General features: G+C 69.5%; 50 protein-coding genes (1 of these 50 running past the window's edge). 29 read left to right on the top strand and 21 right to left on the bottom strand.

Annotated features, from left to right (window positions below):
• The 3 genes in view from Q664_RS47895 to Q664_RS47885 are tightly spaced (at most 48 nt apart) and all read left to right on the top strand, a layout consistent with a single transcriptional unit that may run on beyond the window.
• Positions 1 to 54, top strand: partial view of a carbonic anhydrase gene (locus tag Q664_RS47895; RefSeq protein ID WP_043413053.1) — the final stretch only. It extends 651 nt beyond the left edge of the window; only the last 54 of its 705 coding nucleotides appear in the window; its start codon lies off the left edge, out of view; the stop codon is at positions 52 to 54.
• A 48-nt stretch (positions 55 to 102) separates the two neighbouring features.
• Complete coding sequence (locus tag Q664_RS47890) at positions 103 to 738, top strand: pentapeptide repeat-containing protein (RefSeq protein WP_043413112.1); 636 nt, start codon at positions 103 to 105, stop codon at positions 736 to 738.
• 20 nt (positions 739 to 758) lie between these two features.
• Entirely contained in the window at positions 759 to 1424 is a 666-nt protein-coding gene (locus tag Q664_RS47885; protein ID WP_425117487.1) for a YdeI/OmpD-associated family protein, read from the top strand.
• Between the two features lie 47 nt (positions 1425 to 1471).
• On the opposite strand, the gene Q664_RS47880 is transcribed toward Q664_RS47885, so the two are convergent.
• Positions 1472 to 3283, bottom strand: a complete 1812-nt coding sequence (locus Q664_RS47880) for a serine/threonine protein kinase (RefSeq protein WP_043413050.1) — start codon at positions 3281 to 3283, stop codon at positions 1472 to 1474.
• A gap of 12 nt (positions 3284 to 3295) precedes the next feature.
• Positions 3296 to 4141 (bottom strand): DUF2381 family protein, encoded by an 846-nt coding sequence (locus Q664_RS47875; RefSeq protein ID WP_063934896.1) that lies wholly within the window; start codon positions 4139 to 4141, stop codon positions 3296 to 3298.
• A 306-nt stretch (positions 4142 to 4447) separates the two neighbouring features.
• Here Q664_RS47875 and Q664_RS47870 point away from each other — a divergent pair, with 306 nt between their 5' ends.
• From Q664_RS47870 to Q664_RS47825, 11 genes are all read left to right on the top strand, one after another.
• Positions 4448 to 4954 carry a DUF1993 domain-containing protein gene (locus Q664_RS47870; protein WP_043413043.1) on the top strand — a complete coding sequence of 169 codons (507 nt, stop codon included), beginning with the start codon at positions 4448 to 4450 and terminating at the stop codon, positions 4952 to 4954.
• Between the two features lie 153 nt (positions 4955 to 5107).
• A complete protein-coding gene (locus tag Q664_RS59750) occupies positions 5108 to 5776 on the top strand; it encodes an ATP-binding protein (protein ID WP_160174663.1) in 669 nt (222 codons plus the stop codon).
• On the top strand, positions 5746 to 6573 hold the full coding sequence (locus tag Q664_RS53780) for an AAA family ATPase (RefSeq protein ID WP_052519615.1): 828 nt from the start codon (positions 5746 to 5748) through the stop codon (positions 6571 to 6573). The genes Q664_RS59750 and Q664_RS53780 overlap by 31 nt, the downstream gene beginning before the upstream one ends.
• A gap of 121 nt (positions 6574 to 6694) precedes the next feature.
• A complete protein-coding gene (locus Q664_RS47860) occupies positions 6695 to 6931 on the top strand; it encodes a hypothetical protein (RefSeq protein WP_152622781.1) in 237 nt (78 codons plus the stop codon).
• A gap of 201 nt (positions 6932 to 7132) precedes the next feature.
• Entirely contained in the window at positions 7133 to 7750 is a 618-nt protein-coding gene (locus Q664_RS47855; protein WP_235217164.1) for an RNA polymerase sigma factor, read from the top strand.
• Positions 7747 to 8508, top strand: coding sequence for a hypothetical protein (locus Q664_RS47850; RefSeq protein WP_043413037.1), 762 nt, complete (start codon positions 7747 to 7749; stop codon positions 8506 to 8508). Before Q664_RS47855 ends, Q664_RS47850 begins: the two co-directional genes overlap by 4 nt.
• Positions 8505 to 10205: a caspase family protein gene (locus Q664_RS47845; RefSeq protein WP_043413035.1), complete on the top strand. Its 1701-nt coding sequence runs from the start codon at positions 8505 to 8507 to the stop codon at positions 10203 to 10205. Before Q664_RS47850 ends, Q664_RS47845 begins: the two co-directional genes overlap by 4 nt.
• Before the next feature lie 103 nt (positions 10206 to 10308).
• Positions 10309 to 14016: an FG-GAP-like repeat-containing protein gene (locus Q664_RS47840; RefSeq protein ID WP_160174662.1), complete on the top strand. Its 3708-nt coding sequence runs from the start codon at positions 10309 to 10311 to the stop codon at positions 14014 to 14016.
• Positions 14017 to 14220: 204 nt separating this feature from the next.
• Entirely contained in the window at positions 14221 to 14883 is a 663-nt protein-coding gene (locus Q664_RS47835) for a pilus assembly FimT family protein (RefSeq protein ID WP_043413030.1), read from the top strand.
• Between the two features lie 15 nt (positions 14884 to 14898).
• Entirely contained in the window at positions 14899 to 15468 is a 570-nt protein-coding gene (locus Q664_RS53775) for a type IV pilus modification PilV family protein (RefSeq protein WP_052519613.1), read from the top strand.
• 2 nt (positions 15469 to 15470) lie between these two features.
• A complete protein-coding gene (locus Q664_RS47825) occupies positions 15471 to 16700 on the top strand; it encodes a PilW family protein (RefSeq protein ID WP_043413028.1) in 1230 nt (409 codons plus the stop codon).
• Between the two features lie 10 nt (positions 16701 to 16710).
• Here Q664_RS47825 and Q664_RS47820 read toward each other — a convergent pair whose 3' ends face one another.
• From Q664_RS47820 to Q664_RS47805, 4 genes are all read right to left on the bottom strand, one after another.
• On the bottom strand, positions 16711 to 17595 hold the full coding sequence (locus Q664_RS47820; protein ID WP_152622780.1) for a hypothetical protein: 885 nt from the start codon (positions 17593 to 17595) through the stop codon (positions 16711 to 16713).
• Positions 17596 to 17896: 301 nt separating this feature from the next.
• Positions 17897 to 18367 (bottom strand): hypothetical protein, encoded by a 471-nt coding sequence (locus Q664_RS47815; RefSeq protein ID WP_043413022.1) that lies wholly within the window; start codon positions 18365 to 18367, stop codon positions 17897 to 17899.
• Positions 18368 to 18370: 3 nt separating this feature from the next.
• Positions 18371 to 19966 (bottom strand): DUF2380 domain-containing protein, encoded by a 1596-nt coding sequence (locus Q664_RS47810; protein WP_235217163.1) that lies wholly within the window; start codon positions 19964 to 19966, stop codon positions 18371 to 18373.
• Positions 19967 to 19986: 20 nt separating this feature from the next.
• Complete coding sequence (locus tag Q664_RS47805; protein ID WP_043413020.1) at positions 19987 to 20457, bottom strand: hypothetical protein; 471 nt, start codon at positions 20455 to 20457, stop codon at positions 19987 to 19989.
• 241 nt (positions 20458 to 20698) lie between these two features.
• Between Q664_RS47805 and Q664_RS47800 the strand changes: the two genes are divergently transcribed.
• The 5 genes from Q664_RS47800 to Q664_RS47780 all read left to right on the top strand — a co-directional run bounded on the left by Q664_RS47800 (position 20699) and on the right by Q664_RS47780 (position 29087).
• Positions 20699 to 21226, top strand: coding sequence for a hypothetical protein (locus tag Q664_RS47800; protein ID WP_152622779.1), 528 nt, complete (start codon positions 20699 to 20701; stop codon positions 21224 to 21226).
• A gap of 25 nt (positions 21227 to 21251) precedes the next feature.
• Complete coding sequence (locus tag Q664_RS47795; protein ID WP_052519611.1) at positions 21252 to 25493, top strand: pilus assembly protein; 4242 nt, start codon at positions 21252 to 21254, stop codon at positions 25491 to 25493.
• A gap of 74 nt (positions 25494 to 25567) precedes the next feature.
• Positions 25568 to 27001: a proline--tRNA ligase gene (gene proS / locus Q664_RS47790; RefSeq protein ID WP_043413017.1), complete on the top strand. Its 1434-nt coding sequence runs from the start codon at positions 25568 to 25570 to the stop codon at positions 26999 to 27001.
• Positions 27002 to 27116: 115 nt separating this feature from the next.
• Positions 27117 to 28502, top strand: coding sequence for an AHH domain-containing protein (locus Q664_RS53770; RefSeq protein WP_052519610.1), 1386 nt, complete (start codon positions 27117 to 27119; stop codon positions 28500 to 28502).
• 48 nt (positions 28503 to 28550) lie between these two features.
• On the top strand, positions 28551 to 29087 hold the full coding sequence (locus tag Q664_RS47780; RefSeq protein ID WP_043413015.1) for an imm11 family protein: 537 nt from the start codon (positions 28551 to 28553) through the stop codon (positions 29085 to 29087).
• A 12-nt stretch (positions 29088 to 29099) separates the two neighbouring features.
• Here the strand turns inward: Q664_RS47780 and Q664_RS47775 are convergent, their stop codons facing one another.
• Positions 29100 to 30056: a helix-turn-helix transcriptional regulator gene (locus tag Q664_RS47775; protein WP_043413012.1), complete on the bottom strand. Its 957-nt coding sequence runs from the start codon at positions 30054 to 30056 to the stop codon at positions 29100 to 29102.
• 109 nt (positions 30057 to 30165) lie between these two features.
• Between Q664_RS47775 and Q664_RS47770 the strand changes: the two genes are divergently transcribed.
• Positions 30166 to 30621, top strand: a complete 456-nt coding sequence (locus tag Q664_RS47770; protein WP_052519609.1) for a GFA family protein — start codon at positions 30166 to 30168, stop codon at positions 30619 to 30621.
• A gap of 15 nt (positions 30622 to 30636) precedes the next feature.
• Here Q664_RS47770 and Q664_RS47765 read toward each other — a convergent pair whose 3' ends face one another.
• Positions 30637 to 31866 (bottom strand): adenylate/guanylate cyclase domain-containing protein, encoded by a 1230-nt coding sequence (locus Q664_RS47765; RefSeq protein WP_052519618.1) that lies wholly within the window; start codon positions 31864 to 31866, stop codon positions 30637 to 30639.
• 4 nt (positions 31867 to 31870) lie between these two features.
• Entirely contained in the window at positions 31871 to 33133 is a 1263-nt protein-coding gene (locus Q664_RS47760; protein WP_043413007.1) for an adenylate/guanylate cyclase domain-containing protein, read from the bottom strand.
• Between the two features lie 73 nt (positions 33134 to 33206).
• On the opposite strand from Q664_RS47760, the gene Q664_RS47755 reads away from it, so the two are divergent.
• The 4 genes from Q664_RS47755 to Q664_RS47740 all read left to right on the top strand — a co-directional run bounded on the left by Q664_RS47755 (position 33207) and on the right by Q664_RS47740 (position 37340).
• Positions 33207 to 33740, top strand: a complete 534-nt coding sequence (locus Q664_RS47755; RefSeq protein ID WP_043413004.1) for a metal-dependent hydrolase — start codon at positions 33207 to 33209, stop codon at positions 33738 to 33740.
• A gap of 4 nt (positions 33741 to 33744) precedes the next feature.
• Positions 33745 to 34296 (top strand): RNA 2',3'-cyclic phosphodiesterase, encoded by a 552-nt coding sequence (gene thpR / locus Q664_RS47750; protein WP_043413002.1) that lies wholly within the window; start codon positions 33745 to 33747, stop codon positions 34294 to 34296.
• A 78-nt stretch (positions 34297 to 34374) separates the two neighbouring features.
• Positions 34375 to 34995 (top strand): YiiX/YebB-like N1pC/P60 family cysteine hydrolase, encoded by a 621-nt coding sequence (locus Q664_RS47745; protein ID WP_043412999.1) that lies wholly within the window; start codon positions 34375 to 34377, stop codon positions 34993 to 34995.
• A gap of 29 nt (positions 34996 to 35024) precedes the next feature.
• Complete coding sequence (locus Q664_RS47740; protein ID WP_052519608.1) at positions 35025 to 37340, top strand: MopE-related protein; 2316 nt, start codon at positions 35025 to 35027, stop codon at positions 37338 to 37340.
• Positions 37341 to 37350: 10 nt separating this feature from the next.
• Here the strand turns inward: Q664_RS47740 and Q664_RS47735 are convergent, their stop codons facing one another.
• The 3 genes from Q664_RS47735 to Q664_RS55855 all read right to left on the bottom strand — a co-directional run bounded on the left by Q664_RS47735 (position 37351) and on the right by Q664_RS55855 (position 40985).
• Positions 37351 to 38118, bottom strand: a complete 768-nt coding sequence (locus Q664_RS47735) for a methyltransferase domain-containing protein (RefSeq protein WP_043412997.1) — start codon at positions 38116 to 38118, stop codon at positions 37351 to 37353.
• Between the two features lie 112 nt (positions 38119 to 38230).
• Positions 38231 to 38983 carry a hypothetical protein gene (locus Q664_RS47730; RefSeq protein WP_043412994.1) on the bottom strand — a complete coding sequence of 251 codons (753 nt, stop codon included), beginning with the start codon at positions 38981 to 38983 and terminating at the stop codon, positions 38231 to 38233.
• A 124-nt stretch (positions 38984 to 39107) separates the two neighbouring features.
• Positions 39108 to 40985 (bottom strand): PQQ-binding-like beta-propeller repeat protein, encoded by a 1878-nt coding sequence (locus Q664_RS55855; RefSeq protein ID WP_075207713.1) that lies wholly within the window; start codon positions 40983 to 40985, stop codon positions 39108 to 39110.
• 398 nt (positions 40986 to 41383) lie between these two features.
• On the opposite strand from Q664_RS55855, the gene Q664_RS47725 reads away from it, so the two are divergent.
• A complete protein-coding gene (locus Q664_RS47725; protein ID WP_043412991.1) occupies positions 41384 to 42379 on the top strand; it encodes a hypothetical protein in 996 nt (331 codons plus the stop codon).
• A gap of 85 nt (positions 42380 to 42464) precedes the next feature.
• Here the strand turns inward: Q664_RS47725 and Q664_RS47720 are convergent, their stop codons facing one another.
• From Q664_RS47720 to Q664_RS47700, 5 genes are read right to left on the bottom strand one after another with little or no spacing between them, the layout of a single operon-like run.
• Positions 42465 to 43220, bottom strand: a complete 756-nt coding sequence (locus Q664_RS47720) for an ABC transporter ATP-binding protein (RefSeq protein WP_043412989.1) — start codon at positions 43218 to 43220, stop codon at positions 42465 to 42467.
• Entirely contained in the window at positions 43217 to 44068 is an 852-nt protein-coding gene (locus Q664_RS47715) for an ABC transporter ATP-binding protein (RefSeq protein ID WP_425117486.1), read from the bottom strand. The genes Q664_RS47720 and Q664_RS47715 overlap by 4 nt, the downstream gene beginning before the upstream one ends.
• Positions 44068 to 45132, bottom strand: coding sequence for a branched-chain amino acid ABC transporter permease (locus Q664_RS47710; RefSeq protein ID WP_043412984.1), 1065 nt, complete (start codon positions 45130 to 45132; stop codon positions 44068 to 44070). The genes Q664_RS47715 and Q664_RS47710 overlap by 1 nt, the downstream gene beginning before the upstream one ends.
• 8 nt (positions 45133 to 45140) lie before the next feature.
• Positions 45141 to 46070, bottom strand: coding sequence for a branched-chain amino acid ABC transporter permease (locus Q664_RS47705; protein ID WP_043412982.1), 930 nt, complete (start codon positions 46068 to 46070; stop codon positions 45141 to 45143).
• The gene (locus Q664_RS47700; RefSeq protein ID WP_043412980.1) at positions 46070 to 47275 is read right to left on the bottom strand and encodes an ABC transporter substrate-binding protein; all 1206 of its coding nucleotides are present in this window, start codon (positions 47273 to 47275) and stop codon (positions 46070 to 46072) included. Before Q664_RS47700 ends, Q664_RS47705 begins: the two co-directional genes overlap by 1 nt.
• A 245-nt stretch (positions 47276 to 47520) precedes the next feature.
• Here Q664_RS47700 and Q664_RS58635 point away from each other — a divergent pair, with 245 nt between their 5' ends.
• On the top strand, positions 47521 to 48075 hold the full coding sequence (locus tag Q664_RS58635) for a hypothetical protein (protein WP_052519607.1): 555 nt from the start codon (positions 47521 to 47523) through the stop codon (positions 48073 to 48075).
• Here the strand turns inward: Q664_RS58635 and Q664_RS47690 are convergent.
• The 4 genes from Q664_RS47690 to Q664_RS47675 form a co-directional block, all read right to left on the bottom strand.
• Positions 48072 to 49568: a serine/threonine-protein kinase gene (locus Q664_RS47690; protein ID WP_063934895.1), complete on the bottom strand. Its 1497-nt coding sequence runs from the start codon at positions 49566 to 49568 to the stop codon at positions 48072 to 48074. The two genes, Q664_RS58635 and Q664_RS47690, sit on opposite strands and share 4 nt — an antisense overlap.
• 5 nt (positions 49569 to 49573) lie before the next feature.
• A complete protein-coding gene (dnaK, locus tag Q664_RS47685) occupies positions 49574 to 51406 on the bottom strand; it encodes a molecular chaperone DnaK (RefSeq protein ID WP_043412978.1) in 1833 nt (610 codons plus the stop codon).
• Between the two features lie 6 nt (positions 51407 to 51412).
• Positions 51413 to 52423: a nucleotide exchange factor GrpE gene (gene grpE / locus Q664_RS47680; protein WP_043412976.1), complete on the bottom strand. Its 1011-nt coding sequence runs from the start codon at positions 52421 to 52423 to the stop codon at positions 51413 to 51415.
• 105 nt (positions 52424 to 52528) lie between these two features.
• Positions 52529 to 53020: a hypothetical protein gene (locus Q664_RS47675; RefSeq protein WP_043412973.1), complete on the bottom strand. Its 492-nt coding sequence runs from the start codon at positions 53018 to 53020 to the stop codon at positions 52529 to 52531.
• Between the two features lie 246 nt (positions 53021 to 53266).
• Between Q664_RS47675 and Q664_RS54300 the strand changes: the two genes are divergently transcribed.
• From Q664_RS54300 to Q664_RS47660, 3 genes are all read left to right on the top strand, one after another.
• Entirely contained in the window at positions 53267 to 55618 is a 2352-nt protein-coding gene (locus tag Q664_RS54300) for a putative Ig domain-containing protein (protein ID WP_043412970.1), read from the top strand.
• 131 nt (positions 55619 to 55749) lie between these two features.
• On the top strand, positions 55750 to 56619 hold the full coding sequence (locus Q664_RS47665) for a DUF1206 domain-containing protein (RefSeq protein ID WP_084610953.1): 870 nt from the start codon (positions 55750 to 55752) through the stop codon (positions 56617 to 56619).
• 34 nt (positions 56620 to 56653) lie between these two features.
• On the top strand, positions 56654 to 57502 hold the full coding sequence (locus tag Q664_RS47660) for a DMT family transporter (protein WP_043412968.1): 849 nt from the start codon (positions 56654 to 56656) through the stop codon (positions 57500 to 57502).
• Positions 57503 to 57671 lie beyond the last annotated feature (169 nt).

The following is a 57671-nucleotide window of genomic DNA, read 5'->3' as shown; positions in this document are numbered from 1 at the left end:
CGGGAGCTGGAGGCGTCCAACGGCGCCGCCGAGGCGTCCCACTCGGCCGCCTGAGCGCATCCAGCGCTTGGAAAAACCGCCGCCCTTCCTAGGATGGGCGGCATGGATGCACAAAGACTCGCCCGGGAGGACTTCTTCGAGAACGAGACGTTCACCGACCTGGACCTCCAGCGCGGTGACCTCGGCCAGAAGGAGTTCTACCGGTGCACCTTCCAGCGGTGCCAGTTGCAGGAGAGCCGCTGGAAGGAGAGCAAGCTCGAATCCTGCGTCTTCAGCGATTGTGACCTCAGCCGCGCCCAGCTCCCCTCCACGGGACTGAGGGGCGTGCGCTTCGAGGGCTCGAAGCTGATGGGCATCGACTGGACGCCGGTGTCGTCCAACCCCGAGCTCGAATTCGACAACTGCGTCCTGCGCTACACGTCCTTCGTGGGCCTGAGCTTGCGCAAGACGTCCTTCCTGCGCTGCTCGGCCCTGGAGGCGAACTTCTTCGACCTCGACCTGACGGAAGCGGACTTCTCCGGGACGGACCTCACGGGCAGCAACTTCCGGGGCTGCAACCTCACCAAGGCGGACTTCTCCACCGCCGTGGGCGCGTTCCTGGACCCCGCCCAGAACCGCCTCAAGGGCACCCACGTCCCCGTCGAGACCGCCGTCCTCCTGGCCCAGTCACTCGGCATGCGCGTCACGGGGTTCAACGGTGACGCGGGCGAACGCCCCAGCCGCAAGAAGTCCCGATAGCGAGCCCAGCCATGAGCCCCATGAAGAAGGCCGCGCCGAAGAAGGCCGCTGCGAAGAAGGCCGCGAAGACCCCGGCACCGAAGGCGAAGACGCCGGCCACGAAGGCGGCCCCCGCGGAGGAACCGCCCATCATCCCCTTCGCGAAACCACGCGACTGGGCGGACTGGCTCGCCAGGAACCATGCGTCCTCGCGCGGCCTGTGGGTGAAGCTCGCCAAGAAGGACTCCGGCATCGAGTCCATCACCTACGCGCAGGCGCTCGAGGTGGCGCTCGCGTGGGGGTGGATCGACGGGCTGAAGCGCAGCTTCGACGACACCGCGTGGATCCAGAAGTTCACCCCGCGCGGCCCCAGGAGCATCTGGTCGAAAATCAATCGCGACAAGGCCCTGGCGCTCATCGAGGCGGGCGAGATGAAGCCCCCCGGGCTCGAGCAGGTGGAGCGCGCGAAACAGGACGGACGCTGGGAGGCGGCCTACGACTCGCAGAGCCGCGCGACCGTGCCCGAGGACCTGACGGCCGCCCTCGCCGCCAACCCCCGCGCGGCCGCGTTCTTCGCCACGCTCAACTCGGCCAACCGCTACGCCGTGCTGTTCCGCATCCACACCGCGAAGAAGGCCGAGACCCGCGCCAGGCGCATCGCCTGGTTCGTCGAGATGCTCGCCCGGAACGAGAAGCCGCATCCCTGAATCCCCGGCCCTTGGTACAACAAGATGTCGCGCTGTGTAGTGCCAGGCTACGGCCAGCGCCAGACAGCGGCTAATGGCAACTCCCGGTCCAGCCGAACGGCCCCGGGCTTGGAGCCAGGCAACTTCCGCCATCGCCCCTCCGGCCCGCCAAGGACCATGCACACCTTCAGCTTGCGGCCGTCCGGCAGCAGCGCCTCGGTGTAGCGCCCCAGCACGGCCTCCTCCCCATCCCGGTTCTGAATCCCAGAACCCGTCCAGAGCTTGCCGTACAAGAGTGTGCCACCAGGCAGTTCTGGAGGGGACCAGTCGCGCTGCACCACGCGGCCGACGATGGGGCCGTCGCGGTAGATGCCCTGCTCGGTCGGGTCCCCAGGCTGGTTGATGTCGACGATGGCCTGGAGCCGCATGCCCTCGTTGAGCTTCAACTCCTCGAACATGTTGTGCCGAGCCTCGGCGGGGCAGTCCTCTGGCTCCGGCCGCACCTGGGCAGCGGGACAGCCCAGCCCAGCAGCGGAGCACAGCCACACGGCGAGGACTCCGAAGCGTGAGCGGCTGGAGGGAGTCGAATCCTGGTGCGTGGTGAGAGGGGGCACGGGCGCACTTCCTTTCTCGGGGGGGCCGGATGCGATGGACTCCGACATGTGGGTCCGCGCGAGTGTGGATCGCACCAGCCACGAGGCAAGGAACAGGCCGGCGAGGAGAAGCAGGCCCACCATGGCGAGACGCCCCACGCGCCACGTGCGGCGCTTCTTGGCGGGAGCCTCCTCGCGAGCGTCCTCCGACGGCCTCGTATCCTCTGGAGGCGGAGCTGCTTCACCCGCGGGTGCTGCTTGCTGGGGCTGGGCCACCTGCTCCGGTTCCGTTTGCTTGGGCGGCGCCTCTGCCGGGCTCTCCGGCGCGGTGAGGGGCACCCTCCAGGCGGGGGACTTTCTCTGCTGCTCGGTGGCTCGCTCCAGTGCCTCGAGCAGGGCCTCGGTGTTGGGGTAGCGGTCCTCTGGCCGCTTCTCCAGCAGCTTCATGGCGATGTCGCTGAGGGAGCGCGGCACCAGGGGGTTGAGCAGGTGGGGCGCGGTGGGCGGGATGGCGGCGATGGCGGCCAGCAGCTCCGGGTCCGGCAACTCCGGGTCGAAGGGGTGCCTGTCCGTGAGGGCTTGGTAGAGCAGAACGCCCAGTGCGTACAGGTCCACGGCCACCCCGCCTTGGAAGGGCTCACCCCGCTTCCACGCCTCGGTGCGCGTGTAGGCCAGGAGCTCGGGGGGCACCAGGTGGAGGACGCCCTCGGGCAGGCCCAGCGTCTTCGTGAGGGCCCCGGGGAGGCGCGCGGTGCCAAAATCGATGATGAACGGTCGGCCGTCCTTTCTTCGGATGAGGATGTTCTCCGCCTTCAAATCCCGGTGGAGCACACCGCGTGCGTGCAACACACCCACGGTGCGCACCACACTGGAGAAGGTGTCCACCAGCTCAATGGCGTGAGGGGGCTTGCGCCAGCGCCTCTGGTGCCAGGTTTCCCCGTCGATGAAATCAGTGATGATGAACGGGTAGCCCTTGGTGGGGTGGGGCCAGAAGTCCACCGCGTACACGCGTAGCAGGTTGGGGTGGGAGGAGTAGGTGAAGAGGGTCGCAGCCTCGCGCGCCAGGCGCCGGTAGCCGCTCGTCTCCTCCACGTACTGCTCTTCCGTGAGCTCCTCCGTGGACTGGGTGAGGGGGAGCAGCGCCATCTTCATGGAGTAGGGCTGGCCGTCGCGCTCCACCTTGAAAACCCGGGAGGAGCCCCCGCGGCCCAGCACCTCGACGATGTGCCAAGGCCCCACCGCGTGGCCGGGTTGAAGGTGGTCCGGGTGTTGGGCTTCAGTCTTCATGGGCCGGCCCTCCTAGAGTGCAACCTCGGTGATGGGCAGGAGCCGCCCGCCCTCGGTGTCCACCAACTCGAGCTGGAAGAGGACCTCGTTGGAGGCAGGGGGCTCCACCATGACGGCCACCAGGGCGAACTCCCCCGGCTGGAGCTGGGGCTTCTCCATGTGCACCGAGAGCACCTTCACCGGCGTCCCCTTCACGCTGGTGAGCCGTGCCGCGCCGGGCGCCCAGGCGGGCTGTCCCGGGCGGTTGCGCACCCGGACAACCACCATGGCCCAGAGAGTGCCCCGGTAGCCGGTGCCAGGCCCCGGCTCGAGGCCGCCCTTGTAGCCGGGGGCTGGCTTCCCGAAGAACGGTTTGGCCCGGACGTCCTTCGAGTCGAGTACCCCGGAGAAGGCGAGGTTGGGAAGTCCGCTCCGCACGCACTGGTCCTTCAGGGAGACAAGTTCGGCTTCCACGTGAGACAGCCTGGCCTCCAGCGCCTCGACGGTGCGCGGGCGGCGCACCACCTCCACCTCCTTGTCCACCAGCGTGGGGTGGGAGACGAGCGCGAGGGCCGCGTGCGCCGGGGCGCCACCGTCCTTGTAGCGCACCCGCACGAGGAGACGCTCTCCGGGGGCCGGCTCGACGGAGGGCTCGAGCGTAAGGGTGTACTCCCCCGGGTCCACCAGCTTGAAGCGCGTCGCCCGTCCTTCTACCTCCAACGAGACCCTGTCGATGGGGGCGTTGAAGCGCACGTAGGTGGACACACCGGCCGCCACCCGCACCTCGGGCACCGACTCACCCGGGCTGCTGGGGACGACGACTTGCCGTTGCCGCTGCTCACGGACAGGGGGCTGCTGGGCAACGGAGGGGAGCCCCAGGGACAGGGCGAGGAGGACGAGCGGGGCGAAGGGCGGCAGTAGTGTCAGGACGGATGACCTCTCCGGTCAACCCTAGCAGATGTCCCACCCAGCGAGGCCACCGCCTACCGTGCGGACGCACCCACGCGGAGCACGTCCCCACAGACCGCCGCTGGGCATGGGCCCTCCTTCGCTCCGAGGGCCTTTTCTCTCTCGGAGAGGCCCTTCCAGTCCTGGGCAGGGTCGAAGGCGTCTGCTTCTGTTGACAGGCACCGGGCCGGCCCACATACCAGGGCGGCGTTTTCCTTCCCCTGCCGGAGCCACCCCATGTCCCTGTCCATGTATCAGGCCTCCATCCCCGTCTTCATCCGCATGTTGGGCAACCTGTCGGCCATCCTCGAGAAGGCCGCCGCCCATGCCGCGGCGAAGAAGATCGAGCCGTCCGTGCTCATCAACGCCCGGCTGGCCCCCGACATGCGCCCACTGTCCTTCCAGGTGCAGATCGCCAGCGACCTGGCCAAGGGCTGCGCCGCGCGGCTGGCGGGAATCGATCCCCCGAGCATGGCCGACACGGAGAGCACCTTCCCCGAGCTGCAGGAGCGCATCAAGAAGACGATCGCCTTCCTGCAGACCGTGAGCGCGGCGCAGGTGGACGGCACCGAGGAGCGCGAGGTCGTCCTCAAGATCCGCGACCATGAGATGAAGTTCCAGGGACAGGCCTACCTGCTCGGCTTCGTGCTGCCCAACTTCTACTTCCACGTCACCACCGCCTACGCCATCCTGCGCCACAACGGGCTGGACCTCGGCAAGGCGGACTTCCTCGGCGCGCGCTGAGGGACGTGCCAGAGACCTGGAGCCTGAAGAACATGGGCGTTGTTTTCGGGCTCCAGGCGCGCGCCGTTCAGCGGCGGTAACCCCCGGGGCGGCCCCGTTCATTTATCGGCCACCCAGGGCACAAGAACGCTAGAAGAGCGGCCGGAGGGACGCATGTACATCACCCGGCTGCACGTGAAGAACATGAAGCTCATGCGGGACCTCGCCTTCGACTTCACCTACGAAGGCAAGCCCCGCCTGTGGACTGCGTTCGTCGCGGAGAACGGGGCCTGCAAGACGACGCTGCTCCAGGCCATTGCCTTGGCGGCGAGTGGTCCCGAACGCTCGAACCAACTGGCGGATGTACCGGCACTGCCAGACTTGAGACGAGTGGGCGCGGCAGTGCAAATAGATGCCAATTTCGAGTTCGGACCCAGCCTGGAAAGATGGCGTCTCTTTCCCAAATCCGAGTCGCCCTTGGAAAGCCCATACATCCAAGGCCTGCGAAGTACGCTGACGATTGGAACGGACCAGTCGACCTTCTCTGGAACCTCCTGGCCCACACTGCCCGAGAACGCTAGAGCCACTGGGACGACGCTCGAAAACTGGCTTACGCCGAAGTGTCCGCTGCTGTTGAGCTTTTCCGAAACAGCGTTCCAGCCGCAATTCGTTCGGGGTTGCCGGCAGATCAATTGGACGCCCAGATCCACTCCGTGGTTCGTGCACTCCTCGGGGCGCGAGACCCTCTTTCCGAAGCCCGTTCGAAGTCCCTCCCCGGATGGTTCGTTGCCGGCTACGGCGCGCAGCGCCAATTGCCGGTACCTCTCGGCGCGTCCGAGCTGAAGGATCACGTTCTCAACCGGCTCGAGCCACTCTTCGGGAAGGCGCCACTCGTCGGCACCGGCTTCGCCAATCAGTTCGCCGACACGCCTCGCTTCGAGCCCTTCATTTCAGCACTGAAGAAGGTGTTCGTCGACAACCACCTCCTGCCGCATGTGAATGCTGTCGAGTTGCGCGGTAGAGGTGGAGTGACACAGACGGGAGATCTGGTCAGGTCACACAGCTTCGAGTTCGCGTTCTCCGGCCAGAAGACGAAGGTTCCCGCCACCTGGCTCTCCCAGGGCTACCAGTCCACCATCGCGTGGATCGCCGATCTCATCGGCCAGATGTACCTCGATATCGGCGAGGCCATTCCCCTCGAGGACATGGAGGGCATGGTGCTCATCGACGAGCTCGACCTCCACCTCCATCCGACCTGGCAGGTGCGGCTCGTCCCCGTGCTCAAGCGCGTGTTCCCGCGCATGCAGTTCATCGTGACGACCCACTCACCCATGCTCCTGCCAGCGCTCGAGCGGCATGAGCTCATCATGCTCCGCCTGAACGAGAACGGCGACGTCGTGGCCGAAGCGCCCCCCGCCTCGCCCAAGTTGATGACCGGCAGCGAGATCTACTCGAGCTTCTTCGACATCCAGAAGCTCTACCCGAACGACCTCGGAGACGAGCTGCGGCGCTATACGTACCTCTCGAGCGACCCGACGCGCACCGACGCGGAAGACGCCGAGATGCTCCGCTTGCAGAAGAAGCTCACCGAGGCGGGGCTCGACCTGGGGCTGCCGCCAGTACCGAGGGACATGCAGTGATCCGAATCGAGCGCGGACCCGAACCCGCTGAACTCCCTCCGGTTCGTGCCAGGGAGTTGCAACGCGTGCGCCTGATGAATGCCGCGGGCTCACTCGACTCGAAGCCCATGTGAATGACCTCGTGAAGCCACGCATTGACGAGACGCATGAGGCCATCGCACGTCAGGACGTGAACCTCATCCGCTCGACGTGGCGGCGCGTCCGCGCGTTCCTCACGCCCCGAATGCCCTTCATCGCACTGTCGTTCGATGCCATCGACCACTTCGTCCCAGCGGACGTCCGGGGGCGATGGGGCCTCGACCTGCCGAGGCCACCGGTCAGAGCGGCGCCCACACCAGGGTCGACGACTCCCGGGTAGGCTTCTCCTTCCACCTCACCGGCCGTGCAGCGCCTGGTAGTCGGTGCCCCAGAGTCCCACGCACACGAGGTCCGTCCCGGCGTCGATGCGGCAGGCCGCCATGGGACGAAAATAAATACCGGACGACCAGACTGGCGGGCTCGCTCCGTATCGAAGGAAAAAGGGAGTGGGAGACACGTGCTGCCAGGAGACGACCGGAGCGTGCTGCAGGCCTTCCGGGAAGGGGAGCGCGCCACCCTCACGCGCGTGTATCGCACCTACTCGCCCCAGGTGGCCCGCTACCTCGCCCGGCGCTTCTCCGTCCGCTCCGGCTCGAGCGTCCACAGTGTCTCCCTCGGCGCCCTGGACCTCGACGCGGCGCATCAGGAGACCTTCGTCCGCGCCTTCCGGCCCGCCATGCGCCAGGCCTATGACGGGGTGCGGCCCTACCTCGGCTTCCTCCTGACGCTCGCGCGCTCCACCGCGGTGGACCTGCTGCGCGCCTCGGGCCGCATCGCCCGCGAGGCCGTGCCCCTGGACGACGCGCCCGAGCTGGCCCACGCCCCCACCGAGGAGCACGGCCCCGAGGAGCAGGCACTGCGGGCCGAGGTGCGCACCCTCGTGCGTCAATTCCTCGAGGGGCTGCCCGAGGAGGCCCGGGCCCTCGCCCAGTTGCGATTCATGGAGGGCCTCTCCCAGGAGGCCGCCGCCGCGCGCCTCCAGCTCACCCGCGGAGAAGTCCGCGTCCGGGAGCGCCACCTGCGCACGCGATTCACCGAGCACCTGTTGGCCCGGGGTTGGTTGGACGTTCCCCTGGGCGGAATGGAGAAACTCCCATGAGCTGGTTCGACCCCCACGTGGACGGCCTGCTGGCACGGTGGGCCGAGGGCACCCTGTCCCCGCGCCAGTCCGCCCGCCTGCTCCGCCATGCCCACGCCTGCGAGCGGTGCGGCGCGTCCTACGAGCGGCTCGTCCGGGCCTCGCGGCTGCTGGAGCACGCCGACCCGCACGTCCCCACCGGCACCGAGCTCGCGGCCCTGGCGGACACCGGGCTCGCGGCGGCCCTCGCGGCGGCGGAGCCGGAGGCCTCGCGCATCCGCTGGCCCTCGCTCTCCCTCGCCGGAGGCATGCTCGCCGCCGTGAGCCTCGCGGTGCTGGTGGTGCTCGTCCAGCCCCGGGAGGAGCTCGACTCGTTGCAGGCCCGCGGAGGCTCGGGCCGTCCCGCCCGCGCCGCGCTGCGCGTGTTCTGCGCCGCGAAACAGCGGCCCCTGCGCGAGCTGGAGCCCTCCCAGGCGTGTCCTCCGGGCGCGCAGCTGGCCTTCGCCGTGGGTGCGGATGCACCGCTCTCCCATGTGGCGGTGGGCCTGTACACCCGCCGCCTCCAGTCCATCGAGGGCCCCTTCTCCGTCACCGGCCGCCCCGGCGCCGAGCAGCCCCTGGAGACGACCCTCCCCCTCCAGGTGCCCGCCGGTGAGGTGGAAGTCCTCGCCGCCTTCGCGGACTCGCCCCGGGAGGCGCTCGCGGCCCTGCGCGGCGAGACGCACCAGGGGGCCGTGGTCCTCCGGCTGCCCCTTCGGGTAGGAGAGGAGACGCCATGAGACTCCGCCTCTCCGGCGTGGTGCTCGCGACCACCCTGCTGCTCGCCACCCTCGCCTCGGCCGCCCCTCCCGTGCGCCGCGCGCTCGTCATCGCCCACAACACCAGTGATGACCCGTCCCTCCCCGCCCTCCGCTACGCGGACGATGATGGCGTGCTGTGGACGGAGACGCTGCGGCGGCTCGGCGTGGAGACCACCCTCCTGGTGGACGCGGACGAGGAGACACTCCGGACGGACGCCGCGGTGCTGAGCGGGACGAGGCCTCCCACCCTCGAGGAGGTGTCCCGGGCCGTGGCCGCGCTGCGCGAGGACGTCCAGGCGGACCACGCCCGGGGGCGGCAGACGGACGTGCTGCTCATCTACGTGGGCCACGGCAACACGGATGCGCTCGGACGCGCCTACTTCACCCTGCTCGGCGGCCGGTTGGACCGTTCCGCCTTCTACACGCGGCTGGTGGATCCGCTCGGGGCGGACTTCGTCCACGTGGTGGTGGATGCGTGCCGGGCCTCGGGCGTGGTGGGCAGCCGGGGCAAGCCGGACGTGGCGGTGCTCGCGGAGCTGCGCGGGGTGCTGGAGCGCGAGCAACTGGCCACGCGGCCCCACGTGGGCGCCACCTTCGCCGAGAGCGACAGCGGCGAGACGCACGAATGGTCCCGCCTGCGCGCCGGCGTCTTCAGCCACGTGGTGCGCTCGGGCCTCATGGGAGGCGCGGACGTCAACGGGGACGGCGCCGTGGAGTACAGCGAGCTGGCCGCCTTCGTCACCGCCTCGCTGCAGGAGGTGAAGGCCGTCCCCATCCGCCTCTCCGTGCACGCCTACGCCCCGTCCCGCGAGCCGCGCCGCCCGCTGGTGGACTCCGCGCCCCGCGGCCCCAGCCTCCTGCTCCCGGCCGGGCTCGAGCACGCGCGCATCTCCGTGGAGGACGAGGGTGGCCGGCGGCTGGCGGACGTGCGCCGCGCGGACCACCAGACGGTGTCCCTGCGCCTGCCCGTCCGCGACTCCTACTGGGTCCGCACCCCCACCGCCGAGGCCCGCATCACGCTGGCCCAGCTCGGCAACGGGCTGCCCCGGCTCAACCCCCGCGAGCTGCGCGAGCGCGGCCCCGCCGAGGACGCCCTGCGCCGCGGCCTCTTCGCCATCCCCTTCGACCGGAGCTTCTACGAGCAATACGTGGCCACCTCCTCCTTCGTCCCGGTGGACTTCTCGCCGGACGCCGGAGCGCCGCTCGTGGTGCATGCCGAGCCCCGGCCCACGCTCGCCTGGGAAGCGGGACTCGTCACCCAACGCGCCCCCCTCGGGCTCTCCCCCTTCGTCACCGGGCCGGGCCTGGCGCTGCGCACCACCTGGGCGCCGTACACGCTCGGACTGCGCGCCACGTACGTCTTCTCGCCCCTGACGCGGGACGACGTGTCCCTCCAGCGGCTGTCCGTGCAGGGGCTGCTGGGACTCCAGGCCTCCGGGCCCGTCGCGCCCTTCATCGAGGCCGCGGGCGGCTGGAGCCTGGTGCGGGTGAGCTACCCCGGTGCCACGCAGGGAGACCCCTCCGTCCTCTCCGCCCAGCTGTCCGGCGGCATGGTCGTCCAGCAGGAGCGTCTGCGGGTGCGCGTGGCCGGCTTCCTCGGCGTGGACGTCCTCACCGCGGACGGCCGGGAGCGGGAAGACCCCATCGCGGGCGTCGAAGTGGCGCTCGGGTACTGAAAAAGCGGGGGCGAACGACCAGGCGCGCGGCCTCATTCCGTATCCAGGACGACCGATGCCGTCTTTTCGATTCGTCCCGAGGGGGGAAGCCGTGTCCTGGAGCATGTCCCGTCGACTGATTCCGTTGTTCCTCGCCCTGCTGGTGGGCGCGGGTGGCTGTGAGCTGGAGCCCATCACCTCCCAGCCCCCCGGCAACCCGGCGCCCGGCAATCCGCCGCCCGGCAACCCGCCGCCCGACCCGGTGCCCACGGCGCCCTCGGCTCCGGAACAACTGGAGACGCATGCCGAGCCGGGCATGGTGATGCTCTCCTGGAGCCCTCCGAAGAGCGATGGGGGAAGTGCCCTCACCGGCTACCGGGTGAGCGCCGAGCCGCCAGAGGAGGCCCAGGAGATCGCGTGGGACGGCGTCATGGCCCGCGTCACCGGCCTGCGCGCGGGCGCCTCCTACCGCTTCTCCGTCACCGCGGTGAACGCCGTGGGTGAAGGCCCCGCCACCCGCTCGGAGTCCGTCACCCTGCCCGACGTCCCCGCAGCCCCGCCCCAGCCCTCCGTGGTTCGCGGCGATGGCCAGGTGCGCGTGAGCTGGACGGAGCCCGGCTCGGATGGGCGCTCGCCCATCACCGGCTACCTCGTCACCGCTCATCCCCAGGGCGTGCGCGTGACGGCCGACGCCAGCGCACGCTCCGCCGTGGTGGGCGGGCTGCTCAATGGCGAGTCCTCCACCTTCACCGTGCGCGCCCTCAACGCCGTGGGCGAGGGCCTCGACTCTCCCGCCTCGCTCAGCGTGGTGCCCGCCACCGTGCCCTCGGCCCCCGCCAGCGTCGAGGCCACCGTCACCATCCGTCGCGCCTCCGTCACCTGGAGCCCTCCGGCGAGCACCGGGGGCGTTCTGGTGCGGACCTACGTGGTGACGCTCGAGCCGGACGGACTCGCGCGGGAGGTGGATGCCGATACCCACGGCTTCGAGTACAGCGGCCTGAAGGACGGCACCGCGTACACCTTCACCGTGGCGGCCCGCAACGAGGTGGGCGAGGGACCGAAGCTCCGCTCCGCCTCCGTGCGTACCCCCGGCGTACCCGCCCAGCCCGGCGCGGTGAGCGTCACGGCGGGCATCCGCTCGGCCACGGTGACGTGGGAGGCCCCGGCCCATGACGGCGGCGCGCCCCTCACCGGCTACGTGGTGGATACCGCCCCCTCCGGCACCCGTGTGACGGTGGACGCCTCGACGCGCACCGCCACCTTCCCGGGCCTGAGCAGCACCCAGGCCCACACCTTCTCCGTGGCCGCCACCAACATCCTGGGCAGTGGCCCCGCCACCGTTTCGGCCGCCGTGCGTCCCCTCCCCGCTCCCGCCGAGGTGACGGACCTCCAGGTGGAGACCTCCGACGCGGGCTGCCTCACCATCTCCTACGCCCTGAGCCAGCCTGACGAGGTGCGCGCGGATGTCTCCGTGGAGGTGGACACCCCGGGCAGCGGCACCTTCTCTCCCGCCACCCAGGCCGGCAGCACCACCCATGAGGGCCTGCTCGCACGCCACGCTTCTCCCGTGGGCGTCGCCCACCAGTTCCTCTGGAACCGCGCCTTCGACGTGCCCGGCGCCGCCACCGTCCGTGTGCGCCTGAGCGCCCGCGTCCCCGGCACCACGCCCGGCTCGGCGACGCTCGAGCGCACCCTGCCCGCTCCCGCCCGCCGCTGCGAGCTCCGCCTGCCCACCAGCACCGTCCACCCCCTGAGCACCACGGCCCGCCGCGCCGTGAAGGGAGACTTCAACGGGGATGGCAAGCTGGACCTGGCGGTCGCCTCCGACTCCAGCGATACCGTCTCCATCCTGCTGGGGCTGGGCAACGGCAGCTTCCAACCTCCCCGCCAGCAGACGCTCCGCTACAACCTCAACCGCCTCGCCGCCGGGGACCTGGATGGCGACAGGATGGAGGATCTGCTCTGGCAGGACGGATACGGGAACCTCTGGGTCGCACGAAGCCTGGGGTTTGGAGGATTCGCGGACCCCGTCTCCTACCGCGTGGGGTACTCCGAGCTGGGCTCCACCGCGGACAGCTCTATCGCCCTCGCCGACTTCGACGGCAACGGCAGCCTCGACGTGGCCACGCTGGGAGGCTCCAGCCCCCTCTCCCTGGGAATCCTCGCCAACACGGGAGATGGGACGCTGGGTGGCTTCGCCGGCAAGGCCAGCGTGGCGTCCAGTGCCCTGCTCGCGGTGGCCGATCTCGACGAGGACGGCCGGATGGATCTGCTGGCCCTCGGGCAGAGCTGGTGGGGGAGCGCCGCCCTGCTGTCCAACGGGGATGGCACCTTCCGCGCGCGAAGCATCTCCGCTCCCGGAGCGCACACCCTCCAGGTGGACGATGTCGACGGCGACGGACACCTGGACCTGGTGCTCGCCCGGGAGGGCACCTCCAACGAAATCCAGGTCCACCTCCTCCGGGGAGATGGCCAGGGAGGGTTCTCCACGGCGGAGCTCGTGGACACACTCGTCGACGCCACCAGCGGCTTCCTCCCGGACGTGGCCCTGACGTCGGTGGACATGGACCGTGATGGCCTGAAGGACCTGGTGGTGACGCTCAGGTGGAAGGATGTCCTCGCCGTGCTGCGCGGGCGGGGAGCGGGGAGCTTCGAGCCGGCGGTGCTGCTCCCCTCGGGACGCGGCCCCTTCTTCGTCACCACCGGCGACTTCGACGGGGACGGCGGGGAAGACGTGGCGTCGGTGCAGAACCACAGCCGGGACGTGCGCGTGTGGCGCGACGCGCCCGAGCGCCTGTCGCTGCCCAGGAGCCCCGGAGGTGCCCTCGCCCAGGGAGACTTCAACGGGGATGGGAAGATGGACCTCGTCAGCGCCTCGGTGACGGACAGTGTCCAGGTGCACCTCGCCGGCGGCCCGGAAGGCCTGCGGGCCCAGACACCCACCCCGGTGGGAAGCCCGGTGTTCCGCCTGGTGGTGGGCCACGTCGACGAGGACGCGGCCCTGGACGTGGTGGTGCTGCGCAGCGTGAGCAACGCCTCGACCCTCGGGCTCCTCCTGGGCAACGGCGACGGCACCCTCCGCCTGGCCGCCGACATCCCCGTGGGGGCGATGCCGAGCCACGCCGCCCTCGGCGATGTGAACGGGGACGGACGGACGGACCTCGTCTGTCAGGTGATGGACGAACCCGAGCCCGGCTACCACACCCAGGAGGTCCGCTTGTTCCTCGGCCAGGGCGACGGCACCTTCGCCGCCCCCACGGTCGTGACGACGAGCCCCAACCCGGGCGCCCTGGCGCTGGGAGATTTCGACAAGGACGGCGCGCTGGACATGGCCGTGGCGCAGGATTCACCCGGCGGAGGCTTGCTGATGCTCAAGGGCCGGGGCGATGGCACCTTCCTGCCCCCCGTCCACGTCTCCTCGGAGGCGGGCCAGTCCAGCGGCCACATCGCCCTGGCGGACATGAACGGGGACGGCTACCTGGATGTCGTGCGCAGCGACTCCATCCACAACACCGTCCACGTGGTGACGAGCACGAGGAGCTGGATGCTGTGGGAGGGATGGACCAGCCCCGCGGGCGGCAACTGCTCCTTCGTGTCCGTGCAGGACTTCGATGGGGACGGGCGGCGGGACGTGCTGTGCGCCAACCCGGGCATGGACTCGGTGTCGCTGATGAGAGGCGAGGCCTCCCGGTGGCTGGCGAAGCCCCAGGTCTTCGGCGTGCGCGGCGGCGTCGCCGAGCTCGGCGTGTTCGACGTGAACGGAGATGGGCGGCTGGACATCCTCGCGGGGGGATACCCGACCGCCCATGGCACGCTGCTGCTCCAGCCCTGACAGGCACGCGGAGGGCAGGCGGGCGTGCAATGGTTACAAGAGTGGAAATTCCTTTCCCAGTAGAAAGGCCAGCCCGGGATGACCCCCGCGGTCACGAGAGGTAACGGGCTTCCCTCTCCTTCCAAGGACTTGGACAGGGAGTCCCCGCCCCGTGGGGGGTGGGCCACGCTTTGCACGAGCAGCCGGGCGGAAGGAGTCTCCCGCGTGTCCGCCCGTTCCCGCCCGGCTGGTTTCACCCTCGTCGAAATACTCATCGTCGTCGCCATCGTGGGCGTCCTGACGGCGCTCGCGAGCCTCGCGGTGTTCCACGGCACCACCCGGGTGCGCGTGAGCAACGCGGCCTTCGAGGTGGGGGCGCTGTACACCGCCGCACAGATGCGGGCCACCAGCATGGGCGTGCCCCACTACGTCGTCTTCCACGACGACGGCTCCGAGTTCGGCGTGTACCTGCTCGAGCGCGCGGACGCCGTGGGCCCCTTCAACTGGTCCCGCGAGGACGTGCTCGACGCCGCCAGCGTGGGCGGCATCCGCCACGAGCAGCTGCGCCTCTCGAACGAGGGCGGCCTGGGCTTCCTGGACATGAGCGCGCCGCGCTCGGAGCCGCGCGCGCTGCCGGCGCCCTTCTCCGCCATTCCGCTCACCCCGTCCGGCCCGGGCCGGCTGCTGGGGGGCTGCACCTTCTGCACCGAGGGCACCGGCGGCGCCCGGGGCGTCCTCCGCTTCTCTCCCGATGGCACCGTCCGCGTGATGACGGGCGGCTCGGACGCGGGCGGCGTCATCGCCTTCGCCCCCGAGTCGGGCGGCCAGGACAGCCCGCCCCGCTGGGTCGTCATCGCCGCGCCGGCCGGTGCCATCCGCGTCTACTAGGAGGAAACCGTCACCATGTCTCCGACTCCCCGCGCCTGGCGCGCCCGAGGCTTCAGCCTCATCGAGGCCATGGCGGCACTCGCCATCTTCTCCATCGGCCTGCTCGGCGTGCTGCACATGAACGTGCTGGCCAGCCAGCAGAACGGGCTCGCCCGGCGCCAGTCCACCGCCAGCAAGGTGGCGAGAGACCTGGTGGACGCCTTCGAGCGGCTGCCCTACGAGCACACGCTGCTGTCCAACGAGAGCACCCTGGAGCCGGCGGACCCGCGCTTCTCGCGCTTCGAGGAAGCGGATGGCTGGGTGAAGCTGGAGGACGCGTTGGCGCTCATCGGGGAGCGGCCGCTGCTCGGGGCGGCGCAGGCGAGCGTGAGCACCGGGGGCGGCACCGGCACCGGGTCCATCTACGAGGTGGCGTGGCGGGTGGCCCCCGTGAAGAACGCGGAGGGAGACACCGAGGCCCGCCGCATCCTGGTGATGGTGCGCTTCCCCACCACGGCGGGCGCGTACAAGCAGGTCAACGTCTGGGCGGTGAAGGCCAACCCCCAGGCCATGGGCCGGGGCGCCGCGGCCATTCCGGAGATTTGAGCATGCGCGCGCCCCGCCGTCCTCGTGGCTTCACCCTCGTCGAGCTGCTCGTCGGCACCGCCATCGGCGCCCTGGTGCTCACGGGCATCGGCCTCGTCTTCGTCTCGCAGGCCTCGCAGTACCAGGCCCACGCGAGCCGCCGCGCGGTGCAGTCCAGTGTGCGCCAGGCCATGGGCTTCATGGAGCGGCACGTGCGCAACGCGGGCTACGGCGTGGACCCGGACCGGGCCATCCTCGCCTACGACTCCTTCGACGCGCTCGGCAACACGCGGGGGGTGGGCTTCCCGGATGGCATCACCGTCCACGCGCGCGACCTGTACTTCCGCCGCCGCGCCACCGAGGTGGGCACGGACTTCCTGCGCTTCGACACCGAGCTCCAGCGGCCGCTGCGCAAGGGGGAGATTCTGTTGGTCCTCTGCCCCGGCGCGGTGCGCTACGCCTATGTGACGGTGGGAGAGACGGCGCCCGCAAAGAGCTTCTCCGTCAAGCTGGACACCACGCCGGCGCCGATGGACTCGCCCATGGGGCCTCCGGGCGCGCTCTTCCGCGAGCTGGACACGCTGGACGGCGAGGCCTGTTTCCACGACACGGAGCCACCGGTGGTGGTGCGGGTGGAGCGCTCCAGCTTCTACGTCACGGCCTTCGACGATGACGGGGACGCGGCAACTCCCGGCGGCACGCCCTACCTCATGCTGCACCGTGGGGTGGATCTCAACGACGACGGCACCATCGACGGCGAGGACGCCACGCCCATCGCGGTGGGCATCGAGCAGTTGCAGGTGGCCTACATCCTCAACACCCTGGGCGACACGCCGCCGCCGCTGGTGGGCGTGAACGACGATGACGTGCCCTGGGGCGAGACGTGGCACATCGCCACGCCCGAGTTGGCTCGGCCGCGCATGGAGGATGCCTATTCCTCGCCCCGGCGCCTGGGCTCGCACCCGGCCAACATCCGGCAGGTGCGGCTCACCCTGGTGGCGCGCAGCAGCCGGGCCGACACGCAACGCCCGGGAGATGACGTGCTCACGCCCGGGGCCCCGAGCGACGGGAGCTCCGCGCTCCCCACCAGCCCGCCCACGTGGCGGCCGCTGGAGAACCTGGGCACCACGCCGGCCCGTGCCTTCGAGCCGCGCGGCGGTGGCTTCTCCCGCGCCGTGCTGCGCGGCGCCATCGCGCCCAAGAACCTGCTGATGCGCTCCCAGTTCACCCCCGTCCACCTGGGTGGAGGGTGAGGCCGGTGTTCTAGCGGGAGAGGGGGCGGCGCAGGACCTGGATGGTTCTGTCGAACACCTCCGCGAACGTGGCGTCCTCGGGGCGGTGGGCCTCGAGGAGCGGCACATCCCCGGGCTGCCCGACGTACTGGAGGACCGTCGCGGCCCACAGGGCACAGCGCAGGGACTTCGCCGCCACCAACGTCCGAGCCGTCTCGCGCAACTGCACCCTGGCCTCGGTCGGCAGTGCCGTCAGCAGGCGCTTGTCGTCCAGCATCAGCAGGATGAAGAGGCGCTCGCAGAAGGAAAGTGCGTCTCCCCGCAACTGCGGCACCGCGCTGGGAGCCAGGGCCCTGGCCATGGAAATGAAGGCGGGAAGAACGGCCACCCACTCCTCTGGAACCTCTTCCTCCAACACCGGCAGCACCTCTGCCTTGAGCGCGACAGGCACCTGCACGTCCTCGGCCCAGGCGCGCAATTGCCCTGGAGACTTCTCCAGCAGCACCGACAGCCCGCGCAGGGAGGCAACCGCTGCTGGCGGCAGGCGCTCCAGTGCCCGCGCGACGGCGGGCCTCAGTTCCGGGTGACGTCTTCGCCACAGCGCTCGGGCCAGCGTGTTGACGTCTGAAGGAGAAACCCGCGGACCCGTCAGCCGTTCCAGCTGGCGTAGCAGCCCGCTTCGAGCCGAGCTGTCCGCGATATGTCCCAGCGCTTCCGTGATGACTTCAATGACGGAGGCCGCGTCGTAACCCCCACGCGCCTCTTCCACCTCGAGTTGCATCTCCAGGCGGCGCGCGCTGGAGGTACCAGCAAGCGCTCCGAGACCAAACGCCCCAGCTCGGCGCACCCGGGCGTCCTCGTGGTCCAGCATGGCCTCCAGCAAGGTCCGGGCTCGCCGGGCATCGAGCCCACGCACCAGCGCTCGGGCTCGAGTCTCGTCCCCTTCGCCGACCGCCGCCACCAACCCGGTCCGTACATGCTCTGTGTCTGTTCTCGACGTCATTGCCTACGAGCCAGACGAGGGGTAGTGGACGCCAGCGGGCACGTATCTCTGGATCAACCTGCCGTCAGGCATGTACAGCTCGAGGATGGCGCCAGGATCCGCTCGCTTCATTGCCTCGAACGCCTCCAGCTCGCGCCGCAGGTCCTTCGAATCAGAGTTCTTGCCCTGCGCTCGTCGTCAAGCGCCTCGACCACGGGGCGCTGCGCGCATCTACTCAGACTTCCGCGTCGGGCAGAAGCGTAAGTAGTAGCTCGTCGTCGGGCCCGAGTGGCCGCCACCCTGGAGGAGGAGGCCTGGCAAGGAGTTCATCGCCGATCCGCCTTACGCGCTCCTTGTGGGTTTCCGGAGTGAAGGTCCCCCAACGGGCGAGTGCAATGGCAGCCTTGAGGCGGTTTTCGTCGTCCAGCACGGCCGGCCAGCCGTTGGGGAGTGCTTTAGCCAGCTCGCGCACGACCTGGCCACGTATCAAGCGCGTGACCCGGCGGCTTCGCTCTGCCTCGGCAAGCAACGCGCTGAACACCTGCACTCCCGCGATATCGTCCGGGCCAAGCTCCTCGGCCAGCGCCACCAGCGAGGCAGTAGGGCGCGCCTCGGCGAAGGCGGTGAGCGAGTCGTAACCTCGCTCGCGGACCCGCTCGTACAGGCGCACCTTCCAGTTACCCTCCCAGGAACGTCCGTCGGTCATCGCTCACTTCCCTCGACAGCGGACGAAGTTCATCGGGATGTCGTACAACTGCATATAGACCGCGACGATCTCCAGGATGGTGTTCCGCGTCAACATCCGGCCAGCCTTGGCCTCGGCATCGTATAGCGCCTCCATGATCATCCGGTTCCATTCACCGGGCCACTTGCGTCCCAACTTCCAGTTTCCACCGCCGTGAATCGCCTGGTGGTGTGCCTGCTGCAGCGTGACGCAGAACCACTCGATGCTCATCTTGCCCGTGAAGCCGCGCATCTCGAACCACTCGCGGAGTTCGTTCGGCATGACATGGTGACGCGGGGGCTCGGCCATGCCGGCGCCTGTCTTGCCCGTCACGCGCATGGCACGCACCTCGGGCGAGTCACCCAGCGCCTCGCGCACGCCCCTCGAGAGGTCACCGTGGCCCTGAGCCATCATCACGTGGCCGGCCTGAATCCGCACCGCGGCGCTGACGGCGGGCACGGAGAGGACGCCCGCGCGCACCAACTGGCGCATCATCTCCACCCACTCGGCGGACACCACCATCCGCGTCCCCATCATCACGCCGTTGGGACCCACCATGAGGCCCACACCGAGCGAGACGGGAGCCGCCGCGCGCAACGCGGGCAGTGTGAACTTCAGCGCCGACAAGAGGGTGAGCGCCTCCATGGACTCCTTCAACACCAGCGCCGTCTCGAGGACTTTCGCCCCCTTGTTCATGTCCTCGAGGAGTGCGGCGAGCTCGCGCGAGAGGTGGCCTACCAGGGCGGGCATGTCCTGCGCCGCGGCCTCCACCTGCTCCGGCGCCTGCGACGAGAGCGCCGTCATGGCGGGCTCCAGCATCTTCTGCCAGCCGTCCAACCTCATGAAGAGCGCCTCCACGCTATTGAGGCGCCGGGAGAGTGCTGCGTCGGTGAGGGTGAGGAAGTCAACCCACACGGCCAGCAGCATGGAGCCCATCATCGCGGCCTCCAGCCGTGGGCCAGCGAGGCGCAGCAGGGCGAGCTGCATCTCCGGCGCCTCCACCTCCGACGCGGCGGCGGCCACCTCCGTGGCGGCGGCAAGCTCGGCGTCAATCCACCGCAACCGAGCTTCGCCATATTCGGCGTAGCGGACGAAGATGCCGTTGCCCGCGCCGACAATGCCCGAATCGCTGGCCTCGAGCCTGGAGAGTTCGCTGGAAACGCGGAGGGCGGAGCCGGACACCTCACGCAGGGCGCTGCGAAAAGCCAGGTGGGTCGCGAGGGCGCTCCGCCGCACCGTCGCGTCGGAGCTGCCTGGGGCCGCCGCCATCACTCCGGCCATGGCCAACCGGGTGCCACCGTGCGGGGAGTAGCCCAGGCTCCGCCCCGGGCCAGGCGGTGGCGTCAACGGCACACAGGCGTTGCATAGGAGGGCCAGGGCAAGCAACAGCCCCGTCCCCTTCGCCCCTGACGAATCAACGCGCATGGTCAACCCCAGGCCCATGCCCGGGACACTCTGCTCGCCTCCGTCATCCAGGACCTGGGCAGAGACACTGGCGGCCTGCGTTCGATGAAGCGCGCCCATGGGGACGGAGTCCCGCGGCAGACGGTGGGCCTCGAGGAGCGGCACAGCCTCGACCACGGGGCTCCGCGAGCATCTCCTCAGACTTCCTCGTCAGGCAGAAGCGTGAGCAGCAGCTCGTCGTCGGGCCCGCGCGGGAGCCAACCGGGCGGAGGTGGCGTGGCCAGGAGTGCATCACCCGCCCTGTCGGCGCGCTCCTTGTGGGTTTCTGGGGTGTACGCGAACCAGCGACCCATTGCCTTGGCAACCTTGAAGCGGTTGGCATGGTCCAGCACAGTCGGCCACCCATCGGGAAGACTCTGGGACAACATGCGCACGAGCACATCCCGCACGAAGCGAGTGACCTGCTTGCGCTGCTCCGCCTCGGCGAGCAATCCGCTCAGCACCTGCACTGCTGCGATGTCGTCCTTTCCGAGCTCTTCGGCCAACAAGTATAATGGGACAGCAGGGCGCGCCTCGGCGAAGGCGGTGAGCGAGTCGTAGCCTCGCTCGCGGACCCGCTCGTACAGGCGCACCCTCCAGTTACCCTCCCAGGAACGTCCGTCGGTCATCTCCCATTCTCCACCCCCGGGACACACTGCTCGCCTCCGTCAGCCGGGAGCAGGCAGGCGTGCAATGGTTACAAGAAGGGAAATTCCTTTCCCAGTAGAAAGGCCAGCCCAGGGTAACTCCGGCGGTCACGTGGGGTAGCGGGCTTCCCTCTCGTTCCAAGGGTTTGCGCAGGGAGTCCCCGTCCCCTGGGGTAGGTGGGCCACGCTTTGCACAAGCAGCCGGGCGGAAGGAGTCCTCCGCTTGTCCATCCGGTCCCGCCCCGCTGTGTTCCACCCCACCACCCGTTCCCTTCCCAACGGTCCCCGCGGCATGGCCCTCGTGATGGCACTGCTCGTCGTGGTCCTCGTCACCCTCCTGGTGGCCGGTGCCATCTCCTTCACCGGCACCGAGCGCAATGCCTCCGTGCTCCAGACGCGCGACGACGCGCTCTCGGCCTGCACCCAGGCGGCGCGCAACCTCTTCCTCGCCCGCCTCCGCGTACTCACCCCCAGCAGCACCGCCCAGGTGCACCTGGATGATGCGTATGGCCAGGGCATCATCCGCGCGGGCCACTTCACCGGCTCGACACCGGCCCCCACGCTGACGCACGTGGAGCGGCTGCCCGCCAATGCCGTGGGCGCCTCGCGCGACGCGGCCCGCGACATCAGCAACACGCTCGGCGACGCCGCGGAGGGCGCCTGGTGGTACTCCGTGACGGCGCTCTGCCAGGAGTACCCCGGCGGCCCCGAGCGCGAGGTCGAGTTCGTCATCCGTGTCGGCCTTCAGTAGTCCCCTCCTCCGAGGAAACGATTCCATGAACGCCCGGAGCCACCTCCGCCGCCTGTCCGCCACCGCGCTCCTGCTCGCCTCCGTCCCGGCCGCCACGGCCGAGGACCCGGGAGCCAGGGCCGCCTGCTGCCAGCTCACCACGTCGCTCGCCGCCGAGGCCCTGCGCGGCCAGGACATCACCGGCGACGAGCGCTTCTTCATGAGCGAGGGCACGCCTCCCAACGTGCACTTCCTCATCGACACCTCGGCGTCCATGCGCGAGCTGCCCCAGGTCAACGAGGGCAACCACGAGGCCTTCTTCGCCGCCGGGGACGGCTGCTCCAACCCGGACCTGCTCGCCATGCAGGCGGCCAACGGGTGGAACCCCACCACGGCGTACCCGGTGCCGGACGCGGACCACTCCGGCCTGTTCCGCGACGACAGGTTCTACGCGTACATGTTCTGGGAGGACCTCAACGCGCCGGCCTCGCAGTGGAACACGAAGGAGGAGGTCTGCGCGTACCAGCACCCGGAGAGCGCGGACCCCACGCGGGCGCTCTACGACGCCTGCCTCTCCTGCCTGGAGACGAAGGGCTTCTACAAGCGGCCGGGGGCCACGGGCTCGAGGCCGGGCACGGACCCGAGGCGCTACACGTATGCCTTCTCGGGCCGCCTCCTCAACTTCAACCCGCCCAAGTACGTGACGGCGAAGGCGGTGCTCAAGGCCATCCTCCGGGACATGCGCCAGGTGCGCGTGGGCCTCAGCTACTTCGACGCGGACAACACGGTGCACGGCGCGCTCATGTCCATGCCGCAGGGCCCCTCGTGCGAGCAGCTCGGCGCGGACCCGCGGGCCTTCGAGACCGTGCGCCCCAGCTACCTCGCGGCCGTGGACGCGCTGCGCTTCAAGGCCGCCACCCCGTTGGCCGAGTCGCTCCTCAACCTGGGGCAGTACTTCTCCTCCAGCAACGCCGTGTACACGGACGTCTTCGGCTTCGACTCGAGCTTCCTCAAGAGCGGCTTCCAGAACGCCTCGCTCTCGCGTCCGGAGCGCAGCTGGTGCTGGGGCTGCCAGGCCACATCCATCGTCATCGTCACGGACGGCGAGCCGAGCGCCGACGAGCACGTCCCGGCCAGCACCATCGAGGCCCTCAATGGCGGCGCGGTGGAGTGCCCCGCCTCGGAGCCGTGCCCGGAGGACGCGCAGCACAAGCTGGATGACGTGGCGAAGCTGCTCGCCACGAAGGACCTTCAGTCCAGCGGCCCCGCGGTGGTGGGGGACTTCGACACCGGGGGCCGGCAGAGCCTCACCATCCACGCCATCGGCTTCGGCATCAACGCCAACGTCCTCAAGAACGCGGCGCGCGTGGGAGGCGGCCTCTACTACCAGGCCAACGACGGCGCGGGGCTGAAGCAGGCCCTGGAGGACATCATCGCCAACGTGAACCGGCGCTCCACGTCCTTCTCCGCGGCGTCCACGTCCGGCGGACAGCTCGGCTCGGCGAGCGGCACGCTGGTGCCCCGCCTGCGTCCGGGCCGCGACCGGGACGAGCCGTGGCGCGGCTACCTCTACCGCTACAAGCTCGCCTCGGAGCTGCTGCTCGGCTGCAAGGCGGCGCTCGCCTCCTCGGGTGGAGATCCGTGGGATCTCAACCACGACAAGGACTGTGACGACGTCCACCTCATCGACATGGACGGGGACGCCGTGGTGGAGAACGAGGCCGGTGACTTCGTGAAGCTGAAGGACCGGCTGGTGCCGGCCAGGCCCTTCTGGGAGGCGGGCCAGAAGCTCAAGCCCTCGGCGGTGGCGTCCCAGCGGTGGAAGACGCGGGACATCTACACGCTCGTGGACAACGGTGGCCCCTCGGGCGGACCGGATGGGAAGCTGGACTCGCACGACACGCCGGTGGCCTTCACCGAGGCCCATGCGCCAGTACTGCGCGAGGCCCTCGGCATCGGCGCCAGCGGGTGCACCGTTGCGGGCGAGAAGCTGGGCCCGGACGACTGTGCCCGCGCCGTCATCCGCTACTACCGGGGCGCGGACGTGCTGAACACGGACAAGACGCGGCGCGACTTCGACCGGCCCTTCCTGCTGCATGACATCTTCCACTCGGCGCCGCAGACGGTGGAGCCGCCCATGCCGCGGGAATTCTGTGGCTTCTCGACGCAGTGCCTGCAGACGCTCTACGCGGGCCGCACGGAGCAGAAGCGCTACACGGAGACGGGCACGGGCCGCACGCGCGACGCCTATGACGAGTACGTGGCGCGCCACGAGCAGCGGGACAGGGTGGTGCTGGTGGGCTCCAACGGCGGCATGTTGCACGCCTTCCACAATGGCGCCCACACGGGGAAGGAGCCGCTCACCGGCCTGCCGAAGCACGACGAGGGCACGGGCGAGGAGCTCTGGGCCTTCATCCCCCCGGACCTGCTGCCGAAGCTGCTCCCCAAGCTGGGCCAGCACGGCTGGTTCGTGGACGGCACGCCCATGGTGCGCGAGGTGTGGCTGGACGGGGTGGGCGCCGCCGGGGACGCGGAGGCGGACGGGAAGAAGCAGGCCAGCGAGTTCCGCACGGTGGCGGTGGTGGGCTCGGGCACGGGCGGGGTGCACCGCTTCGCGCTGGACGTGACGGCGCTGATGAACAGCCCGGGCGTGGGACAGCCGGCCCGTCCTCCCAACCAGCAGGGGGACTTCCTGTGGATGTGGCCGCAGCCGTGTGACGCGCTCGCGCTCCAGTTGGGCGAGAGCGATGGACACTTCGCGCCGCGGCCCCCGCCGATGGGCCCGGTGGCGCTGGCGGACCCGGACGGCCCGTGGCGCGTGGCGGGCAAGCCGGCGCGCGAGGAGTGGGTCGTCATGCTCAACGGGGGATATGACCGCTCGCACAACCGGGGCCGGGGCCTGGCCATGGTGGACATGAAGACGGGCGAGACGCTGTGGAGCTTCTTCCACGGCGACGGCAGCGCGCGCTCCGAGCACCTGCGCCACCCCTTCGCGGCCAGCGTGGCGATGATGGACATTGGCGGCGAGCTCAGCTCCAAGCCGGATGGAGACTTGCTCTTCGACACGGCGACGGTGGCGGACTACGGGGGCCAGGTGTGGACGGTGCGCTTCTGGCAGCCCGGGGAGCGGCCCGCGGGCGGAGGCAGGGTGGCCAACTGGTTCGCCGCCCGCGCCTTCCAGGTGAAGCCCCCGGAGACGGTGGCGAGCCCCGGCGCCGACACGGTGCGGCCCGCCTTCAGCTACATGACCTCCAACACGGTGCAGTCGGACACGGGCTACCTGCGCACCTTCGTGGGGACGGGAGACCGCTACAACCTGGCGGAGGGCGGCGGGACGACGTGCCGGCTGTCCAACCCGCTGGGGTGCGCGCAGCTCGGGTGCCGCGCGAGCCAGACCGTCACCGTGCGGCGTGGCGGCTCGACGCTCTGGAGCGCCAGCACCACCTACGAGGGCTACCAGTACACCCCGAGCACCCCCACCCCGGCGACGGAGGGGGGCACGTGTGGCTCGACCCAGGTGGCCCTGGACTGGGACTACGACGCGGCCAACGGCTGCACGGCGAGCAGCTCGGGGCGGCTGGAGTACACCTGTGACGCCAGCGGCTGCCGGGTGACGAAGGACGACTGGGTGCCCGTGGCGGCGACGAAGCCCCTGCCGGCCACCAGCGTCAACCGCTTCTACGGCTTCTGGAGCTACGGGGTGAAGAAGGCGCGCACCTTCGACACGGCGGCGGCGGCCACGGCGTACGAGGCCGGCATGCTGACGGAGGACTCGCTGGTGGACGTGTCCCAGTTCGGGGCGGACGGGCGGGTGACGGCGGGCGAGAAGGAGGCCGGCTCCCTGGAGGCGGGGTGGTACGTGCGCTACGGGGCGTCCCGGGAGCAGACGGGGAGTGGCACGTCCATCGTCAACGGGTGCGTGCTGTGGAACAGCTTCGAGCCGGGGGCATCCGGGGGGATGTGCGCGGCCTCGGGGGGCCACCGGGCCCGGGTGTACCAGGCGGGCTTCGTGGGGGGGGCGGCGCGCTGCGCCGAGGGCTTCGCCACGGTGGCGGGCACGGGCGGGCGGACCTGGAAGCGCTTCGAGGAGCGGAGCGTGATGGCGGCCCCGGCCGACCCCGTGCCCCAACGGGGGCTGGAGACGGTGGACATCCTGCTCAACGAGCCGGGGACAGGCCCCCGGCGGCTGGGGGTGTCCCTGGAGAACGAGGCCCTCCAGTCCCTCTACCAACTGGAGCTGGACCGTTCCGGCCATGACTGCCGGCACGAGGCCACACGCTGCGAATAGCCCGCAACCATTGATTCCGGGCGGGGGCTGGCGTAGGCAACGGCCCTCACTCATTTTCGAAGGATTTCAAGCAGATGGCCGAGAAGCTGGCACCGCGCGAGAAGGGCTTTTCCGAGTGGTATGTGGACCTGGTCCAGAAGGCGAAGCTCGCCGACTACTCGGACGTGAAGGGCTGCATGGTCATCCGGCCCAATGGCTATGCCATCTGGGAGAACATGCAGCGGGTCCTGGACAAGATGTTCAAGGACCTGGGGCACAAGAACGCCTACTTCCCGCTGCTCATCCCCGAGAGCTACCTGAAGAAGGAGGCCGAGCACGTCGAGGGCTTCAACCCGCAGCTGGCGGTGGTGACGCACGCCGGTGGGTCGAAGCTGGAGGAGCCCTACGTCATCCGGCCCACGTCGGAAACCATCATCAACCGCAGCTTCGCCAAGTGGATCCAGAGCTACCGGGACTTGCCGCTGCTCATCAACCAGTGGGCGAACGTGATGCGCTGGGAGATGCGCACGCGCCTGTTCCTGCGGACGACGGAGTTCCTCTGGCAGGAGGGCCACACCTGCCACGAGACGGAGGAGGACGCGGAGAAGGAGACGCTGCAGATGCTGGAGGTGTACCGGAAGTTCGCCGAGGACTACATGGCGATGCCGGTGATGACGGGGCGCAAGACGGAGTCGGAGAAGTTCGCCGGCGCGCTGCGCACGTACAGCATCGAGGCGATGATGCAGGACAAGAAGGCGCTGCAGGCGGGCACGAGCCACAACCTGGGGCAGAACTTCGCCAAGGCGTTCGACACGACGTTCCAGGGCCGGGACGGCAAGCAGCACCACGTGTGGCAGACGTCGTGGGGCGTGTCCACGCGCCTCATCGGCGGGCTCATCATGACGCACTCGGATGACTCGGGGCTGATCGTTCCGCCGAGGCTGGCGCCGACGCACGTGGTGATCATCCCGATTGCCGGCAAGGCGACGGACGCGGAGAAGACGCAGGTGATGGAGAAGTCGCACGCGCTGGCGGCGGACCTGAAGAAGGCGGGCCTGAGCGTGGTGGTGGACGACGACGACACGAAGAGCCCGGGCTGGAAGTACAGCGAGCACGAGCTGATTGGCACGTGCCTGCGGGTGGAGCTGGGTCCGAAGGATCTGGCGAAGGGCTCGTGCGTGATGGTGCGGCGGGACGTGAAGCAGAAGGAGTTCGTGCAGCTGGACCAGGCGGTGGGCAAGGCCCAGGAGATGCTCGAGCAGATGCAGACGTCGCTGTTCGAGAAGGCGAAGAGCTTCCGGGAGGCGAACACCTTCGAGGTGAACAGCTACGAGGAGATGAAGGAGAAGGCGGACGCGGGGTTCCTGCTGGCGCACTGGAACGGGGACGCGAAGGTGGAGGCGCGGATCAAGGAGGAGACGGGCCTGACGACGCGCAACCGGCCGTTCGCGCAGAAGCAGGAGGCGGGCAAGTGCGTGGTGACGGGAGAGCCGTCGCCGGGCCGCATCGTCTTCTCGAAGGCGTACTGAGGAACGAGGTGAGGGGGCCACGGGTCCCAGGTTGGACCCGTGTGAAGCCCCCTCTCCCCCTGGGAGAGGGCTGGGGTGAGGGTCTACGCCCCGCCCGAGCCCTCTTCTTCTTCCCGTGAAGCCTCCTCGCCCCATCAAGCTGATTCTGGTGCTGTACCTCGCGGTGACGGCTGCCTGCGCCTCCCCTACCGAGGCGATGAGGGACGACGCCGACCCCTCCGTGGAGGAGTTCTCGTGCGACGTGCGCCCAGAGGGCTCCTCTCCAGAGTCCGCGCTGCCATTCGCGCGTGTGGAGGTATTACCCGAGGGCGGTGTCCGGCTGTACCTCCCACAGACGAAGACAGAACCCTCGTTCCAGCGATTCACCCGGGAAGACGCCCGGCGCATCCTCCAGCGGTTCCATGAAGACCTGGCCGAGTTGAAGCAGCGCGAGCGGTGGGTGGCTTCGGCGGCACCTGTGTTCGCCTCGGTGCGGCAATCCGACTCGGAGAAGGTTCTCCTGAAGGAGTACACGGAGCGTTACGGAGAACCCCGCCTCCCGCTGCCGGAATCCCTGCGCGACAGCCCTTTGCTCATGGCACTGAGGCTCTCCCCCCAGTACATGCCGGAGGGCATGCGGGAGGGCGCCGAGGAACTCTTCCGCGACCCCGCCTTCCTCGCGGGAGTCGCTGTCTCACTGGTGGTCTACGTCACGTCCTGGGCGGCACCGGAGCCACTGTTCACGAAGACCTTCGCGGTTGGGGTGACAGTGGTGCTCGTGTCCGCCTTCTCCCTCGCGGAACTGGCGCATGCGGGAGGAGCCGCGCTGAAGCTGTACCAGGCCACACGCAACATCCACACCCTGGCGGAGGTGGAGGAAGCAGCGAAACACTTCGGCCGATACGCGGGTGGAGCAACGCTGCGGGTGCTGGTTACCGTGGCGAGTTGGGGAGTCGCCAAGGTGGCGCCAGGGCCCGTGTCAGGGGGTCTGGGGAGGACATGGGCCGGCCTCAAGGATGTGCTCCGGTTGCCCCAACGGTTCGCCCTGCCACAGGGGGCGGGGCTGCTCGAAGCCACGGCATCGAGCACGGTGCGAGTGGGCATGAAGCAGGGAGTGCTCCTCATGGCGGGCGTGGCCACGGGCGCGACCGGAGCCTCGCTCCGTTCCGCCTGCGGCGATGGCCTCCTCGAGCTGCTCGGTTACACCTGGCACCATCTCGCGACGAACAAGAACAGGATTTCAAATTCGCGAGGAGGACCCTGGACGCCGCGCTTCGAGCGCATCTTCGCCAAGGCGGGAATGAGCCTGGAGGATGCCGCGAACAAGGTCTATCTGCTGAAGCACGCGGGGCCGCATTCCGAGGCGTACCACACGGAAGTCTTCGCGCGTCTCAGGGACGCCGTGCGAAAATGCCCGAACAAGAACGCCTGCAGGATCGAGCTGACCAAAGAGCTCAACATGATCGCGGACGAAGTCTGCACTCCGGGCACCAAGCTCCACCAATTGGCGACCACGCCATGAACTCCATTCGAGGAGAGCGGCTTGAGGTATTTCAAACTGTCAGAGGACATGCGCATCCTGGATCAATGGACGCTGGACAATCCGATGGAGGGGAACGGCCAGGAACTCTGGCATGGACTGCTGACCGACGGGCTGCCCATCTCGGTGCAGCAGCCGGCCCACATCGCTCTGTATGTCCCCGGGCGCGCCCTGCACTTCTCGACAACTGCACTCGGAATCCCCATCATCCACGGCAAGGTCAAAGCGCTCTTCGAGCAGCTCGGACTGAACAACCAGATTCAACTGTTCCCCATCACCGTCGAAGGACAGACCGAGCCCTACTACGTGATGAACCTGCTCCGGGTGATTCGCTGCATCGACGATGCGCGCTGTGAGGAGGTCGCGTATCGAACCATCGAGGACGGTTACGAGGACAGGATCGGCGAATACCGGAAGGTGGTCGGCATGCGCATCGACCCCAGCAAGGTGGGGGACGCCGAGATCTTCCGTCCCTGGGGCTGGCAGACGATCATCATCGTCTCCGAGCGCGTCAAACAGGCCATGGAAGAATCCGGTGTGACCGGCGCACGCTTCACGGAGGTCTGAGCCAGAACACCACTACCGCTGTGCGGCCCGGGCGAGCCGCTCGGACAGGCGGAGCAGGTGCTCGATGAGCTCCCTCGGTTCGTGCACCTCGAACTCGAACCCGAGCCACGCGAAATAGAACGCGAGCGCCTCGAGGCTATCGCCACCGGCGTGCACCAGACAGCGCTCCGCATCCAACTCCTCGATGCGTCCCGCCACTCCAGACAGCCGCTCGGACACCACACTCGCGGGAGCCTGCACCGTCACCCGCGCGCGGAACCGGTACGCCTCCGTCGAGACGGCCTGCGAGACATAGGCGGCCACATCCTCGGACGGCAGCGGGCGGGGCTTGAAGGAGCGCCCGGACCTCGGCCCCGGCCCGATGCGGTCCACCCGGAACGTCCGCCACGCCTCCCGGTCGAGGTCATAGGCGAGCAGGTACCACCGGTAGCTGGTGTGCACGAGGCGGTAGGGCTCGACGGACCGTGCGCTCGCCGTGCCCTCACGGCTGCTGTAGTCGAAACGCAGTACCTCCTCGTCGCGGCACGCATTGGCGATCACCGCCAGCGCCTCGGCATCGACCCTGGGCGCCGTGTCGCCGATCCGCACGCTCACCGCCTGGAGGGCATTCACCCGTCGCCGGAGCCGCTTCGGCAGCACCTGCTCCAGCTTTCCGAGCGCCCGCACCGCGGCCTCTTCCAACCCCTTCACGGGCCCGCTCGCGGCCACACGCAGCCCCACCGCGACGGCGACCGCCTCCTCGTCCTCCAACGGAAGCGGGGGCAATTCCTTCCCGGCGCCCAGCTGGTACCCACCGCCGACCCCCCCGGCCGCATGCACCGGGTACCCGAGGCTCCTCAACCGGTCCACGTCCCTCCGGACGCTGCGCTCGGTGACGCCGAGCTCACGCGCCAGGTCCCCGCCGGCCCAGAAGCGCCGGGACTGCAACAGGGACAGGACCTTGAGCAGCCGGGCGGACGTCTGGACCACGGTACGCCTCCTCTCATCGCGGACCGAATCTGTCCGCGACCCTTCCTACCTTTTCTTCATCACACGGGCGAGCCCAGCAAGCCCGCCCCGAACCGAGGAGCATCCCGCCATGAGCCACACCCCCTCCGCGCAGAGCCCCATCACCCCTGGCCTCCGGACGTACAAGGGCAGCTGCCAGTGCGGCGCCGTGCGCTTCGAAGTGGACTTCGACCCGAGCCAGGGGACGACCCGGTGCAACTGCACCATCTGCACCAAGACGGCGTGGTGGGGCATCAACGTGAAGCCGGGGGCCTTCCGGCTGCTCTCCGGGAAGGAGCTCCTGGGCGACTACTCGAGGTCCGAGGCCTCGCATGCCCGGTTCTGCAAGGTGTGCGCGATCCGCCCTTTCGGGCACGGGCACATCCCCGAGATGGGCGGGGACTACTCCTCCGTGAACGTGAACTGCCTCGATGGGGCGGACATGACGGACATCAAGGTCACGTACCTCGACGGGCTCCACGACACCTGGGAGCAGCTCGCCGTGGCGCCGTACGTGAGTCCGTTCTCCGCCGGAGCGCGCGCCTGAGCGAGGAAGCCGCCCTCACGCCGTGGCGCGGGGCGCCTTGCTGGCCGGGACGAAGGTGGCCACGGGCTCCTTCTTGCCGGCCACCGGGAGCGGCGCCGCGGCCTCGAAGTGGAACTCGTCGCCGCAGCGCGACAGGGTCGCCTCGGACACGAGCATGGGCACGCCCACCTTCTTCGTCAGCCCCTCGATGCGGCTGGCGAGGTTCACCGCGTCCCCAATCACCGTGTACTCGCGCCGCTGCTCCGGGCCCACGTCCCCCACCACCACCCGGCCCGTGTGGATGCCGATGCCGATGCTCAGGGGCGCCTCGCCCCGGGAGCGGCGCTCGGCGTTGAGCGTCTCCAGCGCGTCCAGCATGGACAGGCCGCACGCCACCGCCGCCTGCGGATGTCCGGTCATCTCCAGCGGCGCGCCGAAGTACGCGAGAATCCCATCGCCGATGAACTTGTCGAGCGTCCCCCCGTGGCGGAACACCACCTCCACCATGTGCGCCAGGTACTCGTTGAGCAACCGCACCACCTGGGGGCTCTCCAGCTGCTCGGACATGGCGGTGAAGCCGCGGATGTCCGCGAAGAGCAGCGTCACCTCGCGGTGCTCGCCCACGGACTCGTTGGTACCGCGCTCGGCGATGCGGCGGGCCACCTCGGGCGAGAAGTAGCGGCCCAGGCGGTTGCGGCGGATCTCCTCCCGGCTCACCTCGCGCACGAGCCCGCGCACCTGGCGGCTGGCCAGCGAGGAGATGGCCGCGACGATGAGCAGCACCAGCACCACGCCCGAGGCCCGGCCCACCGTGAAGATCTCCAGGCGGGACATCAACACCAGTTGAAGGAAGCACGCGAGCACGGTGGCGGCGCCCACGCTCACGTACGAGTCACTCAGGGTCGCCACGCCCATCACCAGGCAGCCGGCGGCGCAGACCGTCAGTCCGGCCGTGAAGGCATTGTCCGGGGAGACGGCCAGCCCCATGAACTGGATGAAGAAGAAGAGGGGCATGTCCACCAGCAGCAGGCCGGACTCGGGCCGCCGGAGCAGCACCGGGAGGAACCCGCTCCCGAGCCACAACACCACCGCGAGCAGCAGGTGGAAGGCCACCGCCTTCAGGGGGACGCTCCAGTCGAACGTGAAGGCCACCAGCCACCAGGCCGCCACCACCTGGACGCGGAGGCGGTACGTCCAGCGGCCGACCCGGGCACGCTGCGCCTCGAACCGCTGCTGGAGGAGCTCTTCGAAATGGGAGGACTCCATGGCGTCACCCCGCGGCACGGAACCCCTTGCGGGACGGGAGGAAGGTGGCCACCGGCTCGCTCTTGCCGGATACCGGGAGCGGCGCCGCGGCCTCGAAGTGGAACTCGTCGCCGCAGCGCTCGCGCGTGGCCTCGGAGACGAGCAGGGACACCCCCACCTTCTTCGTCAACCCCTCGATGCGGCTGGCCAGGTTCACCGCGTCTCCAATCACCGTGTACTCACGCCGCTGCTCCGGGCCCACGTCTCCCACGACGACGCTGCCCGTGTGCAGCCCGATGCCGATGCTCAACGGCTCCTCGCCCCGGGAGCGGCGCTCGGCGTTGAGCGTCTCCAGCGCGTCCAGCATGGCCAGGCCGCACGCCACCGCCGCCTGCGGGTGCCCCGTCAGCTCCAACGGCGCGCCGAAGTAGGCGAGAATCCCATCGCCGATGAACTTGTCGAGCGTGCCTCCGTGGCGGAACACCACCTCCACCATGCGCGCCAGGTACTCGTTGAGCAGCCGCACCACCTGGGGGCTCTCCATGCGCTCGGACATGGAGGTGAAGCCGCGGATGTCCGCGAAGAGCAGCGTCACCTCGCGGTGCTCGCCCTGGGCGCCGTCGGAGGTGGCGCCGGCCTGGAGGATGCGGCGGGCCACCTCGGGCGAGAAGTAACGGCCCAGGCGCGTGCGGTGCGTCTGCTCCTGGGAGACCTCGAGCACCAGCTTGTACATCTGCCGGCGCGTGTACTGCGCCGCCACGGCCGCCAGGACGAGCACCAGGGCCACGCCCGGGAGGTTGTCCGCCACGCTCCGGCCCGTGCGCTGGACGAGCGCCGTCTCCAGGGCGATGCCGAGCAGGGTGGCCAGGGCCAGGGCCACGCGCGAGCCGCCCAGCAGGGCCATCAACGTCACCAGGATGATGTAGACGCCCACCGTGACGCCGGAGAGCACCTGGCCGTTGATGGAGAGGGCCGCCGCCGGGGCCTGGATGACGAAGACGGCGGGCATGTCCAACACCAGCACGGCGAGCTCCGGCCTGTGGCGGAGCAGCGGGACGAAGCGGAGGCCCGCCCACAACGCCACGGAGAGGAGCAGGTAGGCGCCCACGCTCGAGAGGTGCATGCTCCAGTCGAAGACGAAGGCACAGGCGAGCCAGCCCAGGGCCCCCAGGGCGCGGAAGCGGTACACCCAGTGGCCCATCCGCACACGCTGTGCGTCGAGCCGCTGGCGAAGGATGTCGTCGAGGGCGGACTCGGTGACGGACTCGGTGACGGACTCGGTGGACACGAGCCGGGGAGGCTAGTCCAGCCCCCGCGCGTTCTCCAGAGAGCGGCGGTGTTGGGCTATCCTCGGAGCTCCAATGGCGAGCTTCGGTCACGTCGCGGTGGGAATGGCGCTCGGACGCCTGGGCGTAGGGCAGGCGACCCCGAGGCGCATGGGCCTGGCCATGCTGGGGATGTCCGCGCTGGCCATGCTGCCGGACGCGGACGTCATCGCCTTCGTGCTGAGGATTCCCTACGCGGCGACCTGGGGGCACCGGGGGGCCTCGCACTCGCTCCTGCTCGCGGCGGCGGTGGCGGCGGTGGTGGCGGCCGGGACGCGGCTGGCGCGGGGGCCGGCCGTGAAGGCGGGGCTGCTCACCCTCGCCGCCCTGGGCAGCCACGGCCTGCTGGACGCGATGACCACGGGGGGCCTCGGCGCGGCGCTCCTCTGGCCACTGGACGACACCCGCTACTTCCTCCCGCTGCGTCCCATTCCCGTGGCCCCCATCGGCGCGGGCATGCTCTCCCGGCGCGGCCTGTACGTCGTCCTCGTGGAGCTGCTCCTCTTCCTGCCCTTCTGGGCCTATGCCCTCTGGCCTCGCCGCCGCGCCGTCCGGCCAGTGGAGGGATGACGCCATGCGCCTCTTCGTCGCCGTCACCCTGGGACCCGGCATCGAGTCCCAGGTCTCGGCCGCCCTCCCGCGCCTCGAGGCCCTGGCGCCCCACGCGCGCTGGGTGCCCGCGGCCAACCTGCACCTCACGCTGAGTTTCCTCGGAGAGGTGGAGGCCGAGCGGGTGTCCGCCGTGAAGGACGTCCTCACCCGGGTGGGCCCGGCCCACGCCCCGCTGGTGTTGCACATCCAGGGCGGAGGCGGCTTCGGCTCGCCGGCCCACCCGCGCGTCCTCTGGGCCGGCGTGAGCGGGGACACCCAGGCCCTGGGGGCACTGCAGGCGGACGTGGCGGAGGGGTTGAAGCCGCTGGGCTTCGAGCCCGAGCACCGCGAGTACGCCGCGCACCTCACGCTGGCGCGGGCGAAGGTGCCCCGGGGAGACCGGCAGCTGGCCGAGTGCGTGCGCGTGCTCCAGGGCGAGACATGGGGCGAGGCGCGGGTGGACCGGCTCCTCCTCTTCGAGAGCCTGGGTGGCGGATACCACCCCCGCGCCGAAGTCCCCCTGAGCGGCGGCTGACCCCCTCTCCCCCTGGCATCCACCGTGCAGTGAAACCCGGCGAGGCGCGGTGGACGCGCCCGAAAGGACCGGGTTTCCATGCGTTGGCTGAAGCTCTCGCTGCTGTCGCTGTCACTCCTGGCCCACACCGCGGCTGGCGCGCCACGCCCCCTGGAGGGCGAGTTGCGGACGGGGGACCTCGTCTTCCACACCTCGCGCTCGCGGCAATCCGCGGCCATCCAGGCGGCGACGGACAGCCCCCTGTCCCACGTGGGACTGGTGGAGGTGACCCCCGGGGGCGTGTACGTGGTGGAGGCGGTGCAGCCGGTGAAGCGGGTGCCCTTCGCGAAGTGGAAGGCACGTGGGGTGGGCGGCCGTCTCCTGGTGCTGCGGCCCGAGCAGCTCCCCGAGTCCCAGCGCCAGGCGGCCGTGAAGGAGGCCAGGCGGCACCTGGGCAAACCCTATGACTGGCGCTTCGAGTGGGATGATCGCGCCATGTACTGCTCGGAGCTGGCGCGCAAGGCGTACTCGGCCGCCGCGGGCGTGGACTTCGGGAAGATGGAGCGCCTGGGCACACTCGATGTGAAGCGGCTGGGGCCGGCGCTCCAGCAACGCTACGGCGGGAAGGTGCCCCTGGAGCTGGAGCTCATCACTCCCGCGAGCCTCGCCGCGGACGAGCGCCTCACGGTGGTGCATAACGACTTCCACGAAGTCCGCTGAGTGCCCAAAAGGAGGCATAATGGGGGGCCATGTCTCCCCGCTTCGTGCTCCTCGTTGGCCTCCTGGCCCTTCTTGGCACCGGCTGCCGCAACAATGAGGGGGCGGTGAAACTCACCGTCTCGTACTCGGGCTTCAAACCCGGGTGCATCCGGGTGGGGGTGAAGGACGCCCAGGGCGCGGGCGAGCCACGCACCACGGAGCTGCCGGGCAAGGGCGAACCGCGGAGCGGCTCGGTGACGGTGGCCGCCTTCCGCGAGTCCGGCTGGGGCACCACCCTGATCGTGACGGCCGAGGCCTTCGAGGAGAAGGAGTGCTCGGGCACCCCGGTGACCATCAAGGCCGAGGAAGTGACCGTCAACCCGGGCGAGGTGGCCTCGAAGGAGCTGAGGCTGGAGGCCACCGACGCGGACGAGGACGGGTACGTGTCCATGGCCACCGGCGGCACCGACTGCGATGACACCAGCCGGGAGCGGTACCCGGGCGCGCAGGAACTCTGCAACAACCGGGACGACAACTGCGACGGCAGCAGGGACGAGAGCTTCGAGGTGGGCCAGCTGTGCGACGCGCCCAACGGCTGCAAGGGCGCCTGGATGTGCAACCCCCAGGGCGCCCGCGCCTGCGTGGAGCAGCCGGGCCAGTGGCGCAAGGACGCGGACAACGACGGCCAGGGGGAAAAGAATGGCACGGGCCTCACCAGCTGCACCCAGCCGCTCGGCTACGTGGCCAACGACCTCGACTGCGACGACACCAACCCCCAGCGCTTCTCGGGCGCGCCCGAGCTGTGCAACGCGGTGGACGACAACTGCGACGGCGTGCAGGATGACGGGCTGCAGCTCAACGCCGACTGCACGGGCGAGGCCGGCTGCATGGGCAAGCGCGTCTGCGGCACGGATGGCGGCGTCATCTGCAACAACCCCAAGCCCACCATGCTGTATGCCGACAGCGACTCGGACACCTACGGCACGGCGGACGCGGGCGTGATGAACTGCGGGCCCACCCGCGCCGGCTACGTCGCCAACTCCACGGACTGCGACGACACCCGGGCCCAGGTGAACCCCGCCGCGCGGGAGCTCTGCGACTCGCTGGACAACAACTGCGACGGCACGCAGGACGAGGGCTACTCCGTGGGCACCTCGTGCAGTCCGGGCAACAACTGCCCGGGCACGACGGCGTGCGCCGCGGATGGCGGCACCCGGTGCGCCTTCACCACCGATCCTTCCAACTACTACCTGGACGAGGACCTCGACAGTCACGGCAAGCCCGACGCGGGGGTGCTGACGTGCACGCCCGACGCGGGGTACGTCCCCCTGGGTGACGACTGCGACGATGGCAACCCCTTCACCTACGCCAATGCCCCCGAGCTGTGCGACCAGGTGGACAACAACTGCGAGGGCACGGCGGACGAGGGCGGCGTGTGCCCCGCGGGCGGTGGCGGCTGGGTGAGCCAGTCGACGACGACCTCGGAGAACTGGCGCTCGGTGACGCTGTGGGGCGCTGGGGGCGTGTGGGTGACGGGAGGCGGCAACGCCCTGCGCTCCCGGCCGCCCGGCGAGACGGCGTTCCGCAACTTCGACGGACACTGCGCGGGTGACTGGTACGGCATCTCGGTGGACCCCGTCTACAAGTACGCCGTGCTCGTGGGACAGGGCACCGCCGTCGCCTACCATGGCCCCACCGACGCGGCTTGCGTCACCCCCTCCGCGCCCCCCGCCGCGGACAACCACGCCCGGGGAGTCACCATCTTCTCCCTGGCTGGAGGAGGCACCGAGGCACATATCGCCGGCATCTCCATGAGCAACAGTGATCGCGGGCGCGTGGTCTCGAGAACCCTCGGCGGAGATAGGGCCAACCCCAACGACGTCGGTCCGCTCATGGACGTCCATGGCCTCTCCCGCGACGCGCTGTTCGCCGTGGGAGGGTATGTGCCCGGCAAGGGCTCCACCCCTCGCGTCTATCGCTTCCACCAGGCGGACAACGACTGGAAGACCGAGAACGTCCAGGACATCCCCGGCGTGGTGGGCGAGCAGCTCCGGGGCGTCTGGGTGGTGAACTCCAAGCTCGCCTACGCCGTGGGAAACAAAGGCTCCGTGCTCATGTGGAACGGCGGCACCTGGAGCAAACACTCGTCGCCTTCGGGGGATGACCTGCTGTCCGTGGTCGCCTTCGGGAAGAGCTCCATCTACGTCACCACGGATAACGGCAAGGTCTTCCGGTACAACGGGAGCACGTGGAGCGCGATGCCGGCGACGGGGGGTGGAGGCGCCCTCAATGACATCGCCGCCTCGCGCCCGGACGACATCTGGGTGGTGGGCAGCGGGGGGCGCATCCTGCACTGGCCGCAGTGAGCGCGGCGCCTCAGGAGGGGCGTACGGCCACGACGAAGCGCCGGCGGAACAGGAAGGGCGTGCCGTGCGCGGCCGCCGGGTAGTCCTGGCGCAGCAGGGGCCGGAGGGCGTCGAGGAAGGCCTGCTCCTCGCCAGGGCCGAGCGCCGCGAGCACCGGCCGCAGCGTCGTGCCGAGCAGCCACTGAAGCACGGCGTCCTCGCCGGGGAGCACGTGGAGGTACGCCGTCTCCCAGGCATCCACGGCCAGGCCGAGCCCGGAGAGGTGGGCCTCGTAGAAGGCGAGTGACTCCGCGTGCCCGCGGCGCACGGAGGCGAGCGCGGGGGCGAAGCGGGGGAGCGCGCGCACCTCGTCGATGCGCCGATGCGAGGGCTCCTCGAAGTTGGCGGGCACCTGGAAGGCGAGCACGCCGCCTGGAGCGAGCAGCCCCACCAGCCGCGAGAGCAGGGCGCCATGGTCGGGCAGCCAGTGCAGGGCGGCATTGGAGACGAGCACGTCGAGCGGCGAGTCCGTCCGCCAGTGCGCGAGGTCGGCGAGCTCGAAGCGGACGTGCGCGGGAGCGGGGCGGCGGAGGGCCTCGGAGATCATCGACTCGGACGAGTCGACGCCAGAGACGTGGGCAGCGGGCCAGCGCCCGGCGAGGGTGAGGGTGAGGTCCCCCGTGCCACAACCGAGGTCGGCGACGAGCCGGGGAGCGGAGGCGGGCACCCGGGCGAGCAGCTCGAAGAAGGGACGCTTGCGCGCGTCACGGAAGTGCTCGTACTGCTGGGGATCCCACATGGCGTTGCCTCCGCGGGTCCGGCGGGAGCGGATGGCCCGGGAGAGGAGGGCCTCACGCCGGGCGGCCAGGACACGCGAGCACCGGAGCGTCGCGTGTCCCGGACGGGAGGGACTACTTGCGCGGCATGGCGGTGCCGGCGTCGGTGGGAGGCGTGGTGGTGCCCGCGTCGGTGGCGGGGGTGCCCGTGCCCGCGTCGGTGGCGGGGGTGCCGCCGTCGGTGGCGGTGGCGGAGGTGGCCGGGGTGATGGCGGGCGGCGGGTTCACCAGCTCGAGCGAGGTGAGGAAGGCATCGGCCTGGGGAGCGCCGATGCTGGGGTTGAAGAGGACGAGCAGGGTGTAGAGGCGGGGCCCGACGAGGAAGTTGCGGGCGCGCACCTCACCGTTGTCGGAGGAGACGGTGAAGGACTTGCCGGGGTAGCCCTGGAGGGTGATGTCCTCCTCGGCCTTGATGGTGCCCTTGAGCTGGTTGACGAGGCCGGTCTTGCCCTCGTTGAGGAAGGCGGAGGAGGGGTTGGCGGCGACGATCTTCTCGGGATAGTCGGCGGTGCTGATGGAGTAGAGGACGCCGCTGGGGTCGGAGATGGTCCAGGCGGCCGTGTTCACCTTGCCACCGGGGATGGCGACCTCGCCGCGCTGGGGCTGGGGGTCACCGGGGAACATGACGTTGAAGCCCTCGGGAGCGGAGAGCTTCTGGAGCTGCGTGGCGGGCCGGGCCTCCTCGGCGGGAGGGGTGGTGCTCCCCTCGTTGGGGACCTCTTCGACGGTGGAGGAGGCGCCAGTGGTGGAGGAGCCCTGGGTGGCGCAAGCGGCGCCGATCAGGGAGATGGTGGCGAGGGCGGCGAACAGTCGGGACAGCGATGACATATGAGCGAGTCCTGAAGGTTGGGGGTGGAAGACGAATGGCGGCGGACCCTACGACGAGTCCATCGCCGGTGCTACGGGGGAGTATTGGGAGTGACGGCTTTCACGAGGAGTAATCCGTCACCGCTCAAGGGCACGACGTGATGGGAGTGGCCGGGTTGCCAGTGTTGCGCGAGTCGTGCTGGTACTTGGGCCACGGGGCCGAGGTGTCCAGGCCCCGGCTGTCGACGACGAAGGCGTACAGCTTGCCCCCGGCGGGGACGTAGAGGACGCCATGGCTGCCCGCTACCAATGAACCCGAGGCATCACGCGGGCAATCGAGCGTGGGCGACGCCTCTACCGTGCCCAGACCCGGAGTGAGTGTCCAACGCGGAGTCAGGGTATCGGCGCTCCAGGCCCTGACGGTGCCGTTGGTTGTAGCGGTGTAGACGTTGCCATTCGCCCCGACGACTGGAGTAGCTCGGATGGCCGCGTTGCTTGAAGCGGGCTGCAACGCAGTACTGCTCAGATTGAACCGATTGAAGTTGATGCTTCCGGTCGGCTCCGAGCCAAAGAAGACGTTGTCCGGAGTTTCCATCGCACTCCCCACCGCAAGGCTGTACACCCGTGAAGACCACGATGCGCCTGCGGGATACAAGCGCGAGACATCCGCGGCTCCGTCCTGCGGAATCTTGAACAGCCCACCGTTAACAAAGTCAGTGGCAGCCGCTGCCCCGATGACGTCGGAGCCGACAAGCGCCAAGCTGCGAGTCACGACAGGCGGACTGACCGGCCAGTTACTGCGAGGGACGCTAACACCGAAAACATAACTCGTAATCTTGGGGACACCCGATGCGGCACCAGCGAAGAAAATATTGTCGTTCCGCATTACAACTGGAGTTCCTGCGGTAAGCACAGGAATCGGCTCCCCACTGCCAGGACTCTCAATCAACGGGCAAGGCACAGAAGTTCCAGGCCTGATGCCAACGATGATGGCGCTGCTATTAGAGTTATAGACACTGACCGCAGTCTCCGCCTGGGCCGTGCCGGTCGTCCCCAGTGCCAATGCACCTTCAAAGGCACCATTTGATGGAGTGCATGTCTGCCGCGTTCCGCCGTCCTCGCTTTGAAGGGCATACAGCGTTCCATTGTTGGTACTGTTAGCCCCCACGTACACCAACTCAGTGCCCCCATCGGAAGCCCCCACCACGGGACCGCCAACAACCGCACCAACCTGTGACTCCCAGATCTGAGTTCCTTCTGGAGATAAGGCGAACACCTTTCCGTTCGTGTTTGCATTCGTACCGAAGTAGACCATTCCCCGAGCGCCGATAGCCGGAGGAGCTTTGATGGCAAACGTTCCGCCAGCGCTAGCATCAAACGTCCACTTCCAGCGCGTCACATTGAAGGTTGCCGAACCGCTGCCCGAATTGCCGACCGTATCCCTGCCCTGCGCAGAGACAGTCATCGTGCCGCGGAAGGCATCGAAGGGAGGTTCCCGCAGATTCAACTGAGTCACGCCGCAGAAGCCCGCGTCACAGGCTCCGCTCAAGGCGGCAACCGCAACTGCGGGCGTAGTTCCACCATCAGTGCCCGTCAATGCGACCATCACGGAGCCAGGATCCAGGTGCGGCTCGTTCGTCCGAATCTCCACCGGCACGACCTGATCGCGGCGCCACGCGTCCGCCAGAGACGGATCCCCGTAGGTCGTCCCTCCAGCAGCCACGCCCGCGTCCGCCGGGGGCACGAACACCACGAAGGTCGGCGGCGTCATGTCCGCCGTCAAACTCACCGTGGCACTCGGGCCTCCATCCTGCGGGTGCGCCGCCGTCAACCGGAACTCCCCCTCCCCCGCCGGTGTCCACTGCGTGCTGTAGACGCCCTCACTCCGCGTCACCGTGGTCAACATGCCGCCCGCCCCACCATCGCTCGCCACCACACGGAAGTTCAGCGTCTCGGGGAAGTTGCCTACGAACCCCGAGCCCACCACCAACTCCGCCGTCACCGGCACCGCGCCCGCCCCCACCACCCCTCCGTCCCCAGGCGTCACCACCAGCCCCGTGTACCGGGGGACACAAACGTTCGATAGCGTGCACGCTTCATACGGAGCACACGCCGGCTCGCACGAGCCACCTTCCGCGCTCGCCGAGTAACACAGCTTCCGTTCCGGATCGCACGTTCCACCGTTCGGACAATCCGCGTCCGTCTCGCACACTCGAAGAGGTGCGGTGCATCCCGCGAGTGCCCCCACCAGCAGCACTGTTCCGAGGACCTTGCGAAGCATCACGCTCATCTCCCCAAACCCATTTGACGGCCCACCTCTGGTGGATAGCATGGTGCCCCTACTCGCGGAAGTTGCGCTCCCTGGCCATCTCCACTCGATGACCATTCCGCGAACGACCTGTCCCTTCTCGGGGGTCCTCCGTGAAACATCTCCCCACCCCGCGGCCCCTCCTCCTCGCGCTCGGTCTCCTGCTCGCTCCCGCCGCCTCGGCCCAGACGGACTTCGTCGCCCTGCACCCGTGCGCCATCGTCGGCGAGAAGGACAAGAACAAGGTCCAGGACCTCCAGGCCACCTGCGCCACGGAGATCGCCCGCGGCGACATCCAGCTCATTCCCTCCGACCAGGTCCGCGCCTTCCTCGACAAGGAGCCCAAGAAGTCCTGCGCTCCCACCAAGAAGCCCGCCGAGTGCCTCGGCAGGCTCGCCACCGCCACCCAGGCCAGCCGCGCCGTCCTCATCACGCTCAATCCCGGCCAGCTCACCCGCGTCTCCGGCCTCGTGGTGAACCCCCAGGGCGAGGTCGTCGATCAGAAGAGCATCCAGATCCGCAGCCGCGGTCAGCCCCAGGCCGAGCTCGTCCGCACCGCCATCACCCGTCTGCGGGAGCAGCTCAACCTCGTCCCCCTCAAGGTCACTCCCCTCGTCGAGCAGCCGCCTCCCCCGCCGCTCGTGGCGGCCACTCCAACGCCCGCCCAGGAGCCCACCCCGAGCACGACACCGTCCGAGTCTCCCGCCGTGTCCGCCCCGGCGCCGGCCGTCGGCGTGAGCAAACAGGCCTCGAGCGATGGGCGCACCTGGAAGACGCCCCTGGCCTATACGTCCGGAGGCGCGGGCATCGTGGCGCTCGGGCTCGCGGGGTTCTTCGCCATCAGCGGCAACAACGCGATGATCGACTCCAACAAGCCCTACGCCGACAACCGCTACCCTCCCCAATCCGAGCTGGCGAACATCAGCCAGCTGCGTCAGCAGGCCACCACCCAGCGCATCCTCGCGGGCGTGAGCGCTGGCGTGGGGGCCGCGCTCGTCGGTACCGGTGTCTACCTCTGGCTCAATGACCGGAAGGCCCCGCCCACTCCGGGTGTCGCCGCCCTCTCGGTGGGCCCCGGCGGCGTGAGCGTCCTCGGCGTCCTGCCCTGACGCGGAAGGAAGACCCTCACCCCGACCCTCTCCCAAAGGGAGAGGGAGGGCAGGAAGGGCAGGGAGGGCAGGGAGGGAACGGAGGTTACTCGCCCAGGTAGGCCTTGCGGATCTCCGGGCTCTCCAGCAGCGCCTTGCCCGGACCCGCCATCACCACCTCGCCCGTCTCCAGCACGTAGCCGTAGTGGGCGAAGTTCAACGCCAGGTGCGCGTTCTGCTCCACCAGCAGGATGCTCACGCCCGCGGCGTTCACGTCCTTCAGGTTGCGGAAGATCGTCTCCGTCACCTGCGGCGCCAGCCCCAGCGAGGGCTCGTCCAGCAGCAGCAGCTTGGGCCGGCTCAGCAGCGCGCGGGCAATCGCCAGCATCTGCTGCTCGCCGCCCGAGAGCGTGCCCGCGAACTGCTTGCGCCGCTCCTTCAGCTTCGGGAAGAGCGCGTAGCTCTTCTCCATGTCCGCCGCGATGCCGTCCGCGTCGCTGCGCAGGTACGCGCCCAGCTCCAGGTTCTCCAGCACCGTCAGGTTCGGGAAGATGCCCCGGCCCTCGGGCGCGTGCGCCATGCCGCGCGGCACCAGCGTGTGCGCCTTGGCGCCCGTGGTGTCCTCGCCCGCGAAGGAGATGCGCCCACCCACCGGCTTGAGCATCCCGCTCACCGCCCGCAGCGTGCTCGTCTTCCCCGCCCCGTTGGCGCCGATGAGCGCCACCACCTCGCCCTTGCCCACCTTCAGCGTCACGCCCTTCAACGCCTGGATGGCCCCATAGGACACCTTCACCCCGTCCACCGCCAGCAGCGGCGCGAACTCCTGGCGCGCGCCCAGCACCTTCACCTGTGCCTCGCTCACGCCGCGCCTCCGTGCGACTCCAGGTAGCTGTCTCCCAGGTACGCCTCGATGACCTTCCGGTCGCTGCGCACCTCGGCCGGCGCGCCCCGGGCAATCGTCTCGCCGTGGTCCAGCACCGTGATCTTCTCGCAGATGCCCATCACGAGCTTCATGTCGTGCTCGATGACGAGAATCCCCAGGTCGAACTCGTCCCGGAGCTTGCGGATGAGCACCATCAGGTCCGCCTTCTCGCGCGTGTTCATGCCCGCCGCCGGCTCGTCCAGCAGCAGCACCTTGGGCCGGGTGCCCAGCGCCCGGGCGATCTCCAACCGCCGCTGCTCACCGTACGGCAGGTTGCGCGCCTCCTCGTCGCGGCGGTGCGACAGCCCCATCACCTCCAGCAGGTGCTCGGCCTGCCGCGTGAGCTCGCGCTCCTCGGCCAGGAAGCCCGGCGTCAGCATCAGCGCCCGCCACCAGTCGCGGTAGTTGCGCAGCGCCCCGCGGAACTTCGCGCCCGGACCCACGCCCTCCACATGCAGCGCGGCCTGGCCCCGGCACGCCACCTTCACGTTGTCCAACGCCGTCAGCGCCCGGAACAGGCGGATGTTCTGGAAGGTGCGCGCCAGTCCCAGGTGGTTGATTTGATGCGGCAGCCGCCCGTTCACGCGCAGCCCGGACACGCGCACCTCGCCCTGGGTGGGCTGGTACACGCCCGTCAGCACGTTGAACGCGGTCGTCTTGCCCGCGCCGTTGGGGCCGATGAGACCCTGCAGATCTCCCTTGTGGATGGCGAGATTGAAGTCCGAGAGCGCCTTGAGGCCTCCGAACTGGATGCTCACCCCCACGGCTTCGAGCAGTGGGCCGCTCATCACATCCCCTTCCGGCGGCGAGGAATCCATCGCGGAATCACTTCCCACAGCTCCTTCGTGCCGAACAAACCCTGCGGGCGCGACAGCATCAGCACCACCAGCAGCAGGCCGTACACGGGCATGCGGATTTGATCCACCTGCTGCGCCAGGGTGCTCTCGGAGCCGAAGGCGGCGAAGGCCGAGCGCAGCGCCTCGGGCAGCAGCGTGAGGAACACCGCCGCCACGATGGCGCCCGTGGTCGAGCCCAGCCCGCCCAGCACCACCATGACGACGATCTCCATCGACTTCACGAAGGTGAAGGAGCCCGGGTTGATGATGGGCACGAAGTGGGCGAACAACCCGCCGGCGATGCCCGCGAAGAAGGAGGAGATGACGAAGGCGCGCACCTTGTAGCCCGTGGTGTTCACGCCCATGGCCTCGGCGGCCACCTCGTCCTCGCGGATGGCCCAGAGGCTACGGCCGTGGCTGGAACCCGCGATGCGCCGCGACACCAGCACCACCAGGAACACCCAGAAGCCCACCATGGCCACCGTGGACGTCTGGGGGATGCCACTCAGGCCCAGCGCCCGTCCGAAGGCCTCGGTGTTCGTCACCACCACGCGGATGATCTCCCCGAAGCCCAGCGTCACGATGGCCAGGTAGTCACCCCGGAGACGCAGGCTGGGCAGGCCCACCAGGAAACCGGCCAGCGCCGCGGAGATGCCGCCCGCCAGCAGCGCCACCACGAGGAACACCTGGTCACTCACCGCCACCGGCAGGAAGGAGAGGGCCACGTCCTTGAGCGCCAGTGACGTGACCCCGGCCAGGTAGGCCCCCACCGCCATGAAACCCGCGTGGCCGATGGAGAACTGGCCCGTCATTCCATTCACGATGTTGAGGCTCACCGCGAGGATGATGTTCACCGCCATGATGGACAGCAGGTAGCTGGCGAACGGCGAGTTGCTCAGCAGCCACTCCAGCACCAGCAGCACCGGCAGGGCCACCAGCACGGGGAGGATGCCCCGGAGGGAGGCGGGAACCCCCGACGAGCCCCCGGAACCAGAGACAGCGGAAGCGGTTTGCATGGGCGGCGTCAGACCTTCTCCGCCGCGACCCGGCCGAAGAGACCGCCGGGCCGGACGAGCAGCACGAGGATGAGGAAGCCGAAGGCCACCGCGTCACGCCAGGTGCTCGCCGCGTAGCCCACCACGAACTCTTCCACCAGGCCCAACAGCAGCCCGCCCACCATGGCGCCCGGCACGTTGCCGATGCCCCCGATGACCGCCGCCACGAAGGCCTTCAGGCCCACGTACAGCCCCATCAGCGGGCTCACCGACGTGTCCTTGATGGCGTACAGCAGGCCGGCACCCGCCGCCAGCGCGCTGCCAATCATGAACGTCACCGAGATGACCCGGTCCGTGGGAATGCCCATCAGCGCCGCCACGCGATGGTCGAACGAGACCGCCCGCATCGCCCGCCCGAAGCGCGTGCCGTAGACGAGGTACTGCAGGCCCGCCATCAGCGCCACCGCCAGCACCAGGGAGATGACCTGCCAGTTCCACACCACCACGTCCGGGAACTCGGGGTCGCCCAGGGTGAACCACTGCGAGGGCTGGATGATCTGCGGGAAGGCGCGCGGCGCCGAGCCCGGCAGGAAGCCGATGTCGAGCTGGAAGCCGTACGACAGCGTGAACGAGATGCCGATGGCGGTGATGAGCGCGGTGAGCCGCGGCTTCTCCCGCAGCGGCCGGTAGGCGAAGCGCTCGATCAGGAAGCCCATGAGCGCGCAGCCGCCCATGGCCACCAGGAAGATGAGCAACACGCCCCAGGCCGAGCTCTGCGCCTGGCGCCCCAGCCCGAAGGCCGTGGCGTAGCCCATGTACACGCCGACCATCATCACGTCGCCGTGGGCGAAGTTGATGAGCTTGAGAACGCCATACACCATCGTGTACCCGAGCGCGACGAGCGCGTAGATGGTACCCGCGGAGATGCCGTTGATGAGGTGCTGGATGAACTCGGACATTAAGGATGGATGGTGGTGACGAACTTCGTCGTGCCGTTTTCGATCTGGAGGATCGCCGCCGACTTCACCGCGTTCCGGTCCTGGTCCAGCGTGATGGTGCCCGCCACGCCCGGGAAGTCCTTCGTCTGGGCGATGGCATCACGCACGGCCGGACCGCTCAGGTCCTTGGCCCGCTCGAGCGCCGCGATGGCCACCTTGGCCGCGTCGTAACCGAGCGCCGCCAGCGCGTCCGGCACGCCGCCGTACGCCGCCTTGTAGTCCGAGATGAACTTCTGCACCTTGGGCTCCGGGTTGGACGGCGAGTAGTGGTTGGAGAAGTAGCTGCCATCCAGCGAGTTCCCGGCCAGCTCGAAGAGCTTCTCGGAGTCCCACCCGTCACCGCCCATCAGCGGCACCATCACGCCCATCTCGCGCGCCTGGCGGGCGACGATGCCCACGTCGTTGTAGTAACCCGGCACGTAGATGGCCTGCGGCTTCTCCTTCTTGATGGCGGTGAGCTGCGCGCGGAAGTTCGTGTCACCCTGCGAGTAGCTCTGCGTGGTGACGATGGACCCGCCCATCTCCTTGAACTTCGCCGTGAACACGTCCGTGAGGCCGATGGAGTAGGCGCTCTTGTTGTCCTGGAGGATGGCCACCCGGTCCGCCTTCAGGTTCTCGCGGGCGAACTTCGCCATCACGAAGCCCTGGAAGGGATCGATGAAGCACACGCGGAAGATGTACTCGCCCTTCTGCGTCACGGAGGGGTTGGTGGAGGACGGGGTAATCATGGGCACCCCGGCCGCCTGGGCCTTCTCGGCCATGGCCAGCGAGTTGGACGAGGCCACCTCGCCGAGGATGAGCACCACCTTGTCCTGGGTGATGAGGCGGGTGACGGCCTGGGCGGCCTCCTCGGGCTTGCCCTGATCGTCATAGACGATCACCTTGAGCTTCTTGCCCTTCACCCCACCGGCCTCGTTGGCCTCCTTGATGGCCAGGTCCACGCCATTGCGGGTGGACACCCCGAAGGTGGCCTGGGCGCCGGTGAGGCTGCCCACCTCGCCGAGCACGATGGTGTCCGAGGCCGCGGGAGTACCCCCGCCAGCCGCTGGCTGGGCCGCCTGTCCGCCCGGTGCTCCCTGACCAGAGGGAGCGGGCTGGGTCTTCTTCTCGCAGGCGCCCGCGAACAGCGCGAACGCGGCGAGGATCATCGGGGCGAAACGGCGCATGAGGGGCATCTCCTGGGTCGGGCCACGGAAAAGCCCCGGTTTTCTATGGGGATGCGAAAGAGGGGTCAAGCTCGCAACACCTCGCCAGCCCGCTCCCCCCTGGGTTTTCCACCCGGAGTCCCAGCCCTTCCCCCCTCGAAGGACCCCCGAGCCGCCGAGGCCCTCGCCCCTCTCCTCCCCGGAGGATGCCCTCCCCCGCCCCGGTCCCCACCTTTCCCGGAGACGAACATTCCCAGGAGGCCGACATGTATCAACGAGGAGACATCAAGGAAGGCATGACGGTCCGCAGCATCGACGGCCACAAGCTCGGCAAGGTGTATGCCGTCGGGGACATGGAGTTCCATATCGAGAAGGGGCTGTTCTTCCCGAAGGACTACTCCGTCCGGTACGCGGAGATCAGCGACCTGCGCAACGGGGAGATCATCCTGGCCCATGGCAAGGACAGCCTGCGGGCGTTCTCCGACGAGGTGCCCTACGGCTCGGACACCATCGCCCAGCGCGAGGGCATCGGGAACAGCCGGGTGTCGGGGACGGACAGCGCCTGGATGAACCAGGGTGAGCGCACGGGGCTGCCCTTCAACGCGCGCCCCGAGGAGACGGTGGTGACGTCCACGCCCCTGCGCGCCGAGGAGGAATCCGCCCGGGAGCGCGCGATGACGGATGACGAGCTGCTGCACGTCCACGACGAGCTCTACGGCGACGGCCACATGCGGACGACGGTGCGCCGGGACGACACGGAGGGCACCCGCAAGCTGGACCTCAGCGGCGAGAACGAGCCGAAGAACAAGCGCGGCATCTAACCGCGCGAGCGGCCCGTCGTGGCGGGGCGCAACCGCGTCTCCCCCACGGCGGGCGTGTTCGACGCGAGGTGGACGCGCTCCAACCGCTCGAAACCCCGCAGGCGCTCGGGGAAGTGGGTGGCCAGGAGCCGGCCCAGGTCCACCTCGCGCGCCGGGGCACACGCCTCCGCCAGCGCCTCCGCCATCTGGAGCGCGTGGGCGAAGCGGTTGCCCGGCTGCTTCTCGAGCGCCACCTCCAACACCTCCCACAACGGCAGGGACAGGCCCGCTGGACGGCTCAGCTTGTCGTCGCAGATGGCGTGCATGGACTCCAGCTCGTCCCCACGGTCGAAGGCACGCTTGCCCGTGAAGGCCTCGTAGAGGATGAGGCCCATGGAGAAGAGATCGCTGCGCGCGTCCAGGCGGTCACCCCGCGCCTGCTCCGGCGACATGTAGAGCGGCTTGCCCTTCACGATGCCCGGCAGCGTCACGGTGCGCTGGGCGCGCGCCTTGGCCACGCCGAAGTCCAGCACCTTCACCCGCCCGTCGAAGCCCACCATCAGGTTGTGCGGCGACAAGTCCCGGTGCACCAGCCGCAGCGACACGCCGTCCTCGCCCCGCGCCTGGTGCGCCGCGTGCAGCCCGTGCAGCGCCTGTAGGACGATGCCCACCGTCATGTCCGGCGCGGGCCGCGCCGTCTTCAGCACCCGGTCGAAGTCCACCCCGCGCACCAGCTCCATCACCAGGTAGTAGGCGCCCTGCGACTCGCCGAAGTCGTGGAAGGTGACGAGGTTGGGGTGGCTCAGCCGCAGCCCGATGCGGGCCTCGTCCAGGAACTGCTTCACGATGTCCGGGTCCGAGGCCAGGTGCGGCAGAATCCGCTTGAGCGCCACCAACCGGCCGAGCCCCTCCGGGCCCCGCGTGCGCGCCACCAGCACCTGCGCCATGCCGCCGGTGCCCAGCGGCGTCACCAGCTCGTAGCGGCCGATGCGCCCGCGCGGCCCCGTGAGGGGATCATCCTCGGGGGCCAGCTCGTCCAGCCGCTCCAGCACGCCGCGGCCGTCGGTGAGCGACAGGAAGGCCAGCACCGCGTTGTCCAGCTGGTCGCCAATGGCCTCCACCAGCTTCATCACCAGCCAGCCGCCGTCGTCGAAGCGCCCCTCCACCACCAGCCCCAGGGTGCCCAGCTCCAACCGCCCGAGCGCCAGCGGCGCGCAGAACAACATCCGCGAGTCGGACAGGGGGTGGGCGCCCTTCCAGGTGGCGGCCTCGAAGACGTCCACGCCGGGCTGGCCGAGCACCCGGGTGAGCACGGGGCCCGCCGTGCCCCGGAGGCTGACGAAGCCCGCCGACGCATGCACCAGCCGCGCGCACTGGGTGAGGAAGACATCCACCGCCGCATCGAGGCTCAGCCCCCGCTCCAGGCAGTCCTCGAGGATGTCGTCCGCCATCCGCACCACGGCGTTGAGGCCGCGCAGGAAGGCGACTTCGGCTTCGAGCGAAGGAAATTCCACGAGGCTCAGGAACCGGACTTCGACTGGTCCGCGTAGAGCGCGTCCGCGATGCGGTAGGCGCTGGTCTCCAGGCGCTGGTAGGCCTCCTTGATGGCGGCCGCGTCCGTGCCCTTGAACAGCTCCTTGAGGTGCTCCACGTCCGCCTTGATTTCCTCGCGGTCCTTCTCCTGGAGGACGTTGCCGTACTCCTCCAGGCTCTTCTCCGTGGTGTAGATGAGCGAGTCGGCGTTGTTGCGCAGCTCGGCCAGCTCCTTCTTGAGCTTGTCCGTGGACTGGTTGGCCTGGGCGTCGGAGATCATCGCTTGAATCTCCGCCTCGGACAGGCCCGAGTTGCCCACCACGCGCACCTGCTGAACCTTGCCGGTGCCCAGATCCTTGGCGCTCACGTGCACGATGCCGTTGGCGTCGATGTCGAAGGACACCTCGATTTGCGGCACGCCACGGGGCGCCGGGGGAATACCCACCAGCTCGAAGCGCGCCAGCGTCTTGTTGTCCACCGCCATCTCGCGCTCGCCCTGCAGCACGTGCACGCTCACCAGCGGCTGGTTGTCCACCGCGGTGGAGAACACCTGGCCCTTCTTGCAGGGGATGGTGGTGTTCTTGTCGATGATTTTGGTGAAGACGCCGCCGGCCGTCTCCACGCCGAGCGACAGCGGCGTCACGTCCAGCAGGAGGACGTCCTTCACCTCGCCCTTGAGCACGCCGCCCTGGATGGCCGCACCCACGGCGACGACCTCGTCCGGGTTGATGCCCTTGTGCGGCTCCTTGCCGAAGAAGTCCTTCACCTTCTGCTGCACGGCCGGCATGCGCGTCATGCCGCCCACCAGCAGCACCTGGTGCACCTGCTGCGCGGTGATGCCCGCGTCCTTGAGCGCGATGCGGCACGGCTCGATGGAGCGATCGACGAGGTCCGCCACCAGCGCCTCGAAGGTGCTGCGCTCCACCGTCTCGGTGAGGTGCTTGGGGCCCGTGGCGTCCGCGGTGATGAAGGGGAGGTTCACCTCCGTCTCCGTCGCGCTGGACAGCTCGTGCTTGGCGCGCTCGGCCGCCTCCTTCAGGCGCTGCAGCGCCATGCGGTCCTTGCGCAGGTCCAGGCCGTTGTTCTGCTCGGCGAAGCGTTTGGCCAGGAAGTCGATGAGGCGCTGATCGAAGTCCTCACCGCCCAGGAAGGTGTCGCCGTTGGTGCTCTTGACCTCGAAGACGCCCGAGCTGAGCTCCAGGATGGAGATATCGAACGTGCCACCGCCCAGGTCGTAGACGGCGATGCGCTCGGAGCCGGAGTCGCGCACCTTGTCCAGGCCGTAGGCGAGCGCGGCGGCGGTGGGCTCGTTGATGATGCGCAGCACGTTGAGGCCGGCGATGCGGCCCGCGTCCTTGGTGGCCTGGCGCTGGCTGTCGTTGAAGTAGGCCGGGACGGTGATGACCGCCTCGGTGACGGGCTCGCCCAGGTAGTCCTCGGCCGTCTGCTTCATCTTCATCAGCACGATGGCGCTGATTTCCGGCGGGCTGTAGCCCTTGCCGCGGATCTCCACCCAGGCGTCCCCGTTGGGGCTGGGCGCCACGCGGAAGGGACTCACGCTGATGGCCTTCTTGGCCTCGGGTGAGTCGAACTTGCGGCCGATGAGCCGCTTGACGGCGAACACCGTGTTCTCCGGGTTGGTGATGCCCTGCCGCTTGGCAATCTGGCCCACCAGACGCTCACCGGACTCGGTGAAGCCCACCATGGAAGGCGTGGTGCGGCTGCCCTCGCTGTTGGGGATGACCACCGGCTCGCCGCCCTCCATGACGGCGACACACGAGTTGGTCGTCCCCAGATCGATTCCAATCACCTTGCCCATGGCGTTCTACTGACTCTCCGAAGGAGTGGTTCCGGTCTGCTCGGTGGTGTGCCCCCCCGTGGGTCCACCCTCCGGCGCCGTTTCTGAAGGGGTTGCCTCGGCCGCGGGCGGCGGGGCGGCTGGCGCACGCGCCACCACGACCAGCGCGGGCCGGATGAGCCGCTCGTTGAGCGTGTAGCCGCGCACGGCCTCGTAGAGGACGTGGCCCGCGGGCACCGCCGCGCTCTCCACCTGCTGCATGGCCTCGTGCAGGCGGGGATCGAACGGCTGGCCGGCGGCGGAGAAGCCCTTGACGCCGTGCTTGCCGAACGCGCTGTCGAACAGCTTGCGCGTCATCTCCACGCCGGTGCGCAGGCTCTCGAAGTCCGAGGACTTCTGGGCCGCCTCCAGCGCGCGATCCAGGTTGTCCACGACGGGAAGGAAGTCCTTGAGCAGGCGCTCGGAGCCGAACTTCTGGACCTCCTCCTTCTCCTTCTGGGCGCGCTTGCGGTAGTTCTCCAGGTCCGCCGTGGCGCGCAGGGCCCGCTCGTGGGTGTCCTTGAGCCGGTCCATCGTCTCGCGGCTGCGGGACTGGCTGAACTCGAGTTGCTGGCGCGCCTCCTCCAGCTCGCGGCGGCTTTGCGCCAGCAGCTCACGCGCCTCGTCCCGCGCGCGGCGCATCTCCTTCAAATCCCGATGGGCGTCATGCAACGCGGCCCGGAGCCCGCCCTCATTGGGTGCCGCGGGAGCCTCCGGCTCGGTGACACAACCCTCGGGGATCGCCACTTCCATGGTGACCCCACCCTCGGGGATCTCCATCTCCATGGTGACCACGCCCTCGGGGCCCTCCATGTCCATGGAGACCCCGCCCTCGGGGAGGTCCATGGACATGGTGGTGATGGTCTCGGGCACCTCGTCCTCCCGCGCCAGGGCGGGAGACTGGACGTGACGATCGACGCTTTCGAGCGCCGCGTCGATGACGTCCTGCGAGATGTCCGTCTGGAAGCTGCTCTTCTCGTCTCGGTTGGAGCCGGCCACGGGCGCACTATGTCATGGGGCGCAGGTTGATCCAACGCCCGGTGCGGCCTGACGCAGGCCGCCCATGTGCCCCCCCTAGAGGATTCCAGAGCGGATGAATGCTCCTCAGGAGGCCGGACGGGCGGGCTTCTTGCGGCCGATGGACTTCTTGGTGCCCGTCTTGGCCGCCGCCTTCTTCGCGGGGGCCTTGGCGGCCGTCTTCTTGCGGCCGATGGACTTGGTGCCCGTCTTGGCCGCGGCCTTCTTCTCGGCGGGGGGCGCGGCGGCCGGGGGCTGGGCCTTCGCCTGGGGGGCGGCCGTCCCGGGAGGCGGGCCCGCCGGGGTGGAGGCGCCCTTGTTGCCCTCGATGGCGCCCTCGAGGGTCTGCTCCACCTGACGCACGGCGGACTCGAGGCGCTCGGCGACCTGCTTGCCCGCCGTGACCGCGAAGGTGCGCAGGTTCTCGATGCCCTCCTTCACCTTGGCCTGCTTGGCGGGGTCCTTCACCTCCACCATCAGCCGCTGCGCCTCGGTCTTGAGCTCCTCGCCGGAGCGCTTGAGCTCCTCACCGGTGCGCTTGAAGAAGTCCATCAACTGCTTGTCCCATTTCTCGGCCATCGGTCTCTTCTCCCTCACGGACAGTGCGGTCCGCCCCGGCGAGCGCAGACCGCCTCATCAGACTGCACCCCCGCCTGGAGCGCAAAAGCAATCTTCACCCCTGAAGAGACGGATGAGAGCGGCCTCGATTGCCGCGGCGGCCCGGCTCGCGGTGCCGGCGTCACGCTTCTGCGCCGGCCCGCTGACGCGCTAGACTCGGGCTCCCCGCGGGGCTGGAGATGCCCCGAGTCCGGAGCCCGACCCGTCATGCCGTTCGCCCGCCTGTTGGGGATGCTCGCCATCCTCACCCTCCTCGGAGCCTGCCCGGAGCCCACGCCCCCCGGGCCCGAGCCCCTCCAGTTGCCCGACCTGGAGCCGATGGAGACCACCGCGGGCGCGTCCTTCCAGGTGGGTCTCGGCGCCACCGGGGGCAGCCCCCCCCTGCGGCACTCGTTGGAGAAGCTGCCGCCCGGCCTCTTCTTCTCCACCGGCGACGGCCTGTTGAAGGGCGCCACCACGGTGCCGGGCCCGTACACCTTCACGGTGCAGGTGAAGGACGCGGCGGGCGCCACGGAGACGGGCACCTACCAGCTGCTCGTCCACCCCGCGCCGTCCATCACCACCGTCTCGCTGCCCGCCGCCACGACAGGGGAGAGGTACGCCGTGCGGCTCGAGGCCACCGGCGGCAAGGGGACCCTGCGTTGGTCCCTGATGGGTGGGGCGCTGCCCTCGGGCCTCGTGCTGAGCGAGGACGGCCAGCTCACGGGCGTGCCGCTGGAATCGGGCGCCTATTACCCCACCGTGCGCGTGCAGGACGTCCACGGCGCACAGGCCGGGAAGGTGCTCGGGCTGGTGGTCCACGCGGGCACGGCCGGCGGCGGTGACGGCGGAACCGATGGCGGCGGTGGAGGGACGGACGGCGGTGGTGGGAGTGACGGTGGAACGGACGCGGGCCCCCCCCCGCTGCCCTTCAGCACGGCCAACTGGAACATCGAGTGGTTCGGCTCCCCGAGCGGCGGTCCCTCGGACGACGCCTTGCAGGTCCAGAACGTGAAGACGGTCATCACCCGGACGGACGCGGACTTCTGGGGCCTGCAGGAGCTGGTGGACGTCACGGAGTTCAACGAGCTGAAACAACTGACGGGCTACGAAGGCTTCATGGCCAACGACCCGCTCGTCGTGTCCGGCAGCACCTACTACTCCGACGGAGAGCAGATGGTCGGAATCCTCTACCGGCCAGGCGTGGTCAGCGTGCTGGACGCGCGGATCATCCTCACCTCCTCCAACTACGAATTCGGCTCGCGGCCGCCCCTGCAGGTGAAGCTGCGCATCACGCGCGGCGAGACGAGCGTGGACGTGGTGGCCATCGTGCTGCACATGAAGGCGTTCAGCGACACGGAGTCCTACACCCGCCGCAAGAGCGCGGGGGTGGCGCTCAAGGGATACCTGGATGCCCTGCCCGCGGACACGTCCGTCCTCGTGCTCGGCGACTGGAACGATGACGTGGACATCTCCATCACCAAGGACTCCACGAGCGGCGCCTACCTGCCCACGCCGTACCAGAACTTCGTGGAGGACACGGCGGACTACGCCTTCCTCACCCAGCCCCTGTCCTTCGCCAACGTGCGCAGCACGGTGAGCAACACCGAGTTCATCGACCACCAGCTCGTCAGCCACGCGCTCCGGGCGGGCTACGTGAGCAACTCCACCCAGGCCCTGCGGCCGGACGCCTATATCTCCCAGTACAAGGACACCACCTCGGACCACTACCCCATCTTCAGCCGCTTCTCGTTCAACGTGGTGCCCCCGCCGCCTCCACCCGTGCACATCACCTCGCCCAACGGCGGTGAGCAGCTCGCGTCGGGGACCGTGCAGACCCTCACCTGGACGGCGGACGGTGTCAGCTCGGTGAATCTCGAGTTCTCGCCGGACAACGGCGTGACGTGGCAGGTGCTGGCCTCGAGCGTCCCCGCGGAGAGCGGGCAGTACACGTGGACGGTCCCCTCCGTTCCGGCGACGACGACCCAGGCCCGCGTGCGGGTGAGCGATGCCACCGCTCCGGCGGCGGCCGACCAGAGCGACACGGCGTTCACCGTGTCCTGGCCTCCACCGGTGTTCATCAACGAGTACCTGCCCCACGAGCCGCCCGTGCCCGGTGGCACCGACCGCGACTACGCGCAACAGTTCGTGGAGCTGGTGAATGGCTCCACGAGCACGGTGGACCTCGGCGGCTGGGGGGTGAACGACCGCGGCAGCCAGGGGCTCCCGGTGCCCCGGCACGCCTTCCCCTCGGGGACGTTGCTCGGTCCAGGCAAGTCCGTCGTCATCTACTCGGGCGCCACCGCCATCCCCCCGGGAGCGACGAACGCGGTGGCGGCCTCGAGCGGCGGGCTCTTCTTCAACAAGGGCACCAACCACGGCGGCAGCGGTGACGCCGTCTACCTGCAGAACGGCGCGAAGCAGCTCGTGGACAGCACCACCTACGACGCCTCCATCGAAGCCGTCTCGTACAACCGGAGCCCGGATGCGAACCGCACGGGGAGCTTCGTGTCGCACCACGTGCTGAACCCGGGGCTCGGCTCCTCGCCGGGCAAGCGGGCGGAGGGGAGCGACTTCTAGCCCCTGGTCCGAGGAGCGGGCATGCGGCCAGGCGCTCCCCGAGACGTGTCGCCCCGTGTGCCTACCTTCCGAAGGGATGCACCGCACCGCCGGACAGTGGCTCCGGCGCTCCGGTGTGGGAGGGAGGACCGATGGTGAACGGACTCGGCCGGAAGGCCTCGGAGTTGAAGCAGCAGGGAGACCGTCTCGGGGCGAAGGCGATGCACCACCCGTGGATGGTGCCACTGGCCCGCCTGGGCTACCTGGCCAAGGGCGTGGTGTACGCGGTGATTGGCGTGCTCGCGCTCCAGGTCGCCTTCGGCTCGGGAGGCAAGACGACCGACACGAAGGGCGCGCTGGCCACGCTCGCCCAGGGCGCCTGGAGCAAGGCGCTGCTCGCCGTGGTGGCGGTGGGCCTGGTGGGCTACGTCCTCTGGCGCGTGGTGCAGGCCTGGATGGATCCGGACGGCAAGGGCACCGGCGCGAAGGGGCTCCTCCTCCGGGGCTTCTACCTGGTGAGCGCCGCCATCCACACGTTCCTCGCCCTGGCCGCCTTCCGCCTCGTGCTGGGAGCGGGAGGCGTCGGCTCGAGTGGAGACCAGAGCGCCCAATCCTGGACGGCCCGGTTGATGTCGCAGCCCTTCGGACAGGCGCTGGTCGCCGTCGTGGGGCTCGTCATCGCCGGCATGGGCGTGTGGCAGGCCTACAAGGCCTGGAAGGAGAAGTTCCGCGAGAAGCTCCGGCTGGACACGCTGCGCCCCCAGCAGGCGGAGTGGGCGGTGCGCATCTCCAAGCTGGGCATCCTCGCGCGCGGGCTCGTCTTCGTGTTGATTGGCGGGTTCCTCGTCCAGGCCGCGCTCACCGCCAACCCCCGGCGAGCCCGGGGACTGGACGGCGCCCTGGAGACACTCGCGGCCCAACCCCACGGAGCCGTGCTGCTCGCCGTGGCCGCCGCGGGACTCGTGGCCTACGCCGTCTACATGGCCCTCGAGGCCCGGTACCGGCGCTTCCTCGGCGCCTGACCGGCCCCCCTGATATGAGTCACCCGCGCGTCCCATGCTTCGCTCCCGCCTCTACCTGCTCGCCGCCGCCGTGCTCTGGTCCACCGCCGGCGCCGCCGTGAAGCTCTGCTCCCTGACGGCCTGGCAGATCGCCTCCGGCCGCTCGCTCATCGCGGCCCTGGTGCTCGCACTCGCCTTCCCCGCCGGCCGCAAGCTGCCCTCCCGGAGAGGGCTCGCGGCCGCGCTGGCCTACGCCGTCACGGTGGTGTCGTTCATCATCGCCAACAAGCTCACCACCTCCGCCAACGCCATCTTCCTGCAGGACACCGCGCCGCTCTACGTGCTGCTCCTGTCCCCGCTCGTGCTGCGCGAGCGCCCCTCGCGCGGAGAGCTCGCCGCCGTCCCCGTGTTCCTGCTCGGCCTGAGCCTCTTCTTCCTGGATCAACTCGCGCCCGGGCAGCTCTGGGGCAATGTGATTGCCCTGGGCTCGGGCGTTGCGTTCGCGATGGCCATTCTCGGGCTGCGCGCGGTGGGCGAGGAGGGCTCGTCCGTGCTCGTGTGGGGTAACCTCATCGCGGGCTTCAGCGTCCTGGTGCCCTCGCTCGGTGGCCCCACGCCCACGGCCCTGGATGTCGGACTGCTCCTGTTCCTCGGCGTGTTCCAGCTCGGCCTCGCCTATACGCTCTTCCATCGAGGCCTGCGCGAGACGCCCGCGGTGGAGGCCTCGCTGCTCATCCTGATCGAGCCCGTGCTCAACCCCGTGTGGACCTTCCTCCTCGCCGGGGAGCGGCCCGGACCGTGGGCCCTGGTGGGCGGCGCCATCATCCTCCTGGCCACCGCGTGGCGCACCGTGCTGGGCTCTGGCGCCTCGGCGCGGACTCCGGCGCGAGAGGCCCAGGGCTGAGAAGACTCCGGACCGGACCCATTCCGCTCGTCACCGGTGACCAGTGAAATGCACCGAGGCCATTCCACTCGTCACCGGTGACCAGTGAAACGCACTGCGGCCATTCCGCTCGTCACCGGTGACCAGTGAAACCCGTTCATCCCTTTCAGGAATGTGACCGATATCCCCT

This window comes from Archangium violaceum Cb vi76, assembly GCF_000733295.1.
Lineage (GTDB): Bacteria > Myxococcota > Myxococcia > Myxococcales > Myxococcaceae > Archangium > Archangium violaceum.
The sequence above is the reverse complement of the archived record's forward strand: the minus strand, read 5'-3'. Positions and strand labels throughout refer to the sequence as shown.

Excerpts from the sequence above, each read along its gene's own strand:
- Q664_RS47890 (WP_043413112.1), top strand. The coding sequence starts at position 103 with ATGGATGCACAAAGACTCGCCCGGGAGGACTTCTTCGAGAACGAGACG.
- Q664_RS47885 (WP_425117487.1), top strand. The coding sequence starts at position 759 with ATGAAGAAGGCCGCGCCGAAGAAGGCCGCTGCGAAGAAGGCCGCGAAG.
- Q664_RS47880 (WP_043413050.1), bottom strand. The coding sequence starts at position 3,283 with ATGAAGACTGAAGCCCAACACCCGGACCACCTTCAACCCGGCCACGCG.
- Q664_RS47870 (WP_043413043.1), top strand. The coding sequence starts at position 4,448 with ATGTCCCTGTCCATGTATCAGGCCTCCATCCCCGTCTTCATCCGCATG.
- Q664_RS59750 (WP_160174663.1), top strand. The coding sequence starts at position 5,108 with ATGTACATCACCCGGCTGCACGTGAAGAACATGAAGCTCATGCGGGAC.
- Q664_RS47850 (WP_043413037.1), top strand. The coding sequence starts at position 7,747 with ATGAGCTGGTTCGACCCCCACGTGGACGGCCTGCTGGCACGGTGGGCC.
- Q664_RS47845 (WP_043413035.1), top strand. The coding sequence starts at position 8,505 with ATGAGACTCCGCCTCTCCGGCGTGGTGCTCGCGACCACCCTGCTGCTC.
- Q664_RS47840 (WP_160174662.1), top strand. The coding sequence starts at position 10,309 with ATGTCCCGTCGACTGATTCCGTTGTTCCTCGCCCTGCTGGTGGGCGCG.
- Q664_RS53775 (WP_052519613.1), top strand. The coding sequence starts at position 14,899 with ATGTCTCCGACTCCCCGCGCCTGGCGCGCCCGAGGCTTCAGCCTCATC.
- Q664_RS47825 (WP_043413028.1), top strand. The coding sequence starts at position 15,471 with ATGCGCGCGCCCCGCCGTCCTCGTGGCTTCACCCTCGTCGAGCTGCTC.
- Q664_RS47815 (WP_043413022.1), bottom strand. The coding sequence starts at position 18,367 with ATGACCGACGGACGTTCCTGGGAGGGTAACTGGAAGGTGCGCCTGTAC.
- Q664_RS47805 (WP_043413020.1), bottom strand. The coding sequence starts at position 20,457 with ATGACCGACGGACGTTCCTGGGAGGGTAACTGGAGGGTGCGCCTGTAC.
- Q664_RS47795 (WP_052519611.1), top strand. The coding sequence starts at position 21,252 with ATGAACGCCCGGAGCCACCTCCGCCGCCTGTCCGCCACCGCGCTCCTG.
- proS (WP_043413017.1), top strand. The coding sequence starts at position 25,568 with ATGGCCGAGAAGCTGGCACCGCGCGAGAAGGGCTTTTCCGAGTGGTAT.
- Q664_RS47780 (WP_043413015.1), top strand. The coding sequence starts at position 28,551 with ATGCGCATCCTGGATCAATGGACGCTGGACAATCCGATGGAGGGGAAC.
- Q664_RS47770 (WP_052519609.1), top strand. The coding sequence starts at position 30,166 with ATGAGCCACACCCCCTCCGCGCAGAGCCCCATCACCCCTGGCCTCCGG.
- Q664_RS47765 (WP_052519618.1), bottom strand. The coding sequence starts at position 31,866 with ATGGAGTCCTCCCATTTCGAAGAGCTCCTCCAGCAGCGGTTCGAGGCG.
- Q664_RS47755 (WP_043413004.1), top strand. The coding sequence starts at position 33,207 with ATGGCGAGCTTCGGTCACGTCGCGGTGGGAATGGCGCTCGGACGCCTG.
- thpR (WP_043413002.1), top strand. The coding sequence starts at position 33,745 with ATGCGCCTCTTCGTCGCCGTCACCCTGGGACCCGGCATCGAGTCCCAG.
- Q664_RS47745 (WP_043412999.1), top strand. The coding sequence starts at position 34,375 with ATGCGTTGGCTGAAGCTCTCGCTGCTGTCGCTGTCACTCCTGGCCCAC.
- Q664_RS47740 (WP_052519608.1), top strand. The coding sequence starts at position 35,025 with ATGTCTCCCCGCTTCGTGCTCCTCGTTGGCCTCCTGGCCCTTCTTGGC.
- Q664_RS47735 (WP_043412997.1), bottom strand. The coding sequence starts at position 38,118 with ATGTGGGATCCCCAGCAGTACGAGCACTTCCGTGACGCGCGCAAGCGT.
- Q664_RS47730 (WP_043412994.1), bottom strand. The coding sequence starts at position 38,983 with ATGTCATCGCTGTCCCGACTGTTCGCCGCCCTCGCCACCATCTCCCTG.
- Q664_RS47715 (WP_425117486.1), bottom strand. The coding sequence starts at position 44,068 with ATGAGCGGCCCACTGCTCGAAGCCGTGGGGGTGAGCATCCAGTTCGGA.
- Q664_RS47710 (WP_043412984.1), bottom strand. The coding sequence starts at position 45,132 with ATGCAAACCGCTTCCGCTGTCTCTGGTTCCGGGGGCTCGTCGGGGGTT.
- Q664_RS47705 (WP_043412982.1), bottom strand. The coding sequence starts at position 46,070 with ATGTCCGAGTTCATCCAGCACCTCATCAACGGCATCTCCGCGGGTACC.
- Q664_RS47700 (WP_043412980.1), bottom strand. The coding sequence starts at position 47,275 with ATGCGCCGTTTCGCCCCGATGATCCTCGCCGCGTTCGCGCTGTTCGCG.
- Q664_RS58635 (WP_052519607.1), top strand. The coding sequence starts at position 47,521 with ATGTATCAACGAGGAGACATCAAGGAAGGCATGACGGTCCGCAGCATC.
- dnaK (WP_043412978.1), bottom strand. The coding sequence starts at position 51,406 with ATGGGCAAGGTGATTGGAATCGATCTGGGGACGACCAACTCGTGTGTC.
- Q664_RS47675 (WP_043412973.1), bottom strand. The coding sequence starts at position 53,020 with ATGGCCGAGAAATGGGACAAGCAGTTGATGGACTTCTTCAAGCGCACC.
- Q664_RS54300 (WP_043412970.1), top strand. The coding sequence starts at position 53,267 with ATGCCGTTCGCCCGCCTGTTGGGGATGCTCGCCATCCTCACCCTCCTC.
- Q664_RS47665 (WP_084610953.1), top strand. The coding sequence starts at position 55,750 with ATGGTGAACGGACTCGGCCGGAAGGCCTCGGAGTTGAAGCAGCAGGGA.
- Q664_RS47660 (WP_043412968.1), top strand. The coding sequence starts at position 56,654 with ATGCTTCGCTCCCGCCTCTACCTGCTCGCCGCCGCCGTGCTCTGGTCC.